Annotated in this window: 51 protein-coding genes and 1 tRNA gene (1 of these 52 only partly in view); 14 read left to right on the forward strand and 38 right to left on the reverse strand. The window is 65.3% G+C overall.

Annotated elements, in window-relative coordinates:
* Positions 1–610, forward strand: partial view of a class I SAM-dependent methyltransferase gene (locus QX121_RS19475; protein ID WP_315812794.1) — the 3' portion only. Its footprint begins 179 nt before the window's first position; the window shows 610 of its 789 coding nt (coding positions 180–789); its start codon lies beyond the left edge, outside the window; the stop codon is at positions 608–610.
* A 102-nt stretch (positions 611–712) separates the two neighbouring features.
* Positions 713–1,939 carry an MFS transporter gene (locus QX121_RS19480; RefSeq protein WP_315812795.1) on the forward strand — a complete coding sequence of 409 codons (1,227 nt, stop codon included), beginning with the start codon at positions 713–715 and terminating at the stop codon, positions 1,937–1,939.
* Here the strand turns inward: QX121_RS19480 and QX121_RS19485 are convergent.
* From QX121_RS19485 to parC, 5 genes are all read right to left on the reverse strand, one after another.
* Complete coding sequence (locus QX121_RS19485) at positions 1,936–2,370, reverse strand: universal stress protein (RefSeq protein ID WP_315740234.1); 435 nt, start codon at positions 2,368–2,370, stop codon at positions 1,936–1,938. The two genes, QX121_RS19480 and QX121_RS19485, sit on opposite strands and share 4 nt — an antisense overlap.
* Before the next feature lie 62 nt (positions 2,371–2,432).
* Positions 2,433–3,707 carry an adenylate/guanylate cyclase domain-containing protein gene (locus QX121_RS19490; RefSeq protein WP_315786325.1) on the reverse strand — a complete coding sequence of 425 codons (1,275 nt, stop codon included), beginning with the start codon at positions 3,705–3,707 and terminating at the stop codon, positions 2,433–2,435.
* Positions 3,708–3,744: 37 nt separating this feature from the next.
* Positions 3,745–4,149 carry an arsenate reductase (glutaredoxin) gene (gene arsC, locus QX121_RS19495; RefSeq protein ID WP_315775174.1) on the reverse strand — a complete coding sequence of 135 codons (405 nt, stop codon included), beginning with the start codon at positions 4,147–4,149 and terminating at the stop codon, positions 3,745–3,747.
* Positions 4,150–4,355: 206 nt separating this feature from the next.
* Positions 4,356–5,318, reverse strand: coding sequence for a cation diffusion facilitator family transporter (locus tag QX121_RS19500; RefSeq protein WP_315812796.1), 963 nt, complete (start codon positions 5,316–5,318; stop codon positions 4,356–4,358).
* Between the two features lie 83 nt (positions 5,319–5,401).
* Positions 5,402–7,654 carry a DNA topoisomerase IV subunit A gene (gene parC, locus QX121_RS19505; protein WP_315740238.1) on the reverse strand — a complete coding sequence of 751 codons (2,253 nt, stop codon included), beginning with the start codon at positions 7,652–7,654 and terminating at the stop codon, positions 5,402–5,404.
* Positions 7,655–8,051: 397 nt separating this feature from the next.
* On the opposite strand from parC, the gene QX121_RS19510 reads away from it, so the two are divergent.
* From QX121_RS19510 to QX121_RS19535, 6 genes are all read left to right on the forward strand, one after another.
* Positions 8,052–8,882 carry an alpha/beta hydrolase gene (locus QX121_RS19510; RefSeq protein ID WP_315812797.1) on the forward strand — a complete coding sequence of 277 codons (831 nt, stop codon included), beginning with the start codon at positions 8,052–8,054 and terminating at the stop codon, positions 8,880–8,882.
* A 693-nt stretch (positions 8,883–9,575) separates the two neighbouring features.
* The gene (locus QX121_RS31660; protein WP_409998904.1) at positions 9,576–9,947 is read left to right on the forward strand and encodes a hypothetical protein; all 372 of its coding nucleotides are present in this window, start codon (positions 9,576–9,578) and stop codon (positions 9,945–9,947) included.
* Between the two features lie 254 nt (positions 9,948–10,201).
* On the forward strand, positions 10,202–11,413 hold the full coding sequence (locus QX121_RS19520) for an ABC transporter substrate-binding protein (protein ID WP_315740240.1): 1,212 nt from the start codon (positions 10,202–10,204) through the stop codon (positions 11,411–11,413).
* 10 nt (positions 11,414–11,423) lie between these two features.
* Entirely contained in the window at positions 11,424–13,157 is a 1,734-nt protein-coding gene (locus tag QX121_RS19525; RefSeq protein ID WP_315812798.1) for an FAD-dependent oxidoreductase, read from the forward strand.
* Positions 13,154–13,915, forward strand: a complete 762-nt coding sequence (locus QX121_RS19530) for a glucose 1-dehydrogenase (RefSeq protein WP_315812799.1) — start codon at positions 13,154–13,156, stop codon at positions 13,913–13,915. The genes QX121_RS19525 and QX121_RS19530 overlap by 4 nt, the downstream gene beginning before the upstream one ends.
* A 32-nt stretch (positions 13,916–13,947) precedes the next feature.
* Positions 13,948–14,736 carry an IclR family transcriptional regulator gene (locus QX121_RS19535; protein ID WP_315812800.1) on the forward strand — a complete coding sequence of 263 codons (789 nt, stop codon included), beginning with the start codon at positions 13,948–13,950 and terminating at the stop codon, positions 14,734–14,736.
* Positions 14,737–14,739: 3 nt separating this feature from the next.
* On the opposite strand, the gene QX121_RS19540 is transcribed toward QX121_RS19535, so the two are convergent.
* From QX121_RS19540 to QX121_RS19550, 3 genes are all read right to left on the reverse strand, one after another.
* Positions 14,740–15,363 carry a glutathione S-transferase family protein gene (locus QX121_RS19540; protein WP_315784453.1) on the reverse strand — a complete coding sequence of 208 codons (624 nt, stop codon included), beginning with the start codon at positions 15,361–15,363 and terminating at the stop codon, positions 14,740–14,742.
* A gap of 110 nt (positions 15,364–15,473) precedes the next feature.
* Entirely contained in the window at positions 15,474–17,075 is a 1,602-nt protein-coding gene (locus tag QX121_RS19545) for an FAD-dependent oxidoreductase (protein ID WP_315812801.1), read from the reverse strand.
* A 1-nt stretch (position 17,076) separates the two neighbouring features.
* Positions 17,077–18,738: an acetolactate synthase large subunit gene (locus tag QX121_RS19550; protein WP_315812802.1), complete on the reverse strand. Its 1,662-nt coding sequence runs from the start codon at positions 18,736–18,738 to the stop codon at positions 17,077–17,079.
* 155 nt (positions 18,739–18,893) lie between these two features.
* Between QX121_RS19550 and QX121_RS19555 the strand changes: the two genes are divergently transcribed.
* Positions 18,894–19,952, forward strand: a complete 1,059-nt coding sequence (locus QX121_RS19555; protein WP_315798054.1) for a LysR family transcriptional regulator — start codon at positions 18,894–18,896, stop codon at positions 19,950–19,952.
* Positions 19,953–19,974: 22 nt separating this feature from the next.
* Here QX121_RS19555 and QX121_RS19560 read toward each other — a convergent pair whose 3' ends face one another.
* The 13 genes from QX121_RS19560 to rpoZ all read right to left on the reverse strand — a co-directional run bounded on the left by QX121_RS19560 (position 19,975) and on the right by rpoZ (position 33,091).
* Positions 19,975–20,385 carry an ACT domain-containing protein gene (locus tag QX121_RS19560; protein ID WP_315812803.1) on the reverse strand — a complete coding sequence of 137 codons (411 nt, stop codon included), beginning with the start codon at positions 20,383–20,385 and terminating at the stop codon, positions 19,975–19,977.
* A 9-nt stretch (positions 20,386–20,394) separates the two neighbouring features.
* Positions 20,395–21,381: a glutathione S-transferase family protein gene (locus QX121_RS19565; RefSeq protein ID WP_315812804.1), complete on the reverse strand. Its 987-nt coding sequence runs from the start codon at positions 21,379–21,381 to the stop codon at positions 20,395–20,397.
* 151 nt (positions 21,382–21,532) lie between these two features.
* The gene (locus tag QX121_RS19570; RefSeq protein ID WP_315812805.1) at positions 21,533–22,579 is read right to left on the reverse strand and encodes a DUF2278 family protein; all 1,047 of its coding nucleotides are present in this window, start codon (positions 22,577–22,579) and stop codon (positions 21,533–21,535) included.
* Positions 22,580–22,609: 30 nt separating this feature from the next.
* Positions 22,610–24,358 carry a phospholipase D-like domain-containing protein gene (locus QX121_RS19575; RefSeq protein WP_315812806.1) on the reverse strand — a complete coding sequence of 583 codons (1,749 nt, stop codon included), beginning with the start codon at positions 24,356–24,358 and terminating at the stop codon, positions 22,610–22,612.
* A gap of 294 nt (positions 24,359–24,652) precedes the next feature.
* On the reverse strand, positions 24,653–25,393 hold the full coding sequence (gene recO / locus QX121_RS19580; RefSeq protein WP_315812807.1) for a DNA repair protein RecO: 741 nt from the start codon (positions 25,391–25,393) through the stop codon (positions 24,653–24,655).
* Positions 25,394–25,538: 145 nt separating this feature from the next.
* On the reverse strand, positions 25,539–25,919 hold the full coding sequence (locus QX121_RS19585; protein ID WP_315798016.1) for a hypothetical protein: 381 nt from the start codon (positions 25,917–25,919) through the stop codon (positions 25,539–25,541).
* 2 nt (positions 25,920–25,921) lie between these two features.
* Positions 25,922–26,848 (reverse strand): GTPase Era, encoded by a 927-nt coding sequence (era, locus tag QX121_RS19590; RefSeq protein WP_315798015.1) that lies wholly within the window; start codon positions 26,846–26,848, stop codon positions 25,922–25,924.
* The gene (gene rnc, locus QX121_RS19595; protein WP_315812808.1) at positions 26,838–27,905 is read right to left on the reverse strand and encodes a ribonuclease III; all 1,068 of its coding nucleotides are present in this window, start codon (positions 27,903–27,905) and stop codon (positions 26,838–26,840) included. The genes era and rnc overlap by 11 nt, the downstream gene beginning before the upstream one ends.
* Entirely contained in the window at positions 27,902–28,663 is a 762-nt protein-coding gene (lepB, locus tag QX121_RS19600) for a signal peptidase I (protein WP_315740255.1), read from the reverse strand. The genes rnc and lepB overlap by 4 nt, the downstream gene beginning before the upstream one ends.
* Before the next feature lie 285 nt (positions 28,664–28,948).
* Entirely contained in the window at positions 28,949–29,368 is a 420-nt protein-coding gene (gene acpS, locus QX121_RS19605) for a holo-ACP synthase (protein WP_315758597.1), read from the reverse strand.
* Positions 29,365–30,147, reverse strand: coding sequence for a pyridoxine 5'-phosphate synthase (locus QX121_RS19610; RefSeq protein WP_315740257.1), 783 nt, complete (start codon positions 30,145–30,147; stop codon positions 29,365–29,367). Before QX121_RS19610 ends, acpS begins: the two co-directional genes overlap by 4 nt.
* Positions 30,148–30,228: 81 nt before the next feature.
* Positions 30,229–32,529 carry a bifunctional (p)ppGpp synthetase/guanosine-3',5'-bis(diphosphate) 3'-pyrophosphohydrolase gene (locus QX121_RS19615; protein ID WP_315784467.1) on the reverse strand — a complete coding sequence of 767 codons (2,301 nt, stop codon included), beginning with the start codon at positions 32,527–32,529 and terminating at the stop codon, positions 30,229–30,231.
* A 169-nt stretch (positions 32,530–32,698) separates the two neighbouring features.
* Positions 32,699–33,091: a DNA-directed RNA polymerase subunit omega gene (gene rpoZ, locus QX121_RS19620; protein ID WP_006612728.1), complete on the reverse strand. Its 393-nt coding sequence runs from the start codon at positions 33,089–33,091 to the stop codon at positions 32,699–32,701.
* 347 nt (positions 33,092–33,438) lie between these two features.
* On the opposite strand from rpoZ, the gene QX121_RS19625 reads away from it, so the two are divergent.
* Both QX121_RS19625 and QX121_RS19630 read left to right on the forward strand, forming a co-directional pair.
* Positions 33,439–34,089: an NYN domain-containing protein gene (locus QX121_RS19625; RefSeq protein WP_315740259.1), complete on the forward strand. Its 651-nt coding sequence runs from the start codon at positions 33,439–33,441 to the stop codon at positions 34,087–34,089.
* A complete protein-coding gene (locus QX121_RS19630) occupies positions 34,070–34,756 on the forward strand; it encodes a uracil-DNA glycosylase (protein ID WP_315784469.1) in 687 nt (228 codons plus the stop codon). The genes QX121_RS19625 and QX121_RS19630 overlap by 20 nt, the downstream gene beginning before the upstream one ends.
* Positions 34,757–34,773: 17 nt before the next feature.
* Here QX121_RS19630 and QX121_RS19635 read toward each other — a convergent pair whose 3' ends face one another.
* From QX121_RS19635 to dapA, 4 genes are all read right to left on the reverse strand, one after another.
* On the reverse strand, positions 34,774–35,358 hold the full coding sequence (locus tag QX121_RS19635) for a peroxiredoxin (RefSeq protein WP_315784471.1): 585 nt from the start codon (positions 35,356–35,358) through the stop codon (positions 34,774–34,776).
* Positions 35,359–35,409: 51 nt separating this feature from the next.
* Entirely contained in the window at positions 35,410–35,883 is a 474-nt protein-coding gene (gene smpB, locus QX121_RS19640) for an SsrA-binding protein SmpB (protein ID WP_315711387.1), read from the reverse strand.
* Positions 35,883–36,299, reverse strand: a complete 417-nt coding sequence (mscL, locus tag QX121_RS19645; protein WP_315740262.1) for a large conductance mechanosensitive channel protein MscL — start codon at positions 36,297–36,299, stop codon at positions 35,883–35,885. The genes smpB and mscL overlap by 1 nt, the downstream gene beginning before the upstream one ends.
* A gap of 67 nt (positions 36,300–36,366) precedes the next feature.
* Positions 36,367–37,257 (reverse strand): 4-hydroxy-tetrahydrodipicolinate synthase, encoded by an 891-nt coding sequence (dapA, locus tag QX121_RS19650; protein ID WP_315740263.1) that lies wholly within the window; start codon positions 37,255–37,257, stop codon positions 36,367–36,369.
* Positions 37,258–37,567: 310 nt separating this feature from the next.
* On the opposite strand from dapA, the gene QX121_RS19655 reads away from it, so the two are divergent.
* Positions 37,568–39,919: a lytic transglycosylase domain-containing protein gene (locus tag QX121_RS19655; RefSeq protein ID WP_315784473.1), complete on the forward strand. Its 2,352-nt coding sequence runs from the start codon at positions 37,568–37,570 to the stop codon at positions 39,917–39,919.
* 94 nt (positions 39,920–40,013) lie between these two features.
* Here QX121_RS19655 and QX121_RS19660 read toward each other — a convergent pair whose 3' ends face one another.
* Complete coding sequence (locus QX121_RS19660) at positions 40,014–41,543, reverse strand: porin (protein WP_315740265.1); 1,530 nt, start codon at positions 41,541–41,543, stop codon at positions 40,014–40,016.
* Positions 41,544–42,209: 666 nt separating this feature from the next.
* Positions 42,210–43,739, reverse strand: a complete 1,530-nt coding sequence (locus QX121_RS19665; RefSeq protein WP_315740266.1) for a porin — start codon at positions 43,737–43,739, stop codon at positions 42,210–42,212.
* Between the two features lie 400 nt (positions 43,740–44,139).
* Here QX121_RS19665 and QX121_RS19670 point away from each other — a divergent pair, with 400 nt between their 5' ends.
* Positions 44,140–44,661 (forward strand): MarR family winged helix-turn-helix transcriptional regulator, encoded by a 522-nt coding sequence (locus QX121_RS19670; protein ID WP_315812809.1) that lies wholly within the window; start codon positions 44,140–44,142, stop codon positions 44,659–44,661.
* A gap of 65 nt (positions 44,662–44,726) precedes the next feature.
* Here the strand turns inward: QX121_RS19670 and QX121_RS19675 are convergent, their stop codons facing one another.
* Both QX121_RS19675 and QX121_RS19680 read right to left on the reverse strand, forming a co-directional pair.
* Positions 44,727–45,803, reverse strand: a complete 1,077-nt coding sequence (locus QX121_RS19675; protein ID WP_315812810.1) for a hypothetical protein — start codon at positions 45,801–45,803, stop codon at positions 44,727–44,729.
* A 622-nt stretch (positions 45,804–46,425) separates the two neighbouring features.
* The gene (locus tag QX121_RS19680; protein ID WP_315784479.1) at positions 46,426–47,955 is read right to left on the reverse strand and encodes a porin; all 1,530 of its coding nucleotides are present in this window, start codon (positions 47,953–47,955) and stop codon (positions 46,426–46,428) included.
* Positions 47,956–48,700: 745 nt separating this feature from the next.
* Here QX121_RS19680 and QX121_RS19685 point away from each other — a divergent pair.
* Positions 48,701–48,794: transfer RNA gene (locus tag QX121_RS19685), tRNA-Ser, on the forward strand.
* 132 nt (positions 48,795–48,926) lie between these two features.
* On the opposite strand, the gene QX121_RS19690 is transcribed toward QX121_RS19685, so the two are convergent.
* From QX121_RS19690 to QX121_RS19730, 9 genes are all read right to left on the reverse strand, one after another.
* On the reverse strand, positions 48,927–49,280 hold the full coding sequence (locus tag QX121_RS19690; RefSeq protein ID WP_315740270.1) for a hypothetical protein: 354 nt from the start codon (positions 49,278–49,280) through the stop codon (positions 48,927–48,929).
* 195 nt (positions 49,281–49,475) lie between these two features.
* Positions 49,476–49,742, reverse strand: a complete 267-nt coding sequence (locus QX121_RS19695; protein ID WP_315740271.1) for a hypothetical protein — start codon at positions 49,740–49,742, stop codon at positions 49,476–49,478.
* 1,392 nt (positions 49,743–51,134) lie between these two features.
* Positions 51,135–52,613 (reverse strand): Asp-tRNA(Asn)/Glu-tRNA(Gln) amidotransferase subunit GatB, encoded by a 1,479-nt coding sequence (gatB, locus tag QX121_RS19700; protein WP_315812811.1) that lies wholly within the window; start codon positions 52,611–52,613, stop codon positions 51,135–51,137.
* Positions 52,614–52,618: 5 nt separating this feature from the next.
* Positions 52,619–52,915, reverse strand: a complete 297-nt coding sequence (locus QX121_RS19705; RefSeq protein WP_315740273.1) for a hypothetical protein — start codon at positions 52,913–52,915, stop codon at positions 52,619–52,621.
* Entirely contained in the window at positions 52,906–54,381 is a 1,476-nt protein-coding gene (gene gatA, locus QX121_RS19710; protein WP_315773130.1) for an Asp-tRNA(Asn)/Glu-tRNA(Gln) amidotransferase subunit GatA, read from the reverse strand. Before gatA ends, QX121_RS19705 begins: the two co-directional genes overlap by 10 nt.
* On the reverse strand, positions 54,378–54,614 hold the full coding sequence (locus QX121_RS19715; protein ID WP_315812812.1) for a hypothetical protein: 237 nt from the start codon (positions 54,612–54,614) through the stop codon (positions 54,378–54,380). Before QX121_RS19715 ends, gatA begins: the two co-directional genes overlap by 4 nt.
* A gap of 70 nt (positions 54,615–54,684) precedes the next feature.
* Positions 54,685–54,972 carry an Asp-tRNA(Asn)/Glu-tRNA(Gln) amidotransferase subunit GatC gene (gatC, locus tag QX121_RS19720; RefSeq protein ID WP_315773127.1) on the reverse strand — a complete coding sequence of 96 codons (288 nt, stop codon included), beginning with the start codon at positions 54,970–54,972 and terminating at the stop codon, positions 54,685–54,687.
* Positions 54,973–55,080: 108 nt separating this feature from the next.
* On the reverse strand, positions 55,081–56,157 hold the full coding sequence (locus QX121_RS19725) for a nitronate monooxygenase family protein (protein WP_315812813.1): 1,077 nt from the start codon (positions 56,155–56,157) through the stop codon (positions 55,081–55,083).
* Between the two features lie 9 nt (positions 56,158–56,166).
* Positions 56,167–57,153, reverse strand: a complete 987-nt coding sequence (locus QX121_RS19730) for a nitronate monooxygenase (RefSeq protein WP_315740278.1) — start codon at positions 57,151–57,153, stop codon at positions 56,167–56,169.
* Positions 57,154–57,159 lie beyond the last annotated feature (6 nt).

Genomic DNA, 57,159 nt, shown 5'->3' on the forward strand with positions numbered 1-57,159 from the left:
CTTTCTGTTCACCGACGCCTTCGACGACTGGAGCATCGAGCAGTTCAAGACCCACATCTACAACGACGGCTACGAAGCCGTGGATCCCGACTATCGGGTCAAGCGCCCGACCGACAATGCGGCGGCCGTCGCCCGCTTCTGGGCGCCACACAAGGCCGGCATGCGGGTGCTCGACTTCGGCGGCGGCAACGACGTGTTCTGCACCGGCCTGCGTGCTCAAGGCTTTGCGGAAGCGGTCACCTATGATCCGATGGTGGCCGAGCACGCCACCCGCCCCGATCGCAAGTTCGATCTCGTCACCTGCTTCGAGACGCTGGAGCACGTGCCCGATCCGCTGGCGACGATCGGAGCCATGGCGGCCTGCGTGGCCGAACCGGGCGCGGTGTTCTACTCGACACTGACGCAGCCCGACGACTTCGACAGCCAGGGCATGTCCTGGTGGTATGTCGCACCGCGCAACGGCCACATCTCGATCTATACCAAGCATGCGCTGGCGCTGGCCTGGCACCGGTTCGGATTCAAGACAGCGCCGCTGAATGCCGGCACGCATCTGGCGTTCCGCACGCTGCCCCCGGAATGGGGATTAGCCGAGGCCCCGACCGCGGCATAGGCCGTCCGCAGCACGACGGCCGATACCGGAGATCAGGAAGCGGGTGGGCGCAAGGAGGCGGCGTGGTGATGATGGCCGCATCATCACATCAGGTTCCTCTTCATGCCTCCTTCTCACGCCCTGCCCGCCGGCTTCCACCGCCTCGCCTGGTCGAACCTCACCGCGCAATCGGCCGAGCAGATCGCGCTCGCCGCAGCACCGATCGTCGCGGTACTCGCACTCGGCGTTGGCGAGGGCGCGACCGGCCTGCTGCAGACGGCGCTGACAGCTCCCTTCGTGCTGTTCGCGATCCCTGCGGGGCTGCTCGCCGACCGGATGTCGCGACGGCTGCTGATGGCCCTGGCAGAGACGCTTCGCGCGCTCGCGCTGCTCGCGATCCTCATCGCCTTCGCGTCCGGCGCGCTCACGCTGCCGCTGCTGGCGGCGCTCGGATTCGCGGCGGTGTGCGGCACGGTCGTGTTCAGCGTCGCAGCGCCTGCCCTGGTGCCGAGCCTCGTCGCCCCGGCCCAGTTGGCCCCTGCGAATGCGCGCATCGAGCTTGCCCGCACCATCGCCTTTGCCACCGGGCCCGCGCTGGGCGGCATGCTGGTCGGCTGGATCGGCGGCGCTCCGGCCTTCGGCTGTGCCGCGGCGCTCTCGCTGATCGCAGCCATGTGCCTGGCCGGCATCGCCGAGCCCGCCCGCGCGCCGGTGCCGCGCCGCCATCCGCTCGCCGACATCCGCGAAGGCGCCGCCTTCGTGCTGCATCATCCGCTGCTGCGGCCGGTGTTCGTCACCCAGTTCATCTTCAACACCGCGCATTTCCTGCTGCTCGCGGTGTTCGTGCCCTATGCGGTGCACCGGCTCGGCCTGTCGGCGGGAGGCGTCGGCACGGTGCTGTCGATGTTCGGCGTCGGCATGGTGTGCGGCGCGCTGCTGGCGACGCGCATCATGCGGCGGCTGCCGTTCGGCACCGTCATCGGGCTCGGCCCCGTCACCGGCTTCGCCGCGGCGCTCATCATGGCACTGACCACGTTCGTCCCCTCGCCCTACCTTGCCGCCCTCAGCTTCTTCCTGCTCGGCGCCGGGCCGATCCTTTGGGTGATCTCGACCACGACGCTGCGGCAGTCGGTGACGCCGGCGGGCCTGCTCGGGCGGGTCTCGGCCATCAACATCCTGAGCTATGGCGCCCGTCCGCTGGGCTCGCTGCTCGGCGCGGTCGTCGGCGGCCGTTACGGCGCCGATATGTGTCTCTACCTCGTCGCCGCCATCTTCGGCCTGCAGGCGCTCGTCATCCTCGCCTCGCCGGTCGTCGCGATCGCGCGCCAGCCGGAGCCGCAGCCCGCCTAGCGATAGACCAAGATCGGTACGGTCGAATGCGTCAGCACCTTCAAGGTCTCGCTGCCCAGGATCGCCGAGACGCCGCGCAGCCCATGCGAGGCCATCAGCACCAGATCGCAATGCTGCTTGCGCGCGGTCTCGACGATCGCCTCATAGGGCTTGTCGTGCTCGACGCAGAGCGTGGCGCAGGCGACGCCGGCCTGCTCGGCATCGTCCTTCACATGATCGAGGTATTTCGCGGTCTGATCGGCCACCAGCGACTTGTATTGCGCAAGCGCCTTGGTCGCAGCGTGGGGATCGACGACCAGCGAATGCAGCGGCGTCGACACCACCAGCGCCGTGACCCTGGCCCCGGTCGCCTTGGCGAGCGCGATACCGTGCTTGATTGCGGCCTTGGAAAGGTCGGACCCATCGGTCGGCAGCAGAATATGTTTGTACATGAGCTTTCACCTCCCGGCAGAGGATGCTGGGCAGACTCGCTTCTGCGGGGCATTGACGTGGGTCAAGGGTGCGACATCTCGTCCGCCAGGTAGTTCTCGTAGGCCCGCGTGGCCGATGCGCTGCCGGCAAGTTCCGGATCGAGCGTGAAGAGATCCTGCGCGCGGCCGATGCCGCGCAGCGCGTAGCGTCCGGTCGACACCAGATAGCGGCGACCTTCGTCGTCGAGCCCCTCGCAGAACTCGGAGGATGCCAACAGTTCGCGATCGACCGAGCGGCACATCGAGGCGATGCGGCTGACCTCGTTGACGGCCGGTCCCACGACGGTGAAGTCGAGCCGGTCCTCGCTGCCGATATTGCCGTAGAACACCTCGCCGACATGCAGGCCGACATAGGCCGAGGTGACGGGCCGTCCCTCGCCGGCGCGCCGCGCGTTCAGCTTCATGATGTTCAGCCGAAAGCGATGCTCGGCGCGCAGCGCAGCGTGACGGGCCGAGGCCATGTCGCCGCCGGTGAAGATCGCCAGCACGCCGTCGCCGATCAGCTTCAGCACGTCGCCGCCCGACTCGTAGATCGCGTCGATCGATGCCTCTGCATAGTCGTTGAGCAGCGGGATGATCTCGTCCGGCGAGATGCTCTCGCTGATCGCGGTCGAACTGCGCAGGTCGGAGAACCACAGCACCGCATTGATGCGCTCGGTGACACCGCGGGAGATACGGCCGCGCAGCACCTGCTCCGACGCATCGCGGCCGAGATAGACGCGGCCAAGGGTTCGCACGATATCGACCTGCTGCGCGGATTTGATCGTCAGCGCGAGCAGCGGGACCAGGTCGCGCAATGCGCCGACCTGCGTATCGGTGAAGCCGCCGTCACGTCGCGTCAGCCAGTTGGAATAGAAGCAGTCCATCTGGCCGAGCGTGCCGGCTTCCCCGAACCGGTGCACGAAGGCGAGATAGTGCCGATGCCCCTGAGCGGAAAGCTCCTCGATGACCGGAAAATCGAGATGCGCACAATTCGTGAAGTCGATGCTGAACTCGTCATGGCCGTTCTCCAGCATGTGGTGGAAGACCGAGCGCCGCCAATTCTGTGCCGCCTCTCCCTCATTGCTGGAGCCATATTCAAAGCTGTCCGCTTCGTTCGTGTCGAAATCGTTCCAGCGGAAGCCACGCCCCTCGAAAATCGGATGCAGCGTATCGATGATCGCAAGGCTGCGCGACAATTCAAGCCCGGCCACGCGGCAGCGCTCGCAGAAGCCGCGCAGGATCTCATTTTCGGGCATGCCGGTCAGGCTCTGAGCCACGAGCCAGTTCGCCACTTCGAGACGGGTCGCCGTGTCCATGGTTTCAGCTCATCAACGCGTCACGATCCGGAAAGCTTCAGGCCGGCCGGCTCACCACCTCGCCGTCCTCCTTGGTGAAGGAGGAGACGGGATGATCGAGCAGGTCGAGCACAAGTTCGGACGGGCGGCAGAGCCGCGCGCCCTTGCTGGTCACCACGATCGGCCGGTTGATCAGGATCGGATGCGCGAGCATCGCCTCGATCAGCTGGTCGTCGGTCCATTTGGAATCGCCCAGCCCAAGCTCGGCATAGGGCGTGCCCTTTTCGCGCAGCACGTCGCGCACCTTGACGCCCATCGCGTTGATCAGCGCAATCAGCTGCTCGCGGCTCGGCGGGCTTTTCAGATATTCGATCACCTCAGGCTCCTCACCCGAGGCGCGGATCATCGCGAGCGTGTTGCGCGACGTGCCGCAGGCCGGATTGTGAAAGATCGTCACGGGCATGGGCTGTCCAGTCGTTGCGTTCCAAAGGCACATTCCCGTGCCATGCGTCTCACCCCACGCATCGTGTCCCTGATGGTGCGGCCGCGATGCGGGAAATGGTCACTGTTATCACGGCGCCGCCGCCGGCCGGAATGGGAACTCCGCCGGTCGAGGGAAATCGCCGGCGCGCTGTGCAGACTGGCAGGAAGGAACTGACCCATCGCGGCTCACACCACGTCGGCAGGAGCGAGCTTGCAGGCGCAGCCATCGGCCTCGATCTGCAGGGTCGGATGCTGGATGTTGAAGCGATGTGACAGCTCGGCGCAGACGCGATGCAGGAATGCATCATCCGTTCCGCCTGCCCGTACCAGATGCGCCGTCAGCGCGGTCTCGTTGGTGCTCATCGCCCAGATGTGGAGGTCGTGCACCTCGCTGACGCCGTCGAGGGAGGCGAGATATTCGCGCACCTCCGGAAGCGCGATGTCGCGCGGCACGGCGTCGAGCGCCAGATTGACGCTGTCGCGGGCGAGATCCCAGCCGCTCAGGAGCACGACGAGCGCGATGACCAGGCTGACCACCGGATCGATCCACAGCCACCCCGTCCAGATCGTGACCAGCGCCGCCACCACCACGCCGAACGACACGGCGGCATCGGCGGCCATGTGCAGGTAGGCGCCGCGAATGTTGAGGTCGGTGTCGCGGCCGCGCATGAACATCATCGCGGTGGCGCCGTTGATGGCGATGCCGAGCGCGGCGACCCACAGCACGGTGGTGCCGGCCACCTCGCCCGGATTGCGCAGGCGATCGAGCGCCTCGACGGCGATGCCGCCGACCACCACCAGCAGCAGCCCCGCATTGATCAGCGCCGCCAGGATCGAGGCGCGGCGATAGCCGTAGGTATGGCGGTCGGTCGGCCGCCGGCCCGCCAGCCATAGGGCGCCCCAGGCCAGCAGCAGCGACATCACGTCGGACAGATTGTGGACGGCGTCCGAGATCAGCGCCAGCGAATGCGCGGCATAGCCGAACACAAGCTCGGCGATGACGAAGGCCGTGTTGAGCGACACGCCGATCGCAAAGGCCGCACCAAAGCTCACCGGCGCATGGCTGTGGCCGGCATGGCCGTGGGTATGTGAGAGGCCATGATCATGGGAATGGTCATGGCCGTGATGATGAGAATGCGAGTGCGCCATCCAACGTGCCCCCGGGCGATCGCGCGCCTCGCGATCGCCCGCTGCCTGATATAGACGGCCGCTCGACGGATACTATTACGTCGCTACTCGATCGGCCGGTTGAACTTGTTCGACTTCGGCAGCCCCTGCGCGATGCGTCCGGCATCGGCGCGGTTGCCGCGGTAGTCGGCGAGCTCCTTCCAGCTCAGCCCCTGGTCGCGGCCGGCGGAATCCTTCCAGGCCAGTCCCTGCTTCTGCTCGAAGGTGGTGACGTCGGAGAGCTGCGCGCTGGTGTATTTCTGCAGCCGGACGCCGCGGCCGCGCGCCATCTCCGGCACCTGGTCGAGCCCAAACACCACCATCTTGTGGTTGGTGCCGATGACCGCGACCTGATCGCCCGCGACCGTCGTGATCGCGCGCGCTTCCGCCGGCGCGGTCACGTTGAGCACCTGCTTGCCCTTGCGGGTGTTGCTGACGCAATCCTCCTCCTTGACCACGAAGCCCTGGCCGTCCGAGGCGGCAATGAGGAACTTGCGCTCCCCCTTGTTGACGAACATCGACACGATCGAGGCGTCCTGGTCGAGGTCGATGAACATGCGGATCGGCTCGCCGTGGCCGCGGCCGCCGGGCAGCTTGCCGACGTCCAGCGAGTAGAACTTGCCGTTGCTGGCGAACAGCAGCACCTTGGAGGTGTTCTCGGCGAAGAACGCCTGGCCGAGCTGGTCGTCGGTCTTGAACTGCAGGTTCGACAGGTCGGCGACGTGGCCCTTCAAGGTGCGCACCCAGCCCTTGTCGGAGACGACGACGGTGACCGGCTCGCGCTCGATGAAGGCTTCTTCAATAGCGGCGAGATCGTGCTCCGGCGCGTCGGCGAAATTGGTGCGGCGCTTGCCGAGCGGCGTCTTCGGCCCGAACATGTCGCGGACCGTCTTGACCTGCTCGCCGACCTTGGCCCATTGCAGCTCCTCGGATCCGAGCAGCGCATTGATGCCCTTCAGCTCGCCGCGCAGATTCTTGTCCTCGGTGCGGATCTCCATTTCCTCGAGCTTGCGCAAGCTACGCAGGCGCATGTTGAGGATGGCCTCGGCCTGCACCTCGGTGAGCTTGAACGTCTTCATCAGCACCGGCTTGGGCTCGTCCTCGGTGCGGATGATCCTGATCACCTCGTCGATGTTGAGGTAGGCGATCAAATAGCCGCCGAGAATCTCCAGCCGGTTCTCGATCTGCTTCTTGCGGTAGTTCGAGCGCCGCAGCAGCACGTCGCGCAGATGGTCGAGCCATTCGCGCAGGCACTCGGCCAGGCCCACCACCTTGGGGATGCGGCCTTTGATCAGCACGTTGAGGTTCAGCGGAATCTTGCTCTCGAGATCGGTGAGCCGGAACAGCGATTCCATCATCAGCGCCGGATCGACGTTCTTCGACTTCGGCTCGATCACGAGCCGCACGTCCTCGGCCGACTCGTCACGGACGTCGCCGACCAGCGGCAGCTTCTTCTCGTTGAGCAGCTCTGCGATCTTCTCGACCAGCCGCGACTTCTGCACGAGATAGGGAATCTCGGTGATGACGACGATCCAGGTGCCGCGGTTGCCCTCCTCCTGCTTCCACTTGGCGCGGACACGGAACGAGCCGCGGCCGGTGGTGTAGGCCTCGATGATCGACTCCTTGGAATCGATCACGGTGCCGCCGGTCGGGAAGTCCGGCCCCTTCACCCAGCGCAGCAGCGCGCGCGACTTGGCGTCAGGCTTCTCGATCAGATGCAGCGCGGCGTCGCAGAGCTCCGCGGCATTGTGCGGCGGAATCGAGGTCGCCATGCCCACCGCGATGCCCTGGGCGCCGTTGGCCAGCAGGTTCGGGAAGCCGCCGGGCAGCACGACCGGCTCCTTCGACTGGCCGTCATAATTCGGCCGGAACTCGACGCCGTCCTCGTCGATGCCTTCCAGCAGCAGACGCGCGACGTCGGTCATGCGCGCTTCGGTGTAGCGATAGGCCGCCGGATTATCGCCGTCGATATTGCCGAAATTGCCCTGGCCGTCGACCAGCGGATAGCGCGAGGAAAAGTCCTGCGCGAGGCGGACCATCGCGTCGTAGATCGCCTGGTCGCCATGCGGATGGAACGAGCCCATCACGTCGCCGACGATCTTGGCGGATTTCTTGAACGCCGTGCCCGGGTCGAGCCGCAGCAGCCGCATGCCGTAGAGGATGCGCCGGTGCACGGGCTTGAGGCCGTCGCGCGCGTCCGGCAGTGCGCGGTGCATGATGGTCGAGAGCGCGTAGGCGAGATAGCGCTCTTCCAGCGCATCCCGGAGCGTCACCTCGTGAATCTCGGCTGGTTCCGGCGGAATCAGTGATTTTCCCATTCGCGTTGAGCTTTCAGTGGGTTAGCCCTTGAGCCTGAGCTAGCGTGAACGATTTGGGAACAGGCTTTATGCGATGATGCGCTGGGGCGCAATGACGGCCCTGCCCGGTTCCCCGAGGAAAAAGCCGGGACTTCGGCCGCGGAACCGCAACCCGGACCGGAAATTATGCAGTTCACGTGACGCCGACGCATGTCGCAACGCTCACGGATTGAGCAGCCGACCCGCGTCCCGTTGAGGTGCAACGATGTCGCACACGAGTCTGTGTAGCTGAGATCGTCACCCGCCGTCGCTAAGGTGACGGCGCTCATCCTCGCCGACGCAACGGCCCTGCGAGGAGAGCCATCGCACCGCGCCTTGAACGCGGCAGATCCCATCCAGTGAGAAAGGCAGATGCTCCATGAGCTCAGGATTCGTGACGACATCGGACGGCACGCAGATCTTCTACAAGGACTGGGGATCGGGCCAGCCCATCGTCTTCCACCACGGCTGGCCGCTGTCGTCCGACGATTGGGACGCGCAGATGCTGTTCTTCCTCGACAAGGGTTTTCGCGTCATCGCGCACGACCGGCGTGGTCACGGCCGCTCCAGCCAGACGGAGACCGGCAATGAAATGGACACCTACGCCGCCGATGTCGCTGCGCTTGCCGCGAAGCTCGACCTGCGAGACGCGATCCATGTCGGCCACTCCACCGGCGGCGGCGAGGTCGCGCGCTACGTCGCCAAGCACGGCAAGGGCCGCGTCGCCAAGGCCGCGTTGCTCGGAGCGGTACCACCTATCATGCTGAAGACGGCGAGCAATCCCGGCGGACTGCCGATCGAGGTGTTCGACGGCTTCCGCACGGCGCTCGCCGCCAACCGCGCGCAATTCTTCCTCGATATTCCGACCGGCCCGTTCTACGGCTTCAACCGCGACGGCGCCAAGGTCTCCGAAGGCGTGATCCGCAACTGGTGGCGCCAGGGCATGATGGGCGGCACCAAGGCCCATTACGATTGCATCAAGGCGTTCTCGGAGACCGACTTCACCGAGGACCTGAAGGTGATCGACGTGCCGGTGCTGCTGATGCACGGCGAGGACGACCAGATCGTCCCGATCGACGATTCCGCGCGCATCGGCATCAAGCTGTTGAAGCATGGGACCTTGAAGACCTATCCGGGCTTTCCGCACGGTATGGCGACCACGCATGCCGACGTGATCAATGCCGACCTGCTGGCCTTCATCAAGGGGTAGCTCGATCATTGCACTTCGCCGAATGCGCATTCCGATGCCGATGAAGCGATAGATCTCAAATCTTGCTCGTTATGGCCGGGCTTGTCCCGGCCATCCACGCAGCCTGCACACGCCGAACGACGTGGATGCCCGGGACAAGCCCGGGCACGACGAGTTCGGGGCTACCATTGATCCACTATCTCAATTTCCGCGTTGGAAACGTCGTCCTGCCTTCTCGCGACGCGCTCCGCGCCCGAGCTATCAGGATCGATCACCCTCATCTAACAGAGGGCGCAGGGAAGGCCGGACCTCGACTGAGGCCCGTGGCCCGCCTGCGAAAAAAAATGCAGGCGGCAGGTACCACAGGTCAGCCGGACGACCCGGCCCTCCCTGTGCGATGGGCTTACGAGTTATACGCAGTCTCCCCGGTGTCCGGCTTGTGAGCCACCGTCGCCCCTGGGATCATCACCCACGGACTTGGCGCCAGCATCGGGGCGCCAGGACGCTGCGATTTCCTCGTCCTGCCGGACACGTTCGTCCGCGCGCACATGCACGCTGCGATCCGACAGGCCACCGCTCCCCGCTTCCTACGTCTCGTGACGATCGCGATGCGCCCCTCATGTGGAGGCGGGATGCCGGGAAACATCGTCCTGATTTGCCCGACGACACAAGCCGTGCGGACTGCGGCAGATTGGCTCGACGGGCAATTGGCGCATGGGAGATCGCGCAATTCTGCATATCAGAAGCGGGACCACGCAGCTCAGCGCAACCGCGGGAACCGATAGCGCCCAAGGCGCGTTCTCTCCGCATCAACGTAATGCGTATGCGATATCAACCGAAGCACGACCTGCTGGCGGGCATCTTTGCATGAAGAATTTTTCCGATGCGTCCTTTTCGCCTGATGTCATCGCACTGATGACCGAAGCCCTCAACGCGTCGGTCGCCGCGCTGCCTGAGCCGGTGAGTTCGACGAACGTGAACCTGCTTGCGGAAGCCGTGCTGCGGGCCGCCAAGGCCGGCGAGCGCGACGTCACCGCGATGCAGCGGCTCGCGCTGCTCGAACTGCAGATCATGCCGCGCATGTAGAGCGGATCACAGGCTTTCCTACAGTCGTAAAGCATTCCCAATGCGCTCACTTCGGGACCTCTTGGTTCGAGATGCGCCGCACGCGGCGCTCCTCACCATGAGGACGTCGGATCGCGCCTGACGCGCCGCCGGCCTCCATCTTCTATCCCCCGGCCGCTGCGCCACGTCCCACTCGTTCGCAATTGACAAATCTATTCGTCAATGTCTAATTCCCATCACCGCCGACAGAGCGGAGCAAAACGGGGAGGATCTTCATGCGACGGCAGCTGCTCGCCTGCGCGTTCCTGGCAACGACATCATTCATCGCGACAGGCGCTTCAGCCCAGGTTTCTGACGACGTGGTGCGGATCGGCGTACTCACCGATCTCTCGAGCTGGGGACGCGACAACAGCGGGCCGGGCTCGGTCGAGGCGGCCAAGATGGCGGTCGAGGAGTTCGGCCCCAATGTGCTCGGCAAGCCGATCGAGATCATCAGCGCCGATCACCAGATGAAGACCGACGTCGGAACGACGGTCGTGCGCGACTGGTTCGACAACGGCAAGGTCGACGCCGTCGTCGACATCCCCAACTCCGGCATCGCGATTGCCGTGCACAACATGGTGCGCGAGCGCAACAAGATCGCGCTGCTGTCCGGTCCCGGCGCGAGCTCGCTGACCGACGAGCTGTGCAGCCCGAACACCGTGCATTTCACCTATGATACGTATGCGCTGTCCAAGGTGACGACCTCGGCCGTGATCGGCCAGGGCGGCAAATCCTGGTACTTCATCACCGCGGACTATGCCTTCGGCCAGCAGTTGGAGAAGGACGCCACACGCTTCATCAAGGAGCTCGGCGGCACCATCCTCGGCGGAGTCAAGCATCCGACCAACACCGCCGACTTCTCCTCCTTCGCGCTGCAGGCGCAGAGCTCCAAGGCCGACGTCGTCGCCTTCGCCAATGCCGGCCAGGACACCGACAACGCGATCAAGCAGTCCGGCGAGTTTGGCCTGGTCAAGGGCGGCCAGAAGCTGGTCGGCCTCCTGATGTTCGACACCGACGTGCATGCGATCGGGCTCGAGGCCGCGCAGGGCACCTACATGACCACGGCGTCCTATTGGGCGATGGACGAGGCCACCCGCGCCTGGTCGAAGAAGTTCTACGCCCGCGCCAAGGTGATGCCGACCATGATCCAGACCGGCGTCTACGGCTCGGTGCTGCACTATCTCAAGGCGATCAAGGCGGCCGGCACCGATGATCCCAAGGCTGTCATGGCGAAGATGCGCGAGCTGCCGATCGAGGACACCTTCGTTCACGGCGGCAAGTTGCGCGAGGATGGCCGGGTCATCCGCGACATGTACCTCGCCCGCGTCAAGAAGCCGTCGGAGTCGAAGGAGCCGTGGGACTATCTGGAGATCGTCAAGACCGTGAAGGGCGAGGATGCGTTCCGGCCGGTCTCCGAGTCCAAGTGCCCGTTGCTGAAGAAGTAGGAGCGCGCGCATGAGCGGAGCCGATACCAAGGACGGCGACAGCTATGATTGCGACGTGCTGGTGGTCGGCTCCGGCGCGGCCGGGCTGTCAGCGGCGGTTACCGCCGCCCATGCCGGGCTGAAGGTCCTCGTCACCGAAAAGGAGCCGCGGTTCGGCGGCACCACCGCGCGCTCCGGCGGCTGGCTGTGGATCCCCGGGACCTCGCTGGCGAAGGCGTGGGGCATTGACGAGCCGCCCGAGCTGGCGCGCAGCTATCTGCGTCATGAAGCCGGCAACAGTTTCGATGCGGCGCGGGTCGATGCGTTCCTGAGCAAGGGCCCGGAGGCGGTCGACTTCTTCATCAGCAAGACGGCACTCAAGTTCGACATGCCGCTGACCTTCCCTGACTATCACGCCGAGGCGCCGGGCGGCACGCAGGGCGGCCGCTCGATGGTGACGCGGCCGTTCGACGGCCGCGAGCTTGGGCGTCACATCGAGGATCTCGGCCAGCCGCTGCCCGAGCTCACCGTGTTCGGCATGATGCTCGGCTCCGGCAAGGAGATCATCCATTTCATGCGCGCGACCAAGTCGCTGGCGTCCGCGTTCTATGTCGCCAAGCGGCTGTCGAAACATGCGCTGGACGTGCTACGCCATGGCCGCGGCATGGCGCTCACCAACGGCAACGCGCTGGCAGGGCGGCTGGCGAAATCCGCGTTCGATCTCGGCATTCCCTTGTGGCTGTCGTCGCCTGTGGCGGAGCTGATCCGCGACGGCGATGCGGTGCGCGGCGCCATGGTGACGCGGCAGGGCCGGCGCATCCGAGTGAATGCGCGGCTCGGGGTGGTGCTTGCCTGCGGCGGTTTCCCCCATGATGTCGAGAGGCGCAAGGCGATGTTTCCGCATGCGCCGACCGGACAGGAGCATGTCTCGCCCGGCCCTGTCGGCAACACCGGCGACGGCTTGCGGCTGGCGGAAGCGGTCGGCGGCCGGGTCGAGGACGGCCTGCCGCATGCGGCGGCCTGGGTGCCGGTCTCCGTCACCACGCGCAAGGACGGCAGCAAGGGCGTGATGCCGCACTTCATCGACCGTGCCAAACCCGGCGTGATCGCGGTGACCGCGGACGGCGTGCGCTTCGCCAATGAAGGCAATTCCTACCACGACTTCGTGCAGGCGATGGTCAAGGCGGCCAAGCCCGGCCGCGAGATCGCGGCCTGGCTGATCACCGATCACCGCTCGTTGCGCCGCTACGGCCTCGGCTGCGTGCCGCCGTTCCCGATGCCGCTCGGGCATCATCTGAGTACCGGCTATCTCAAGCGCGGCGCGACGCTCGTCGAGCTCGCGCGCGTGGCCGGCATCGATGCCACGTCGTTGGAAGCAACCGTCGCCGCCTTCAACGCCGATGCGGCGCTGGGCCAGGATCCGACCTTCGGCAAGGGCTCGCGCGCCTACAATCGCTACCAGGGCGATGCGCTGCACGGGCCGAACCCGTGCGTGGCGCCGATCAAGGGCGGGCCGTTCTACGCGATCAAGATGGTGATCGGCGATCTCGGCACCTATGCCGGCATCCGCACCGACGAACATGCCCGCGCGCTCGATGCGCAGGGCCAGCCGATCGAGGGGCTGTATGCCGCCGGCAACGACATGGCGAGCATCATGGGCGGCAACTATCCCGGCGCCGGCATCACGCTGGGCCCGGCGCTGACCTTCGGCTACATTGCCGGCCGGCATCTCGCCGAACGCGCCAGGCAAAGGAGCGCCGCATGAGCGACAGTCAGATGTTGGCCGGCAAGCTCGCGCTGGTGACGGGCGCGGCGCACGGCAATGGCCGCGCGATTGCGCTGGGGCTCGCCGGCCGCGGCGCCGATGTTGTCATCACCGACATCGACTTGGACGGCGCCGAACGCTGCGCCGCCGAGATCCGCGATCACGGCCGCAAGGCGTGGGCACATCGGCTCGACGTCACCGACGCCGCGGGCTGCACCGCATTGGCGGCGCAGTTGCGCACCGAGGTCGGCGCCATCTCCATCCTCGTCAACAACGCCGGCATCATCATTCGCGAGGGCATCGACTCAGCCCGCGCGCCACAGAACTGGCAGCGCGTGCTCGACGTCAATCTCAACGGCGTGTTCAACGTCACCTACGCGTTTCTCGCCGCGTTGCGCGCGACGCGCGGCACCATCGTCAACATCGCCTCCGTCGCCTCGTTCATCGGCATCAGCAACACGCTCGGCTACTCGCCCTCCAAGGGCGGCGTGAAGTCGCTGACCCAGGCGCTGGCGCGCGAGCTCGCCGCCGACGGCATCCGCGTCAACGCGATCGCGCCCGGCGTGATCGCCACCGCGATGACGGAGTCGACCCGCAACGATCCCGAGCGGCTCGCCGGCTTCATGAGCCGCACGCCGCTCGGCCGCGTCGGCCAGCCCGAGGAGCTCGCGGGCCCGGTGGCGTTCCTGGTCTCGGACATGGCGTCCTACGTCAACGGCGTGACCTTGCCGGTCGACGGCGGCTTCCTGGCGGTGTAGGCACGGCGCCGGACCAGGGGGCACAACGAGACATGGGACGAGAGAGCCGCGGCATCCAGTCGATCGAGGTCGGCGGCACCCTGCTGCAGGCACTGGCGCGCAGCGGCGAGCCGATGATGCTGCGCGACCTCGCGCGCGAGGCCGGGCTGCCGCCCGCCAAGGCGCATCCCTATCTCGTCAGCTTCTCGCGCATCGGTTTGATCGAGCAGGACGAAACCACCGGACGCTACGAGATCGGCCCGCTCGCGCTCGAACTCGGCCTGATCAGCCTGCGGCGGCTGTCGGCGGTACGGATCGCAACGCCGAAGATCGCCGCGCTCGCCGGGGCCATCGATCACGCGGTGTCGCTCGCCGTGTGGGGCACCAACGGCCCGACCGTGGTGCGGCTGGAGGAGCCGAGCCATCCGGTGCACATCGTGATGCGCGTCGGCTCGATCATGGCGCTGCTGGAGACGGCAACCGGCCGGGCCTTCGCGGCGTTCCTGCCGCCGAAGACCGTGAAGGCCGCGCTCGACGCCGGCCTCGACCATCTCGGCGTCGGCTACAATCCGAAGCGCGCGCCCAGGAGTCCGAAGGTCGCGGAGATGCTGGCCGAGGTGCGCGCGCAGGGGCTCGCGCGCGCCGTCGGCGATCCGCTGCCCGGCGTCAATGCCTTCGCCGCACCGGTGTTCGATCACGCCGGCCACGTCGCGCTGGTCATCACCGCGATGGGCCCGGCCGGCACCTTCGATGCCGGCTGGCAGTCACCGCTGGCGATGCGGCTGCGTGCCTGCGCGGCCGAGATCTCCAAGCAGCTCGGCCACGGAATCGCGCAGCCGTGACGCTCAGGCCGCGACCGAGCGCTTCTCCGGCCACGGCTCGGCCCACGCCGGCAGCCGCATCAGGCCATCGAGCCAGCGCACGATGTTCGGAAACGACTCCATCGGCATCTCGGCCTCGCGCCAGTCGGTCGCCATCGACGCCGCCGCGAAATCGGCGATGGTGAGCCTGTCGCAGGCGATGTGGCTGCGCGCCCGCAGATGCGCATCGAGCACGGCGGCGAAGGTCTTCAGGTTGGCGACCTTGCCGGCCAGCGCGGCACGGTCAGGCACACCGAGGCCGAACGTCTTGCGGACGATGTGCTCGAAATAGAACGGTCCGACCGCCGGCGCCCAATGGCAGTCGTTCCACGCCAGCCAGCGCAGCACCTCGATCTGCTCCTGCGGATCGCGCGCCGGCCACATGTCGCAGCTCTCGCGAATGCAGAGGTGCGCCATGATGGCGGTGGACTCCCACAGCACGGTGTCGCCATCGACCAGCACGGGCGCCTTCATGTTGGGGTTGAGCGCGGCGAACTCCGGCGTCTTCAGGCCGCGGCTGATGTCGATGAACTCGGCGGGAACGCCGAGATGCTTCACCAGCGCCAGCACGCGGCGCGGCGCCTGGGCCTTGATCCAGTAGATCTTCATGACGGGTCTCCATCTCCTGTGCCTTGAAGACGAACGTAGCAGCACCGGATCGACAGCGACGGAGCAAAAATTCAGCGACGGTTCCGTCGACTCGTACGGTTCCCGTAGCGTCACATTGCGCGCACCGCCGCCCGTGCGGTGAGAATGCAACCCGGCAGGAACGTCCCCTCCAGCGAACGCTTGCCCGACGCGCCGCCGCCGCCGAAGCCGGCCGCTTCGCCGACCGCATAGAGGCCGCCGATCGGCGCACCCGTGGTGTCGAGCACCCGGCTCTGCAGATCGGTCTTGAGGCCGCCGAGGCTCTTGCGGGTGATGAGTTGCATGTGAATGGCGATGTAAGGCCCGGCGCCCGGCGCCTGCAGCGGCGCAGGCTTGCAGGTGCGGAGCTTGTCGGGCCCCCATTGCCGCGCGTGCAGGATGCGGCGCAACTGGTCGTCGTTGTGGAGCTTGTCGCCATTCCCAAAGTTCGCGTCGAAGGCGTCGGCGGTGGCCTGCAGCACCTCCGGCTTCACGTCGCCGGTGCCGGTCAGCGCATTCATCTTGGCGGCGAGACCGGCCAGCGTCTCGTCGACCAGGAAATGCCGGCTCTCGCGCTGCATCTGCCTGACCAGGCGATGATTGCCGAACAGGGTCTCCTTGAGGAACATCGGCATCTGCCGGTCGCGGATGCGCGGATTGTGCTCGGCGCCGGAGATGGCGAACTCCTTGGCGGCGATGCGCCAGTTCAACAGATGCCACGTATACGGTTTCTCCTGCGCCGCGACGCGCTGGCACAGATCATGGGTGTCGAAGCCGGTCACCAGCGGCTCGGGCCCGATGCGTTCACCCCTGTGATTGAGCCACAGCGCCGATTTGCACGGCACCAGCGACAGGCCATGGCCGTCGAAATGCGGAAACGGATGCGGGATGCCGGCGGCGTAGTTCCACATCTCGCCGGCATGCGTGATCTCGGCGCCGAGCGCCTCGGCCGCGTGGTGATGCAATTTGCCATCAGAGAACGGATGCGCGCCATTGAGCATCGCCTGCGGCAGCGGCCGGCTCTTCAGCCAGTTGGCGCGGGCCTCCTCGTGGCTGCCATTGAGACCGCCCATCGCCAGCACCGTCAGCGGCGCGGCGATGCGGATTTCGGCGCCCGTCTCCTCGTTGACGGCAACCACGCCCGATACGGCGCCGGCAGCGCGATCGAGGCTGACGACGCGGTGACGGTGCAGCACCGTCAGCCGGCCGCCGCTATCGGCCGCACGCATCGCTTCGATCATCACGCGCGTGAGCCGCTGCGAGGTGCCCCAGACGATGTGATAGCGCGGCAGCGCATTGCCGTCGCCGTGCCGGCCGCGCTCGACCCAGTTCACCGCCGGCATGAAGGTCAGGCCGTGCGACAGCAGCCAGTCGTAGACCTCGCTGCGCGAATGCGCGACGTAGTAGCGCGCCCATTGCAGCGGCCAGTGCTCGGCGGCATCGAGCTCGCCAAACCTGATCCAGTCGCGCAACGCGATCTCGGGCGTATCCGGGATCTTCATGCGCGCCTGCAACGGCGTGCCGACCAGCGCCATGCCCCCGAACGCCCACAGCGCCAGCCCGCCGAACCGCTCGGGCGTGTCCCGGTCCACGATCGTCACCGACTTGCCGGCGCGCAGTGCCTCCAGCGCGGTGACGATGCCGGCGAGACCGCCGCCGGCGATGACGACATCGGATTGCAGCGTCGCGCTCATGTCACGGCGCGATCTTGCGCTTGAGCATCCGCGCCACCGGCAGCGGGACGCGGTCGAGCGATCCCAAGAGGTGCGGCAAAAGCTTCAGCTTGAGGCCGGTCAGCGCCGGCGGCACCATGGCCTCGATCAGATGCGGCCCCGGCCGCGCCAGCGCTCCCTGCAACGCGCTGGTGAATTCGTCCGGCGTGCTGACGCGGGTCGCGCGTACGCCCATGCCGTCGGCGATCTGCGCGAGCTTGAGGACCGGTCCGTGAAGGTCGAGCTGCGCCCGCGCCTTCGGTCCGATCTCCTCGGCGCCGACCCGCTCCAGCTCGACGTTGAGCACCGAGTAGGACGCATTGTTGAAGATCACGGCGGTGACGTTGAGCCGCTCGCGCGCGATCGTCCACAGCGACTGGATCGTGTACATCGAGCTGCCGTCGCCGATCAGCGCGATCACCGGCCGGTCCGGACAGGCGATCGCCGCCCCGATCGCATTCGGCAGCCCCTGCCCGATGGCGCCGCCGGTCAAAGTGATCAGATCGTGGCGCGGCGCGCCCGCGGTGAATTTCGACAGCATCAGGCCGGAGCTGATCGCCTCGTCGATGATGATGGCGTTCTCGGGCAAGAGATGACCCACCGCCTTGCAGACCTTTTCCGCGGTGAGCTTCTTGCCGCGCGGACGTCCGGGCCGCGAGGCCGGTGACAACGCCGGCGTGGCGCGCGCTGCCTCCAGGGCGGCGGCCAGCCTGGTCAGGCTGCACGCGGCGTGCTGTGCCGGCGTCGACAAGGTCAGCACCTTGCAGCCGTCATGCGGCAGATAGCTCTTCTTGCCGGGATAGGCGAAGAACGACACCGGCGCCTTGGCGTCGACCAGGATCAGCGTGTCGATCTCCTTGAGCTGGATCTGCGCCATCTCGGCGAGATAGGCGATCCGCTCGACGGCCGGCAGGCCCGCTCCACGCTGCATGCGTGTCGGAAAGGTTTCGGCGTAGACCTTCACACCGCAGGCCGCGGCGATGCGCGCGGCCGCCAGCAGCGATTCCTCATGCAGCGCCGTACCACCGAGCAGAAGCGCGCTGCGGCCGCCCGCCTTGATCGCCGCGGCGACGGCCTGCACGGCGGAATCGTCGGCTGCCGCCGGCGGCTCGATCACCGGCGCCGGCTCGGCGACGCCGCCCTCCCCCCAGGACACGTCGGCCGGCAGGATCAGCGTCGCGACCTGCCCGGGCCAGGAGCACGCCGCCTTCACGGCCGCCACCGCGTCGCGGCACAGCTCCGACGTCACCTGCGAGGTCCAGACGAATTCCGGTGAGACGTTGCGCGCGACGGTCTCGATATCGGACTGGAGCTGCGCGTCATACGGGACATGATAGGTCGCGTGGTCGCCGACGATGTTGACGACGGGCACCTTGCCCTTGCGCGCATTGTGCAGATTGGCGAGGCCGTTGCCGAGGCCGCAACCGAGATGCAGCAGCGTTGCCGCGGGCGTGCCGGTCATCCGGGCGTAGCCGTCCGCAGCACCGGTCGCCACCCCTTCGAACAGGCACAGCACGGCGCGCATCTCCGGCGCGGAGTCCAGCGCGGCGACGAAATGCATCTCGGAGGTGCCAGGATTGGTGAAGCAGACCCGAATGCCGGAATTGACCAGGGTCCGTATCAGAGCTTGTGCGCCGTTGGGCATGAGAAAAGCCTGTTGCGGGGAAACTGCCGCAGCTCGGGGCGACTTGGCCGGCCCCGCCATGGCATTTCCCCTGTTTATATTTGCGCCATTTTGGAATTGACGGTCTCAGAAATCCAATGAATTGTTATGGCTTGATCAATGATTTCGGTGCATCGATGTACACCCCCACCCTGCGCCAGCTGCAGCAGTTGGTCTACCTCGCGGAAGAGCGGCATTTCGCCCGGGCGGCCCAGCGCGCCCACGTCACGCAGTCAGCGCTGAGCCGCAGCTTGCAGACCCTCGAGGACGCCGCCGGGATGCGGCTGTTCGACCGCAGCTCGCGCTCGGTGGAGATCACACCGGTCGGCGAGCGACTGGTGGCGCGGGCCCGCTCGCTCCTGTCGAGCGCAGACGACCTTGGCCGCGAGATGCGCCTGCTGCGCTCGGGAGATGCCGGCGAGGTGACGGTGGGCGTCGGCGCGTTCACCGGGCTGACGCTTCTGCCGGATGCCATGGCGCGGCTGTATTCGGAGCACCCGTCCGTGCGCATCATCGTGGTGCAGGACAATTGGCGCGCCCTGATGGAGGTGCTGCAGCAAGGAAAGCTCGATTTCTTCCTCGCGCACATCACCGACATCCGCGCCGACGACAGCCTCGACATCGAGCCGCTCGGCGGCCTTCCAGGACACTTTTACTGTCGGGCAACTCATCCGTTGGCGCGCCGACGGGAGCTTTCGGCACGCGAACTCGCCGGCCAGCACTTCGCCTCCGTTGCGCTGCCACCGGAATTCAGCAGGCGCTTGGAAGCGCTCATCGCTGCGCCGGAGGGCCGCGGCTTCGACGTCGCGCTCGAATCCGAGAACGCGAGCCTGCTGGTGCAAATGGCCATTCGGTCCGACATCGTGCTCGTCGCGGGCGATGCCGTTCTCACCCACGAGCTGGCCTCCGGGCAGTTGGTCCGCCTGAACGTGGCCGAACTGAAAGAGCCGCGCGCGTCGGACCTGCTGATGGCGCAGTTCGGCATCCTGCGGCTGAAGGGACGGACCCTATCGCCCGCAGCGATGATGCTGATGGACCTGGTGCGCGCGCAAGCTGCGCGAACGCTGACCGGACCACGCCGGCCGCCCGCTCCCCGCGTCGCACGTGACATGCATCGGTCTCGACCCGTCCCACGCAAGAAGCCGAGCACAACCGGACGTAATCAATCGCATCATCCCACCAGGGGCAAAGCCTGACTCGGTCGCCGGCCTTGCGCAATCATCTGCTGGCCGCGCTGCGGGACAGCTCCTGCAGAAGCCGTATCGCCTGCTCTCCCTGCGCTTCCGAGACGAACAGGTGATCATGATGAAAGGCCGAGACAGCGTTGACGCTGATTCCCGCCCCTGCGAGGCAGGTCGTGACCGCGGCGAGGAAGCCGACCGCATCGAGCGCTGATAGCACCGACAGCGTGATCAGGCGCGCGACGAACTGATACGGCAGCCCGACCTGCTCGGCGTCCTCGCGCCGGACGATCAGCGTGATCCCTTCGCGCTCTCGAAACAGCATCAACGGCGTCAGCTCGACCGGGACGTCGTGATGCGTATCGACAGTGCAGAACACGAATACGCCGTCCTGCAGCTCGGGAGCCATCGTGCGCAGCAGCGTATCGAGGTTGGGTTCGCCCGCCATGGATCCTCGTCAGTTCGCCGCCAGGCGCTCGCGCCCATGCGGCACGGTGAAATCCTGCAGCGGCCCGACCGGGACGATGCCGGTCGGGTTGATGGTGCGATGGCTCTCGTAGTAGTGCCGCTTGATGTGCTCAAAATTCACTGTCGCGGCAATCCCCGGCCATTGGTAGAGATCGCGCGTGTAGGCTGAAAGATGCGGATAGTCGGCGATGCGGCGGATGTTGCACTTGAAGTGGCCGACATAGACGGCATCGAAGCGGATCAGGGTCGTGAACAGCCGGATGTCGGCCTCGGTCATGGTGTCGCCGAGCAAGAAGCGGCGGGTCGACAGCCGCTCCTCCAGCCAGTCGAGCGTGGCGAACAGCGGGCCGATCGCCTCCTCATAGGCGGATTGCGTGGTCGCGAAGCCGCATTTGTAGACGCCGTTGTTCAGCGTATCGTAGACGCGCGCATTGATGGCGTCGATCTCATCGCGCTGGGCTCGCGGATAATAGTCACCTTGCCTGGCGCCGACGCCGTCGAACGCCGAGTTCAGCATGCGGATGATCTCTGATGACTCGTTGTTGACGATGGTGCGGTTTTGCTTGTCCCAGAGCACGGGCACGGTGACGCGGCCGGAATAATGCGGCTCCGCGGCGGTGTAGACCTGATGCAGAAGGCCGGCGTGATTGACGCTGTCGGCCACGACGCCCGGACCCTCGGCAAACGTCCAGCCCTGCTCGCGCATCAGCCAGTGCACGACCGATACCGAAATCATGTCATCGAGCCCCTTCAGCGCGCGCATGATCAGGGTGCGGTGAGCCCACGGGCAGGCCAGGCTCACATAGAGATGATAGCGGCCCGCTTCGGCCTCGAAGCCGTCGGTACCGGACGGGCCCGGACGGCCGTCAGCCGTGACGAAGCTTCGGAACGCCGAATCCTTGCGGATGAAACGGCCGCCGGACGCCGCCGTGTCGTACCAGACGTCGTGCCATCGGCCGTCGACCAGGACTCCCATGACGCTCTCCTCTCACACCGTGGCCTGGGCGGAGGGCGGCAATGTGCCGCCCTTTTGCCTTGGTCCCTCGCATGACAGGAGTACACATCACTCCGCCGCTGCGCCAGCGGAGAGCCCGCGCTTCAAGGCACGGCTCCGCCGAAACACGCGGTCACGACTGGAACGGGATGGTGCGGCCCGGCTGCGCCGCCTGTTCCCGCGTATAGGAGACGCCGTGCACCTTCACGCCCGCGGCATTCAACAGGGTGATGATTCCGCCGCGGTTCGACAGCGCGACCGGCGCGACGATGGGCACCACCAAGGTGGCGCCGCGCGCGATCGTGCCGCTCAGTTGCATGGCGTTCTTCTGCCTGTCCTTGATCTGCCAGCCAGTGAGATCGACGTCGACATCGGCGGTGTTCAGCAGCGTGACCGTCTCGTGCTCCGGCGTTCGCACGTCGTTGACGTAGGCCGCGATGATCCGCACCAGCCCATCGGGCACGTCGAGCGGCGGAATGTGGTCACGGTCGGGAGGCGTATGCGGCGCGTTCGGGTGATCGGGATCGGGCGGAAGGATGACCCTTCCGCTGGCATCGTCCGAATGCCAGGCCTGGGTCTGGAATTTCAGGAAGACGGCGACCCATTGCTGCTGGTCGGGAAACTCGAAGAGCAGTCCGCCATCCTGCCAGGGACCGTTGTCCTTGGCGTATTTGCCGGGCGGATTGCCCTGGTTGAAATGGATGTCGTGGATGCCGCGGCCTGGCTTGAAGCCGAAATAGCGGTCGGCCTTGTCCTCCGGTCCCCATGCGACGCCGAAGGCATAGATGAGAGCCGTCTCGTCCGACATGGCGCGCTGAACGTAGGCGTCGATCTTCTCGTTGAGATCGTTGTCGGGACCCGCAGCCGACAGCGGCAGCGGCTTCAGCTCCCATGGCTGCATCAGATTGCCCCGGATGAAATCGAGTGCCACGCCGCCGGGCTTGCTCTCCAGCGGATGCAGCCCTTCCGAAAACGCCTTCAGGCCATCGACGATCGGATGTTCGAAGCGCGAGCGGACCAGGAATTCGACCTCGCTGCCATCCTGGGAGCGGACATTGATGGCGATGCGATAGAGCTCACCATCGGCAGAGACCTGCACCTGATAGTGCGGACTGCTTCCCGTCGCCAGACGATTGTTGATGGGCCGACCCTTGAGAAGCGAATAGTCGTTCAATGGCATGGTCGTCTCCAAACCTGTCCGTAACGATATCTAGGACGAGAACAGCAATCGATCGCGTTCGGCCTGCGACCCCTCGACATAGAAGCGCTCGAACCAGGCCGGCTTGCCGGACAATGCGGTCGGCTTGCGCAGCGTGATCGCGGCAGGCGCGGATGCAGCGCGCTGCCGCTCGGACTTGCCGTGGAACGCGTCGCGCATCCGGTTGCGAAACTGCAGGTGATCGAACACGCGGGTGGCCTCGATCGCATAGGAGGTGGCGATCTTTCGGTCCTCGATCATGATGAGATGGTCGCCGTTGCCCTTCTCGCCGCTCGGCGAGAAGTTGCTCGATCCGGTGAACACTTTCGCGGTCGGCAGGCTGAAATCGGTCACCAGGAACTTGTGATGGATGTTACGGCCCTTGCCGCCGGACCATTCGCTGCGGAACGGCTCCGGCGCCTTGCTCGCGAGATAGGCGAAATCGACGAGACCGATCGAGCCGTCGGGCTTGCGCAGCTCCAGGGCGCCGCGCTTGTCGACGGTACCGTAGCTGAAGATCGGCCGCTCCATCACGCGGTCGAACGCCTCCTTGGTCGGACCGTCACCGAGCTGGCTCAGAAATGCGACCGAGTAGAACACCGACGAGGTGGCCTGATCGATCGCGGCCCGGATCGGATTGAGCGAGAGATCAGTGGCCTGATGCGGTGAGAAGCAGAGCTGTACGGTCGGCTTTCCCTCGGTGTGGACGGCGTGCCACTTCTTGGAAAAATCATTCGTCCGGAAGGCCGAGGGGTCCTCGAAGGCGATGTCGAACATCTCGCCGAACAGCCCGGCGACGTCCTGCGAATGAAAAACCAGCATGTTGTTGGCCTGAATATAGAGGCCGCGGAAGGTGAAATTGGTCGAGCCGCACAGCACCTTCTCGGGCTTGCCGTTGCGGCGCGTGATCAGGACCTTGTTGTGCTGGAGATTGCTGAAATGCGTGCGCAGCACGGCAGCACCCGCCTGCTTGAAGCGTTTGGCGCTGCGCGATTCCGCGCTGCCGGGCAGCTTGTGGCTGTTATCCTTGGCGTTGGAGTCGTCGATGATCGCGCGCAGCCGCGGGCCGAACTGCTCCAGCAGGCCGATCACGTCGGGCTCATTGAGGTCATAGGCCATCACGTCGAGCGTGAGCCCGGGATCCGCCAGGGCCTCTTTCAAGAAGCTGAACAGGAGGTCGTAGGCCTCGAACCCCAGCCACTCGTAGACGCTGTCGCCGGCCTCGTTGGCGAGGTCGAGCTTCTCGAAGCTCGGCCCGTCGCGGCTCTCGACGGGGATGATCTCGGCATTGTTGCCGAACTGATCGCGATAGGCCTGAGACGAGGCGAAGTTGCGGGTGAAACCGATGTCGATGAGGCCATCATAGGTCACGGCGCTCTGCGTGATGTCGAGCGAGAGGCTGGTCCCTGCCACGAGCGTGCCGTCGTTGCGCATGTGCTGCTTGGCGACGCGATACGTATAGACTCCGTCCTTGGGCCGGTAAGGAAAATGGATCCAGCGGAATTTCTGGAACGGCGCCTCGGTCGACGGGAAATTCCGGTTGCCGTCGACCTCCGCGCCGGCCCCGGCCGGATAGGAAAACGCGATCCTGTTGCGCAACTGGGAAAAATCCCGCGCGCCCGGCGACTTCACCTCGATCGAGAATCCGACCAGATCGGGTTCGGGCTCGGCGACGTCGAAGCCGATCATCGTCATGCGCTCTCCACGCCACAGCTTGGACGTGAACCCGTTGCTGGATTTGCTGTTCTCGAAATCGCTCATGATCGAAATGCCCCACGGTGATGAAAAAAGGCGCGCACGAAACGCATCTCGCCGAAGGGCTACAATCTTCGCCATGAGCCGCGGACGACGCAACCTCAAAATGATGTGAAACTGGTCATCAACCAGGATTGTTGCATGATCCTACGTCGGTCATGTGAAGGCGGATGTGAATGACGTCACAGTCGGAGACGGTATCCGGATCAGCTTTGCCGTGATGCCGGCGCGTGTGTCGTCAGTCTCGACGTTGGCGAACAAGCGCGAGGGCACATGACGACGAGCGTCGAAAACCGAGGCCTATCGCGGGGCGGGCCTAGCCCGCGTCACGGCGTTGATGAAGCCCTCGCGGGCGTCGGAATGCCCCTGCCCGCGCGGCTCCAACACGTGACGCAGCAGGAACAGGCCGGTCAGCCGGAAACCGTCGAGCAGATCCTGCTGCGACCAGCCATGGCCCTGGTCGCTCTCGCGCAGGAAGGGCGGCAACGGCAGCAGCCGGTCGGCCCATGGCGCGCCGGCCGTGCGCGACACCGCGCCGCCCGACTTCGGGGATACGTAGATCAGGTCCGAGGTCTCACCGGTCGCAGCGCAGGAGTCGAGATCGAGCCCGAAGCCGAGTTCGGCGAGGATCGCCAGCTCGAAGCGTACGATGTGGACGGCGGCGCCACCCGCATCCTCGAAATCATCGAGCGCATGTTCGAGCCGCAGATACATCTCCTCGTGCGGATCGCGCTCCGGCAACAGCCGGGCCAGCGAGGCAAGATGCGTCACGCCGTAGGCGCCGTGTTGCGCGGAGATCAGCCCCGCCGCCCGCAAGGTCAGCGCGTCGATGGCGTACATGCCGAGATGCTCGTCGAGCCGCGCGCGCCAGATCGCGCGCACCGTGTTGCCCGGCTGCAGCACCGGCCGCATGCGCTTGCCGCTCGCCCCGCGCACGAGACCGAGATGCCTGCCATGTTCGCGGGTCAGCAACTCGACGACGGCCGAGGATTCGCCGTGCCGCCGCACGCCCAGCACGATGCCATCGTCGGTCCATTCCATGAAGCGAGCGGTCCCTCGGCAAACACCGTCATTGCGAGCGAAGCGAAAGCATCCGGCACAGCGCAGGACGTCCGGATCGCGTCACGCGCGAGGCGTCGCGCGCGGTCGCAAATTCCGCATGATCGGCGGCATCAGCCCAGCCGTGTCACGCGTTGAACCAGCCGCGCGCATCGCCCGTGAACGAGTAGTACAATCCCATCGTCGTCAGCGCGCAGGAGATGACCTCGATGCCGGCGTCGAGCGTCATGCCCTTCTGACCAATCACCTGCACCAGGAAGATGTCGGACAGCACCAGCGCCGCCAGCAGCACCCAGCGCGGCCAGTTCTTGCGGCGCTCCGCCGCCAGATAGACGAAATAGAACAGCAGCAGGATGACCACCCCGTTGAGCACGGTCTGCGCGGTGATCATGTCCTCGGTTATGTCGAAGGTCGGCGTCCGGTCCGAGACGGCAACAGACAACGCATCCAGCATCAGCGAGATGTAGAGCAGCACTTCGAACCACAACACGTTGCGCGGCACGCTCATTGTCATTCCCTGGGGAACTCGAGCCCCATTTCCCGGTAGCGGTCGGGATCGTCGCCCCAGTTCTCGCGGACCTTCACGAACAGGAACAGGTGCACCGGCACACCGGTGATCTCTGAGATTTCCTTGCGCGACTGCGCGCCGATCGACTTGATCGTCGCGCCGCCCTTGCCGAGCACGATCTTGCGCTGGCTGTCCCGCTCCACGAAGATCGTCTGCTCGATCCGGATCGAACCGTCCTTGCGCTCGGTCCAGCTGTCGGTCTCGACGGTGGACTGATACGGCAGCTCCTGATGCAGATGCGAATAGATCTTCTCGCGGGTGATCTCGGCCGCGAGGTGCCGCATCGGCGCGTCCGACATCTGGTCCTCGGGATAGTGGAACGGACCGGGAGGCACCATCTCCGCCAAGGCCCGCCTGAGATCGTCGACTCCGTCGCCCGAGATCGCCGAGATCATGAAGGTGCGCGCGAAGGACAGCTTCTCGTTGGCAGCCGCGACCAGCGCCAGCAGCTTCTCGCGCGGCACCAGGTCGACCTTGTTGATCACCAGGATCTTCTCGTGCGCGACCGCGGCCGCCTTGTCGATGATGGACTGCGCCTCGTCGTCGATGCCCTTCTTGGCATCGAGCAGCACGCAGACGACATCGGCGTCGTGCGCGCCGCTCCAGGCCGTCGTGACCATGGCGCGGTCCAGCCTGCGCTTCGGCGCGAAAATTCCGGGGGTATCGACCAGGATGATCTGAGACGCGCCTTCGATGACGATGCCGCGGATCAGCGCTCGCGTCGTCTGCACCTTGCGCGAGACGATCGTGACCTTGGAGCCGACCAGCGCGTTGACGAGCGTCGATTTGCCGACGTTGGGCGCGCCGATCAGCGCAACGAAACCGCAGCGGGTCTGGACAGACGGCACTGATTGCTGTTCAGCCGTCATTGCTGCCGCCGCTGACGCCTTCGCGCTCGATCATGACCGATGCCGCCACCTTTTCTGCCGCCCGCTTGGAGCCACCGACGCCTTCAGCGGGCTCCAGGCCCGGCAGATCGACGGCGACGCGGAACTGCGGATCGTGATGCGGTCCGGTGCGCTCGACCTCCCGGTACACCGGGGTCGGCAGGCCCTTGCCCTGGGCCCATTCCTGCAGCACCGTCTTCGGATCGCGCAGCGGGCGCCGCGGCTTGTGCATGCGCTCGGTCCAGTTGCGCTCGACGAATCCCGCGGCGGCCGCGTAGCCACCGTCGAGGAAGATCGCGCCGATCACCGCCTCGCAGACGTCGCCCAGCACCGACTTGCGCAACCGCGCCCCGGCGCCGGCGCCGACCGCGCCGAGCTTGATGTCGTCGAGCAGGCCGAGCGACTTGGCAACGTCGGCGCAGCTCTCCTTGCGCACGAGATCGGCCAGCCGCTTCGACAATTCGCCCTCGTCGGCGCTCGGAAACGAGCGGTACAGCATGTCGGACACGATCAGGCCGAGCACGTGGTCGCCGAGGAATTCGAGCCGCTGATAGCTGTCGCCACGCTTCTTGGACGACTTCAGCGCCGAGACGTGGGTGAAGGCGGTGCTAAGCAGTGACGGATCGGCGAAGTGATGACCGATGCGCGCCTCGATCGCGGCATTGGCGGCCTTGTCCGCGGCCTTGGCGCCCTTGGCCGCGCCGATTCCCGCGCTTTTGGTGCGGCGACTGCCCTTCGCCTTGCTGCGCGGCTTGCCGTCGGGATCGGTCTCGGCAACAAGCTGGGCCGTGTCCGCCGCGTCCGGGCTCGCGATCGCCGATTCGGACTCGACGGTCTTCGTATCCGTCTTGAAGCTCGGCTTCGGATCAGTCTTGGAATCGGTCTTCGACTCGATCTTGGGCTCGCTCTTCTGCTCAGGCTTGATCTCGGACCTCGGCCGCGACGCGGCCTTGGGCGTCGCCTCCAGCGCACCCGTGCCGGGTTGCGGGCTCGATGCGGCAGCCTGCGTCGTCTGGATTTCGGGTGAGTCGTCGATCATCGGACGAATTTGAAGATTCGATTCCAGCGCACCGATACCGGCCAGCGCCAGAACGCCCAGGCATGCTCGCCTTCGGCAATGGAAAAGAAGATCAGCTGCGCGCGGCCGACGATGTTCTCGAACGGCACGTAGCCGACCTGGCTGAGGAAGCGGCTGTCGGTCGAGTTGTCGCGGTTGTCGCCCATCATGAAGAAGTTGCCGGCCGGCACGGTATACACCGCGGTGTTGTCGACATAGCCGTTGTCGACGCAGTCGAGCGTCTCGTAGCTGACGCCGTTCGGCAGGGTCTCCTTCCAGCGCTTGACGCGCGCGGTCGAGTCGGGCTGCCCGCAGGGATCCTCGCCGATGAAATCGGAGAGCCGCTCGCGCTGCACCGGCTTGTCGTTGACGTAGAGCAGCCCTTCGCGCACCTGGATGCGGTCGCCAGGCAGGCCGATCACGCGCTTGATGTAGTCGGTGGTGTCGTCCTTGGGCAGACGAAACACGACGATGTCGCCGCGGCTCGGCTCCGAGCCGAACATGCGGCCCGAGAACAGCGGCGGCGACAGCGGAATCGAGTAGTGGCTATAGCCGTACGAATATTTCGATACGAACAGATAGTCGCCGACCAGCAGGGTCGCCTTCATCGATCCGGAGGGGATGTTGAACGGCTGGAATAGGAAGGTGCGGATCACCAGCGCAATCAGTAGCGCATGAACGACGACGCGAACGGTTTCACCGAGGCCGCTCTCAGTCTTGGTTCCGGAGGTCACGCTCATCGCTCTTTCAATGTCCCTTGGCGAATGGTCCGACGATTCGCCAGCCGTTGCCGAACACCCCTCCGCCCGCGAACACCATACCGTTCCGCGGCTTAAGGGAGTCTGTCCTGATTCTGGTGGTTAAGGCCAACTCCGGTTTGACCCAGAATCCGCCCGTGATGCAGCCGGTTCAATCCGGCGGGTTTTAGACGACTGCGCGGGGCCGCGCAATCAATCGCCGTATCAAAACTATATAACTCACTGGAATCGATCGCATTTTTGTTTTTCCTGCGGGGCGACCGCCCATCAGGATGTCTCGCGGCGCACCGCCGAAATTATGACGAAGGCTTGCGCCAGCGGCCAGTCGTCGGTGATCGACAGGTCGATGCGGGCCTCGTGGCCCTCAGGCGTCAGCGCCTTGAGCCGTTCGGCCGCGCCACCCGTAAGCTGCATGGTCGGCCTGCCCCCGGGCAGATTCACCACCCCCATGTCACGCCACCACACCCCGTGACGGATTCCGGTGCCGAGCGCCTTGGCGCAGGCCTCCTTGGCGGCGAATCGCTTGGCGTAGGTGGCGATCACCATCTTCTCGTTCTTGGCCCGCCGCTCGGCCTTGGCGCGCTCGGCCGCGGTGAAGATGCGGTTCAGGAAGCGCTCGCCATGGCGCCCGATGACCTCGCCGACCCGGCGGATGTCGATCAGGTCGGAGCCGATGCCGATGATCATGCTGATGTCCCCAGCCGCGCGCGGCCGCGATCCATCGCCGCGCGCATGGTCCGCACCGACTGGGGCAAACCCACGAACAGTGCCTCGCCCATCATGAAGTAGCCGATGTTGAGCTCGACGATCTCCGGCAGGGTCGCGATCCGCTCGGCGGTGGCATAGTCGAGCCCGTGTCCGGCATGGACCTCGAGCCCGGCCGCATAGGCCAGCCGGGCGCCGGTCACGATCCGCTCCCACTCGGCAGCCGCCTTGTCATCATGGCCGTCGGTGATGGCATCGCACCAGCCGCCGGTGTGGATCTCGATCACGGGCGCGCGCAACCGGGCCGCCATCTCGATCTGCGCCGGGTCGGCGGCGATGAACAGCGAGACCCGGATGCCGGCATCGCTCAGCCGGGCGATCGCCGGTGCCAGCGCCTTGTGCTGGCCGACCACGTCGAGGCCGCCCTCCGTGGTCAGCTCCTCGCGCCGCTCCGGCACCAGACAGCAGGCGTGCGGCCGCGTCGCGAGCGCGATCCGCACCATCTCCTCGGTGGCCGCCATCTCGAAATTCAGCGGCTTGGAGATCTCGGCCTTCAGCCGCGCCATGTCGTCGTCGCGGATGTGCCGGCGGTCCTCGCGCAGATGCGCCGTGATGCCGTCGGCCCCGGCCTCGATCGCGAGCAGCGCGGCGCGCACCGGATCGGGGCTACGGCCGCCGCGGGCATTTCGCAAGGTGGCGATGTGATCGACGTTGACGCCGAGGCGCAGCTTCGGAGGATGTGACTTAGACGGATCGGACATGGGCCGGCTCGCAGGACTTTCGAGTAGACTACGGCTTGTTTAGCGCATCCCGGAGCAGAACGCCGCTGCCATCCCCGCAGATTAGCCATTCACCCGGTCGACCCGCGCCACGATGGTCTTGGCGCGCAACTGGTTGATGATCGCCGAGAGATGCTTGAGGTCATAGACCTCGAGATCGATCGTGAGTTCGGTGAAATCAGGCGAGCGGCGGCTCATGCTGATGTTGTCGATGTTGCCGTCGTGCTCGGCGATCACGGTCGCGACCTGGGCGAGGCTGCCGGGCTCGTTGACGTTCTCGACGCGAATGCGCGCCGGGAAGCGCTGCGGGGAGGTCTCGTCGACATCCCAGCGCACGTCGAGCCAGCGCTCCGGCTCCTCCTCGAAATCCTTCAGCGCCGGCGACTGGATCGGATAGATCGTGATCCCCTCGCCCGGCGTCACGATGCCGACGATGCGGTCGCCCGGCACGGCGCCACCGTTCGGCGCGAACTTCACCGGCAGGCCGGAATTGAGCCCGCTGATCGGGATCGCAAACGGGCCGCGGTGGGGCTCGGCCGCAGGCGCAGCAGCCTTGGCTGCCGGCGCGGCGGCCGTCTTCTTGGCGCCGTAGCGCACGACGCGCTCTTCCTTGTAGTCCGGATACATCGCACGCGCGACGTCGGAGGCCTTGATCTCGCCACGTCCGACCGCCGCCATCACGTCGTCGATCGAGGCGCGGGCCAGGCGCGGCAACGCCCCTTTCAGCTTGTCGTCGGCATATTCGAGCTTGGTGCGCTCGAACAGACGCTCGACGATGCGGCGGCCGAGCCCGGCATATTGATCGCGCACGGCGGTGCGGGTGGCGCGCCGGATCGCCGCGCGGGCCTTGCCGGTGACGGCGAGCGTCTCCCAGGCCGAGGGCGGCGCCGACTGCGCGTCCGAGGTCAGGACCTCGACCTCGTCGCCGTTCTGCAGCTCCGACGACAGCGCGGCGAACTTGCCGTTGATCTTGCAGCCGACCGCGCTGTTGCCGACGTCGGTATGCACGGCATAGGCGAAGTCGATCACGTTTGCGTGGCGCGGCAGCGCGATCAGCTTTCCCTTCGGCGTGAAGCAGAACACCTGATCGTGAAACAGCTCCAGCTTGGTGTGCTCGAGGAACTCCTCCGGATTTGCGCTCTCCGAGAGGATGCCGATGGTGTGGCGCAGCCACGCGAATGCGTTCGATTCGCGCTTGAGCCGTTCGGTCGGCGAGCCGATGTCGTCCTTGTAGAAGGCATGGGCGGCGATGCCGAGCTCGGCGATCTGATCCATGTCCTCGGTGCGGATCTGCAGCTCGACGCGCTGCTTGCCCGGGCCGATCACGGTTGTGTGTATCGAGCGATAGTCGTTCTGCTTCGGCGTCGAGATGTAGTCCTTGAAACGGCCCGGCACGACCGGCCAGGTCGTATGCACGATACCGAGCGCACGATAGCAGGATTCGAGATCCGGCATGATCACGCGGAAGCCGAAGATGTCGGAGAGCTGCTCGAACCCGATCGATTTGCGCTCCATCTTGGTCCAGATCGAGAACGGCCGTTTGCGGCGGCCGAACACCCGGGCCGTCAGGCCATGGTCGCGAAACTTGCGCGCCAGCTGGCTCTCGATTTCGCCGATCAGATTGCGGTTGCGCTCCGCCAGCGCATCGAGCCGCTGCATCACCACGCTGTAGGCCTGCGGGTCGAGCGTCCGGAACGAGAGATCCTCGAGTTCCTCGCGCATCTCCTGCATGCCCATCCGGCCCGCCAGCGGCGCATAGATGTCGAGCGTTTCCTCGGCGATGCGCCGGCGCGACGTCTCGGGCACGAACTCCAGCGTGCGCATGTTGTGCAAGCGATCCGCGAGCTTGACCAGTAGGACACGCACGTCGTCGGCGATGGCGAGCAGCAGCTTGCGCAGGTTCTCGGCCTGCTTGGCCTCGCGCGAGACCAATTCGAGCCGCTTCAGCTTGGTCAGTCCCTCGACCAGAGCGCCGATCTCGGGCCCGAAGAAGCGGTCGATCTCGGCGCGGGTCGCCTCGGTGTCCTCGATCGTGTCGTGCAGCAGCGCCGCGACGATGGTCGCGTCATCCAGCTTCAGGTCGGTCAAAATGGCCGCGACCTCGAGCGGATGCGTAAAATACGGGTCGCCGGACGCGCGGGTCTGTGACCCATGCGCCTTCATGGCGTACACATAGGCGCGGTTGAGGAGATCCTCGTTCGTATCCGGATTGTAGGAGCGGACCCGTTCCACCAGATCGTACTGCCGCATCATGCGGGAGCGCGGCTTCTGCGGCCGCGGCCGCTCAGCCGGCGGCGGAGGCGCCAACGCGGCCGATTCGGCCGCCGCCTGCATCTGCTGAGGAATGTGGCCCGAAACCACCATGGAAAATGACTAAACCTTTATCTTCGTGACCAAATCTGCCGGACGGCAGGCGCTGGCCGCAGCCCTATGGTAATCACGGAATCACGTTCAAATGCAAAGGCCCGGACGCGGTCCGGGCCTTCACAATCTCACAAGTGAACTGGAGCGCGGGCTGACGGCGACGAGGCCGTCACTCATCCTCTTCGGGCTGCTCTTCCGGCGGAGCGAGGCCCTCGAGGCCCTTCAGCAGTTCTTCCTCGGTCATGCGCTCGACGGCGACCTCGGTGTCGTCGGCATCGACGCTGGCACCGGCCGAGCCGATCAGCGGCACCGTGTCCGGCTCCGGCTCGTCGACCTCGACGAACTTCTGCAGCGAATGAACCAGTTCTTCCTTCAGATCCTCGGGAGAAATGGTCGAATCCGCAATTTCGCGGAGTGCGACGACGGGATTCTTGTCATTATCTCTATCGATTGTAAGTTGTGATCCCGACGAGATCATGCGCGCGCGATGCGCGGCCAGAAGGACCAAGTCGAACCGGTTGTCGACTTTATCGATACAATCTTCCACAGTGACGCGCGCCATTGTCGCTCCGGTCCTTTGTGTGCTTAATATGCTGATTATGCTGGGCTAGTTATAGAGGCTGGCCGGTTTTCGCAAGGCTAAACTGGCGTCAGGTTTCGGTAAGGGGCAAGGTGTACCGAATTCGGCAACCTTGACTGGCGCTCCGTCCAGACCCGCGGAATTCGGGCGTTGGACAAGAAAACGCTTCATTACGTCGTCACAAGTGCGCCTTTGTTGCCCCGATCACTCCCGTTTGCGGTAACCTCACACCAGATGGACCGCCGACGCCTTGGCAGTATCTTGAAATGGAATGCGCGACCGACTGGAGTCGCGCCAAAAATAGAATCTAACTGAACGCGAGACACTGAATGTCATCTTCGACCAACAAGATTGCGCTCTTCATTGACGGCGCCAACCTATACGCCACGGCCAAGACGCTCGGCTTCGACATCGACTACAAGCGCCTGCTCAAGGAATTTCAGAGCCGCGGCACGCTGCTCCGCGCGTTCTATTACACCGCGATCATCGAGGATCAGGAGTATTCGTCGATTCGACCCTTGATCGACTGGCTCGACTACAACGGCTATACGGTCGTCACCAAGGCGACCAAGGAATTCATCGACGCCAGCGGCCGCCGCAAGGTCAAGGGCAACATGGACATCGAGCTCGCCGTGGATGCGATGGAACTCGCCGAGCATATCGACCAGATGGTGCTGTTCTCGGGCGACGGCGACTTCCGCTCGCTGGTCGAAGCGATGCAGCGTCGCGGCGTTCGCGTCACCGTGATCTCGACCATCTCCAGCCAGCCGCCGATGATCGCCGATGAGCTGCGCCGCCAGGCCGACGTCTTCACCGACCTCATGGAGTTGCAGTCCAAGCTCGGCCGCGACCCGTCGGAGCGCCCCGCCCCGCGCGAGCCGCGCCACCATTCCCCGCAATTCCTCCAGCGCAGCACGACCGCACCGGCCGCACGCACCACCACGACCACCCCCACCACCGATGACGATTTCGACGACTAGGCGGCGGACGGACGCCACATCTGCGCCATCCACCCCGTCCTCGACCAATCCCGATCGAGACTGTCCGCTGTGCCCTCGCCTCGTGGAGTTCCGCGAGGCGCAGCGCGCGCGTGAGCCGTCGTGGTTCAACGCGCCGGTGCCGTCGTTCGGTGATCCCGATGCGCGGCTCCTGATCGTCGGGCTCGCGCCGGGGCTGCAAGGCGCCAATCGGACCGGGCGTCCCTTCACGGGCGACTACGCCGGCGAGCTGCTCTATGGGACGCTGCTGCATTACGGATTTGCGAAAGGCCGGTTCGAAGCCCGCCCCGACGACGGGCTGACGCTGGTGGACTGTCGAATCAGCAACGCGGTGCGCTGCGTGCCGCCGCAGAACAAGCCGCTGCCGGCCGAGATCAACCAGTGCCGGAGCTTCCTCGGCGCCACCATCGCCGCGATGCCGCGGCTGCGCAGCATCGTCGCGCTCGGCCGCATCTCCCACGACACGCTGCTGAAGCTGCTGGGCTTGCGCGCGGTCGCGGCGCCCTTCGGCCATGGCGCCGTGCACCAGGCCGGCAGGATCAGGCTGTACGACAGCTATCACTGCTCACGCTACAACACGAACACCGGCGTGCTCACGACCGAGATGTTCCACGCCGTGTTCGCGCGCGTAAAGGCGGAGCTGGATTAGTTCGGCGCACCCCACCCTCACGCGGCAGATGCGCGGTTGTCCTTCAGCCACGCCAGCACGTCGCCCGCGTTCCTGTCCGGCGGAAACACCGGGTAGAACACATGGGTGATGCGCGCGGCGTCCACGATCATGGCAAGCCGCTTGATCATGGTCAGCCCGGCGATCTCCATGGTCGGCAACCGCAGCGCATTGGTGAGCTCGAGCTTCTCGTCCGACAGCACCGGAAACGGCAGGTGCAGGCGCGAGGCCATCTCGGTCTGATAGGCATTGCTCTGCGTCGACAGACCGAACACATGCACGGCGCCCGCTGATTTCAACTCGCCGAACAGGTCGCGGAAGCTGCAGGTCTGCGGCGTGCAGCCGCGCGCGCCCGGGATCATATCCCAGTCCTCGACCAGTGACACCTTGCCGGGTTCGCCGGTCCGTGGATAGGCGAACACCACGGTCCGTCCCGGCAGATCCGACAGCGTGACCAGCGTGTCGTCGGTGGCACGCAGCCCGATCGCGGGAATGATCGTCCCAACCAGATGATCGGCTGCGCCGTCGTCGGTCGGAGCCGGAATCCGGCTCCAGTCGACATCCAAGAGGTTCTTCTGATTCATCGGATGCTTTCCCAAGGCTCGGGCGTGGAGGAGCGCACGGCAAAGGTCTCGTTAGCCGCGGGCCCGCAGCAGCCTCCCCTTCTCGCGGCCCCAGTCGCGCTTCTTCTCGCTCTCGCGCTTGTCGTGCAGCTTCTTGCCCTTGGCGACGGCGAGCAGCAGCTTGGCGCGGCCGCGCTCGTTGAAATAGAGCTTCAGCGGGATCAGCGTCATGCCTTCGCGCTCGACCGCACCCATCAGCTTGTTGATCTGCTTGCGATGCAGCAGCAGCTTGCGCGGCCGCTTCGGCTCGTGATTGAAGCGGTTGGCCTGCAGATATTCGGGAATGTTGGCGTTGATCAGCCAGATCTCGCCGTTACGCGAATCCGCATAGGATTCCGCGATCGTCGACTTGCCGCCGCGGACCGACTTCACCTCGGTGCCGGTCAGCGCGATGCCGGCCTCGATGGTGTCCTCGATCGCGTAGTTGAACCGCGCCTTGCGATTCTCGGCGGCGACCGTGATCTTGGGTTCGTTCTTTTCAGCCATCAGGACTTTTTCAGGAGATCACGGATCTCGGTCAACAGCTCGACCTCGGCCGAAGGCTTCGCCGGCGCCGCGGGGGCTGCCGCTTCGTTCCGCTTCAACCTGTTTATCACACGGATGATCATGAACAGCACGAAAGCGATGATGAAGAAGTTCAGGGTCAAGGTCAGGAACTGTCCATAGGCCAGCACGGCACCCTGCTTCTTCGCGTCCGCAAGGTTGCCCGCATTGACCGTCTTGGACAGCGGGATGAAGTAGTTCGAAAAATCGAGGCCGCCGGTGATGGCGCCGATGATCGGCATGATGACATCGGCGACGAGCGAGGTGACGATGGCGCCGAAGGCCGCGCCGATGATGACGCCGACGGCGAGGTCGACGACGTTGCCCTTCATCGCGAATTCACGGAATTCCTTCAACATGCTCGCGTCCCCCTCAAACTTGCGAGAAATCCTCGCGACCTTCGCCGATCCCGAGCTCCCTCGGAACCTAGTTGATCAATCCGGCATGAACCATCGCCTCGCGCACCGCGACCCGGGTCGGCTCCGACACCGGCACCATCGGCAGCCGCAGCTTCTCCTCGATCTTGCCGAGCAGCGACAGCGCGTATTTCACCGGCGCCGGGTTGGACTCGATGAACAGATTGGTATGCAGCGGCATCAGCTTATCGTGGATCTTCAGCGCCGTTGCGACATCGCCCTTCTGCCAGGCCTGGTGGAATTCCGAGCACAGCCGCGGCGCGACGTTCGACGTGACGGAGATGCAGCCATGGCCGCCATGCGCCATGTAGCCGATGATCGTCGCATCCTCGCCCGAGAGCTGGTTGAACTCCTCGCCCATCGCGGCGCGCTGCTGCGACACCCGCACCATGCTCGCGGTAGCATCCTTCACGCCGGCGATGTTCTTCAGCTCGAACAGGCGCTTCATGGTGTCGACGGACATGTCGATCACCGAGCGCGGAGGAATATTGTAGATGATGATCGGAATGCCGATCGCATCGTTGATCGCCTTGAAGTGCTGATACAGGCCTTCCTGCGTCGGCTTGTTGTAATAGGGCGTCACCACCAGCACTGCGTCAGCCCCCGCCTTCTCGGCGTGCTGGGCGAGCTCGACCGCCTCCTTGGTCGAATTGGAGCCGGCGCCAGCGACGACGGGCACGCGTCCCCGGGCCTCGGCGATGCACCACTCGACCACCTGCTTATGCTCGTCATGGCTGAGCGTCGGGCTCTCGCCGGTCGTGCCGACCGGCACGAGGCCGTTGGTGCCCTCGTCGATCTGCCAGTTCACCAGGCTGCGAAAAGCGGCCTCGTCCACGGACCCGTTCTTGAAAGGAGTGACCAAGGCGGTGAAAGAACCCCGGAAATTCGTCTTGGCTGCCATGAAACTCCCTCCCAAACGCCGTTTAGCCCCTGTACGAGCCACTTCATACCGGGTCTGCCGACGAGGCGGAAGGCCCGCCCGCGGTTGGGCTGCCTTCTCAACAGGCACACGGATCGCTCGAATCGCATTGCCGAGGCCCGTGATCACCCTTCGCTGAAGCCCCACGGCCCGCACGCCGCCCTTCGGTCGTGATTTCGCCGCGGTGTTGGCGCAGGTTGCAATCCTTCCCGGTATATTTAGGATTTGTTCACCTTTTCGATAGACCCATGTTGGTCTGGGGATCGAAGTCATCCGCCGCAAAAGGAACGCCGTGCCCTTTTCTGCCCGCGCCACTGCATTGCGATCGACCGCCCTGTCGGTGTCACTCTCGGTGTCCTTGGCCGCCGGCCTGACACTCGGATGGGCTCTCGCCGGACATAGCGCTCTCGCCAAGGACCAGGCTGCTGGGTCCAAGGTTTCGGGATCCAAGGCTCCCGCGGCCAAGGTTCCGGTGCCGAAGGCGCGTCCGATCGCGCGCAGCGCGGTTCCGAAGACGAATACCCACGAGGCCGCCGGGACCAAGAGCGAGGTCGACGCGCGGGCCGAAGCGAAGGCCGAGGTCAAGAGCAGCCCCAAAGGCGCCGGCGAGACGGCGCGCGCGGCACCGAAGGACATCACCCCCGGCGCGGCGGCTGCGAGCCTGCCGGCCCGCCAGCATGCCGCCCTGCCCGTCTCCCGCAAGCCTGTGGTGCCGGCTGCGATCGCCGCGACGTCCTCGACCTCGCAATCCGACAAGGAGGCGCTCGAAAACGTGATCGAGCTCGTCCGCAAGCGCAAGCCCAGCGATGCCACCGAGGTCGTGCAGGCGATCTCGGATCCCGTGGCGCGCAAGCTCGCGGAGTGGGTGATCCTGCGCAGCGACAACAACAATGCCAGCGTGGAGCGCTACCGCGCGTTCATCGCCGCCAACCCGTCCTGGCCGTCGCAGACCTTCCTGCGGCGCCGGCTCGAGGCCGCGTTGTGGGACGACAAGCGCGACGATGCCGTGGTGTGGTCCTGGTTCGAGAACGAATCGCCGCTGTCGGCCAAGGGCAAGTTCGCGCTGGCCCGGGTGATGCTCAATCGCGGCGACCGCGCCAATGCCGAGCGCCTGGTGCGCGATGCCTGGCGCAACGACGCGATGTCCGAGGAGACCGAGAACAACATCCTGGACCAGTACGGTGCCCTGCTGTCCGGCGGCGATCACAAGGCGCGGATGGACACGCTGCTGTATGGCAGCGAGCACGAGGCCGCCATGCGCGCTGCCCGGCGGCTTGGCTCGGGCCACGTGGCGCTGGCAAAAGCGCGAATCGCGACCTACCGCAAAGCCTCCAATAGCCAGAGCCTGCTCGAAGCCGTGCCGCGCGAACTCCACGGCGATGCAGGCTATATCTTCAGCCGCATCCAACTGCTGCGGCGCGACGAAAAATTCGCCGAGGCGGCGCAGCTGATGCTGAACGCGCCCAAGGATCCCGGCCGCCTGCACAATCTGGACGAATGGTGGATCGAGCGCCGACTGCTGGCGCGAAAGATGATCGACACCGGCGAATATCGCAGCGCCTATCTGATCGCGCGGGATGCGGCGCTGCCGAACCGCGACATCTACAAGACCGAGCAGGAATTCACCGCCGGCTGGATCGCACTGCGTTTCCTCAACGATCCGGCCACCGCGACCCAGCACTTTGCGCGCATCGGCGTCGGCAGCGTCAATCCGACCACCCTGGCGCGGGCCGGCTATTGGCAGGGCCGCGCGGCAGAAGCGATGGGGCGCATGCAGGAGGCGCGCGCGGCCTATACGTCGGCCGCCGAGCAGTCCACGAGCTATTACGGACAGCTGGCGCGCGCGAAGCTCGGCCTGCCGCAGCTCGGCCTCAATGCGGCGCCGAGCGGCCGTGGACGCGGCGTCGAGCGGCTCGAGGTGGTGCGCGCGGTGCAGCTGCTCTACGAGCTCGACGAGGGCGAGGTCGCGATCCCGATCTTCGCTGACATGGGCGACAATGGCGACCCCGACGTGCTGGTCGGACTCGCGGAAATCGCCGCGCGAAACAGCGATGCGCGAGCGATGCTGCTGGTCGGCAAGGCCGCACTCAATCGCGGGCTGCCGTTCGACCATTACGCCTATCCGGTCACGGGCATTCCTGCGTTCCGCTCGCTGGGACCGGAGGTCGAGCCGAGCGTGGTCTTCTCGATCGCGCGCCAGGAGAGCGCCTTCAACCAGGCCGTGGTCTCGCCGGCACAGGCCTATGGGCTGATGCAGGTCACGCCGGATGCGGGTCGCTACGTCTGCAAGCGCGCGGGCGTCAGCTTCGATCTGAACCGGATGAAGACCGACCCGGTCTACAACGCGCAGCTCGGCGCCGCCGAGCTCGGCGGCCTGCTCGAGGACTATCGCGGCTCGTACATCATGACCTTCGCGGCCTACAATGCCGGCCGCGGCAGCGTCAGAAAATGGGTCGAGCGCTATGGCGATCCGCGCGATCCCAAGGTCGATGCCGTCGACTGGGTCGAACTGATCCCCTTCTCGGAGACCCGCAACTACGTGCAGCGGGTGATGGAGAACCTGCAGGTCTATCGCGCCCGCTTCGGCGGCGGCTCGCGGCTGCAGATCGAGGCCGATCTGCGCCGCGGCGCGGTGGTGGAGTAGCGAGTAGCGAGTAGCGAGTAGCGAGTAGCGAAGCCTGGGCTCCGCTACGTCGTCAACCGCTATTCTCTACTCCCTATTCGCCATTCGCCCGCACTTACCAGTTGCGCTGGGCACGCACCAGCAGCGAGACCGAGTCCTGGTCCTTCAACTGGTAGGTCGTGGCCGGCTTGGCAACGGCCGCGACCGCCGGTGCGTTCACCACGCCGGTGAACTTCTGGTCCAGCCTGGTCCAAGCGACGTCAGCAGAGAAGGTCAGATTCTTGACCGGCGTCCAGCGCGTGATCACACCCACCGTCGAGATGTTGAAGTCGGGGTTGCAATTCGCAGGCGTGATGCCGAGAGCGACCATGCCTGCACCGTTGCAGATCAGTCCCTTCGCGGTGTTGTTGTATCTGACGCCGCTCCAGGAGCCGTAGACCGCCGTATTCCAGAACGGATCCCAGTTGTGGGTGAAGGCCCCGCGGAAGCCGTAGGTGGTGGTCAACTGCTGCTGCGTATTCGCCCCGAACACCGAATCCGACACGCCCGCGAAGCCCAGGCTCTGGAAAGCGCCGGCCATGTTGCTGCCGCCATACATCGCGTAGTTGATCGGCGCGAGGCTCTGGAAGTTGTAGCGGCTGGCGCCGTTGGTGTAGACGCCCTGCAGATTGATGGTGTCGCCGGCGCCGGTCGGGATGTTCTTGATCGACAGGGCGAGCTGACCCGCATAGCCCCATTTGTCGGCCGGGTGGCCGGTCGTCTCGTTGGCACCGAAGAAGGCGGCGTGATTGTCATGCGCCGCGAACGACGCCTGGAACAGACCCCAGGCCTGATCGACGCGCACCATGCCGACGATGTCGGGCGCGACGTTGCCGCCGAAATTCGACGTGCCATAGCTGCCGGTGAGCACGCCGGCGGCCGTCTGTCCCGCCGTATTCCAGATCTGCGACTGCGAATACTGCGTCGCATCCTGGGCCGAGATCGCGGCCGTGATGCCCGAGCCGAAGTCCGCGGTGTAGGTGAACTGGTTGACGCCGGTGATGGTGCCGCCGCCGCCGGTCAAACCGTCGAAATTGTTGCCGGGATAGTTGGCCCAGGGCGCGTCGAACTGCGACACGGCCTTACCCATGGTGAAGCCGGCAAACTGGATGAAGGCGTAGAAGACACCGAGCCCGCCTTGCGCGATGTTGCCGTCGGCCTGCGCTCCAGGCGCGCCCGCCGTCGAATAGGCAGTCGCGCCCGTGGGGGAGCCGGTCCCCGCGTAGCTGCCCCCGGTCCACTGGAAGACACCATCGAAGAAGGTGCGCACGACGCCATATTCGGTCGCGGTGCGGGTGTCGATGTTGAGGTCGGCACGCGAACGCGTCGTGTAGTAGTTGCTGAGACGATTTCGCCCGCCGGCGACGCCGTTCACGGCATTCTGGAAGATCGTATTCGTACCGAAGCCTGCTTCGGCACGCAGAAAGCCGCCCAGCTTGATGCAGGTGTCGGTGCCCGGAATGTAGAAGAATCCCGCTCCGTACATGGAGCAGACCCTCACATACTCGACCGCTTTGGCCTTGATCGGAAGGTCGGCGGCCTGAGCCCCACCCATGGCGAGCAACGCCGCCCCTGAGCCCAGAACAAGGCTCCTCACAGTCTTCATACTAACCTCCAAATTGCTCAGTTCAGACCGGCCCGGCTCGACATCGAACGACCGCCCCCACGGTCAGCCCGTCTCCAGCTGCACCACAGTGCTCGCGCATAGCGTTGCAGTCGGAACGATCGAGAGGCGGACTTGGTGCTTTATCGGACCATTCTCGTGACCGGCCGGATCACGCATGTGGCGCGGCCGCGGCACGGCGCACGGCTGCCAAATCTCCAAGAGTAATGTGTCGGGGAAGACTTTCGCCGCCGAATGCATGTCGCGGTCGTGGCGGGAATGCAGCAGGACGGGCGCCGAGAAGGGCGGCGAGCGCGAGTCTCCCAGTTCTCCGGCCTGACCATCGCGGCACCCGCCCTCGCCTGCCCGAGGTCACGCAGGCCAAGCTTGGCTCAAACGTGCGGTCGAACCGAACGAACCCGGCGACCGCCTCTCACGGATGTTTGAGCCGGCTGGCCACGAGTCGGTCGCGAAATTCCATCCAGATCACATTGCGTCGCGTGGCCGCGCGGTGTGGTTCTCGGGCGGGTCTGCAGCATGTTTGTCAGCGACGGAGCGGAGCGGCGAGGAATGCGGGTCTCGGCGCTGGAGCACGAGCTGGCCAGGCAAAGAAAAACCCCCGGCAGTTGCCTGCCGGGGGCTGGTCAAACCGTCATGAGACGGTCTGGATCACCAGTTGCGCTGAGCGCGGAGCAGCAGCACAGCCGACTGCTGATCCTTGATCTCGTACACAGCGGCCGGCTTCGCGACGGCAGCAACCGCCGGCGAGGTCACCGAACCAGAGTGCTTCTGGTCGAGCCAGGAGTAGGCGAAGTCGGCCGAGAAGGTCAGGTTCTTGACCGGGGTCCAGCGCGTGATCAGGCCGATGGTGGCCAGATCGAAGTCCGGATTACAGGTCGAACCCGCGTTGAAGGCCGCGACAACGCCGGGGCTGGTGCAGATCAGGCCCTTGGCAGTGCCGTTGTAACGGACGGCAGCCCAAGACCCGTAGATCGCAGTGTTCCAGGCCGGGTTCCAGTTGTGCGTATAAGCACCACGGATACCGTAGGTCGTGGTCAGCTGCTGCTCACCGCCGGTCGTGAAGACCGAGTCGCCCACGCCCGCAAAGCCGATGCTCTGATAGGCGCCAGCCAGACCCGTGCTGCCGTACATCGAGTAGTTGTTCGGCATCAGGCTCTGGATGTTGTAGCGGCTCGCACCATTGGTGTAGACGCCCTGCACGTTGATCGTGTCACCAGGTCCGGTCGGGATGTTCTTGATCGACAGGGCCAGCTGAGCCGCCCAACCCCACTTGTCGGCCGGGTGGCCGGAGGTCTCGGACGCGCCGTAGTAAGCGACATGATTGTCATGCGCCGCGAACGACGCCTGGAACAGACCCCAGGCCTGGTCGACGCGGACCATACCGACGAAGTCCGGAGCAACGTTGCCGCCGTAGGCGCTGGTGCCGTAAGCACCACCGATCACGCCAGCCGCCGTCGAACCAGCCACGTTCCAGAGGTTGTTCTGGTAGTAGGCAGTCGCATCCTGGGCCGAAACCGTGGCCGTGATGCCGGAGCCGAAGTCAGCGGTGTAGCTCAGCTGATTGACGCCGGTGACCGTGCCGCCGCCGCCAGCGAGACCGTCGAAGTTGTTGCCCGGATAGTTGGTCCAGGGCGTGTCGAACTGCGACACGGCCTTACCCATCGTGAAGCCGGCGAACTGGATAAAGGCATAGTACACGCCGAGCGAGCCCTGCGCGATGTTGCCGTCGGCCTGAGCGCCAGGCGCACCCGCCGTCGAGTAGGCGGTCGCACCGGTGGCCGAACCCGTGCCGGCATAGCCGCCCGAGGTCCAGCTGAAGGTCAGGTCGGCGAAGGTGCGGACCACGCCGTATTCGGTCGCCGTGCGGGTGTCGATGTTCAGATCTTCACGAGCACGAGAGGTGTAGTAGTTGCTGAGGCGGTTGTGTGCGCCGCCCTGGCCGCTGAACGTTCCGTTGAAGATGCTGTTGCTGCCGGCGACCACTTCGGCGCGCAGGTAGCCACCCAGCTTGATACAGGTGTCGGTGCCGGGGATGTAGTAGAAGCCCGCACCATACAGGGAGCAAACCTTCACATACTCGACCGCTTTGGCCTTGATCGGAAGGTCGGCCGCCTGAGCCGCGGACATGGCGAGCAGAGCTGCCGCCGAGCCGAGGACAAGGCTCTTAACCGTCTTCATTTAAACCTCCAAGTTGCTCTTTTGAGAAAGAACCGGACCAAGATCCCCCAGGACGATCCGCTTCCTCCGCTCCCGAAAAACCGCTTCAGCCGCTTCGCGCCATCGGACACACCCGCATCACGCGAGGGACTTAAGCGAACCACCTGTCACGGGACGATCGAGTAACCCCCCACCGTCGCCAGGAACTATGCCTTCGCTCATTCGGTAAGCAAAATAGTTTATGCAGTCAGGTAATTGAATGAAGCCGAAATGTGTCTTGGGGGCAACACAATGGCAGCTTGTTGTGCAGCGCACGGGGGACGACGGATGTCCTCCTAGATAAGTGATTTTGTTGCGGATTTTTTTTCTTTAGGGTCAAGCTTCGTACCGGAACTCCTGAGCAATGGCGCCCTTGAAGAACATGTCTGCCGCACCTGTGGAAGCGGACGCGCAACCGAAGACTGCCGAACATCTGCCGAAGAATCGCAACGCCATTCTTCGCTTCGCCAGGGAGATCTCCACGATCAACGTCCATCTGGAGGAGCTGAGGTACTTCTGGGCCAAGAGAATCGGCATCAGTGGCCCGCAATGGATGATCCTGATGGCGATCTCCGAACTGGATCAAGGTGAGGGAGTTGCCGTGAATGCGGCGGCCAAGCGGCTGCACGTCGACCCCTCCTTCGTCACGACGCAGTCGAAGCTGCTCGAGAAGAAGGGCTTCATGGAACGCAAGCCCGCCCCCAACGATGCGCGCGTGGTCCGGATGTCGCTCACCGCCAAGACATCGGAGCAGTTCGCCGAGCTGGAAGCTCAGCAAGCGCAGATCTTCGGCTTCATCTTCGAGGAATTCGACGCTCGTGAGCTCGCGACCTTCACGGACAAGCTGGCTGGCCTCAAGGACCGTTTCGAAAAGGCCAGCGCGCGACTCACGATGGGGCTCTGAGGCCCCCCGAGGCGGTCACGGCCCGACCGCCTCTTACAGGCAGCGAGCGCAGACATGCGGTCGCGTCAGCCTGGAGGCCGCGGAGACCCCGCCAGACGCTTGGCGATCCAGTCGAAGACGAAGGCATCGGCTTCGAGCCAATCGGCGCCCGCGCTGGAGACGATCTTCAGGGTGATGTCCGGGTGCTCGCGCTTGATCTGCGCGATCAGCCGGGTTGCGATGTCGGCTCGAAGCCAGCCACGCTCCGGCACCGTCACCAGCAGCGGACACATGATCTGCCGCGCCGCCAGCCCATCGGCCGCGATCGACAGCCTGCCCCGCTCGCCCGCACCGGGTCGGCGCGACAGGAAGACGCGCTCGTGAATGTCCCACAAGCCGGCGTCGCAGACCGCCGCAGCATACCGCGGATCGAGTGCGATGCCGCGCGCGACAAAGGACGAGCTCCAGTCGTCGGCCAGGATCGCGATCCGGCCTTCGTCCACGTCATCACGGGACGTCACGTAGTCCGTCACGCTCGCGATGGCTGATTCGAGATCGCGACCGCCGACGATCTCCTCGAAGCGGCAGTCCGGTCCGCTGCCCAGCAGATCGACCACCAGCAACGCCAAGCCGCGCTGCTCCGCATGGGCTGCAAGCTTGAACAGGGACGTTTCCTTGCGACGGCCGGGCTCACCGATGCAGATGACGGTGGGCGCCCTGCCTGCCTCGCAGCGCGCCGGCAGGAAATAGGCTTCGAGCGAATAGTCCGCGCGCCAGGGAATCGTGACGACCTCTCCTGGCGGATCGGCGCAGCGCAGGAATTCGCGCGCACATTCGCGCATGCGGGACAGCACGACGGCCTGGCGGGAGCGTGAGCTGCTGAACGGACAGGCCGCAGCCTCATAACAATCGACCGCGCGCGACCATTTGCGCAACGCCAGCTCGGGACGGCCGCTGCTCACAGCGTCGGCGGCGGCAGCCTTCATTGCATCCGCGCATTGCATCCACTCGCGATACCAGGACTCGTCGTCGCTGGCGTCGATCCGCTGCGCAACCGCCAGACATTCCGCAAGCTCGGCCCGGCCCTCCGGCCGCGCCTCCAGCAACCGCGTGATGGCGCCCGCCAGATCGTCTTGCTCGGACCACGGACGCAGCACTCCCACAGAGCCTTCCGAACTCATCTTGGACTGATTCCTCGCTGGCGTGACGGTGTGGCCCCGTCATCTGGCGGTCATCGTGACCACCCGGGATTTCCCGGTCAAGCCGATGCGCAAGGAATTTTGCTCCGACCTTTGGTCTACGATGGATGCTTTGCGCTGACGCGCAGCGGTTGCACCGGTACGTTGCAACCGAAAGCCAACCTCAGGAACCGAGCGACGAGGAGATCCTGAAATGAAGAAACCTCCGGCGGGGCATCGCCAGAGGTTTCGTGGAGTCTAACATCATATGATCGTCGAACTTGGATCGGCAGTGTCCTCTTGAGGAGGGATCGCTATCAGCGCGTGACAAAATTAGCTTATCAACTCATCTGTTTTCAACACCAATTTAAAAAAAATACCGACAGACTGTCAAGTTATTGAAAAGAAAGTGATTTTCGATCAACGAGGCGTTCGGAATCCTCCTCATTACCTCAGCCGCCGATTTTGATTTGTCTCAGTTGCCGATCTTGCATCGATCTTCGAGCGAGCCTGACTCGGGTGCTGGGCCGGAATGCGCTGTCACAAGCAGCAAAAGCCCCCGGCAGTTTCCTGCCGGGGGCTCTTGAACCCGATCAGACGATCAGGATCAGAAGTTGCGCTGAGCGCGGAGCAGCAAGGACACCGAGTTCTGGTCCTTGAGCTGGTAGGTCGCCGCCGGCTTGGAAACCGTGGCCGAACCCGGGTACGCGATGTTGCCCGAGTACTTCTGGTCCAGGTTGGTCCAGGCCACGTCGGCCGAGAAGGTCAGGTTCTTGACCGGGGTCCAACGGGTGATCAAGCCGAGCGAGGAGATGTTGAAGTCGGGGTTGCAGGTGAAGCCCGCGCCCGCGATCGCACCCATCGCCGCGCTGCCGCAGATCAGGCCCTTGGCAGTGTTGTTGTAGCTCACGGCAGCCCACGAACCGTAGATCGCCGAGTTCCAGGTCGGGCTCCAGTTGTGGGTGTAAGCACCACGGAAGCCGTAGGTCGTGGTCAGCTGCTGCTCACCGCCGGTCACGAAGACCGAGTCGCTGACGCCAGCGAAGCCGAGCGTGCCGTAGACACCAGCCGTGCTGCTGCCGCCGTACATCGCGTAGGTGGTCGGCACCAGGCTCTGAGCGTTGTAACGGCTCGCACCGTTGGTGTAGACGCCCTGGATGTTGATGGTGTCGCCGGGGCCGGTCGGGATGTTCTTGATCGACAAGGCCAGCTGAGCCGCCCAGCCCCACTTGTCAGCCGGGTGACCGGTGAGCTCGGTGGCGCCGTAGTAGCCGGTGTGGTTGTCATGCGCCGCGAACGACGCCTGGAACAGACCCCAGGCCTGGTCGACGCGGACCATGCCGACGATGTCCGGAGCAACGTTGCCGCCGAACGAGTTGGTGCCGTAGGAGCCGCCAACGATGCTGGCTGCAGTGATGCCCGACACGTTCCACAGGTTCGTCGTGTAGTACTGGGTCGCGTCCTGCGCCGAGATCGCAGCCGTGATGCCCGAGCCGAAGTCGGCGGTGTAGGTGAACTGGTTGACACCGGTCACGGTGCCGCCGCCGCCCCACAGGCCGTCGAAGTTGTTGCCCGGGTAGTTGGTCCAGGGCGCGTCGAACTGCGACACGGCCTTACCCATCGTGAAGCCAGCGAACTGGATGAAGGCGTAGTACACGCCCAGGCCACCCTGCGCGATGTTGCCGTCGGCCTGTGCGCCAGGAGCGCCAGCCGTCGAGTAGGCGGTTGCGCCGGTCGCCGAACCCGAGCCGGCGTAGGTGCCGCTGGTCCAGGTGAACGTCAGATCGGCATAGGTACGAACCACGCCGTACTCGGTCGCGGTGCGCGTGTCGATGTTGAGGTCCTGACGAGCACGGCTGTAGTAGTAGTTGCTGTGGCGGTTCATGCCGCCGGCAACGCCGTTGACGGCGTTGTTGTACTGGCCATTGCTGGCGAACGACGTTTCAGCACGCAGGTAGCCGCCCAGCTTGATGCAGGTGTCGGTGCCGGGGATGTAGTAGAAGCCGGCGCCGTAAAGCGAGCAGACCTTCACATATTCGACCGCCTTGGCCTTGATCGGAAGGTCAGCTGCCTGAGCCCCGGACATGGCGACGAGAGCGGCCGCCGAGCCCAGGACAAGGCTCTTGATCGTGTTCATAATGTTAAACCTCCAAGTTGCTCAGTCAGGGAAGGTTCCGCCTCCGCTGGGTGAGAGACACCCTTGGGGTTGGTACCGTTATCCCTCTTCGACCCGTCGCTCAGCCGCTTCGCGCTATGGGACACACCCGCATGAACGCGAGGGACTTGAGCGAACGACCTAAACGGGACGACGTCGGGATGCCCCCCTTCGTCGTGTGAGCAGAATTACCGAAGGCCTTTGCACACGCAACAAAGGAACCATCATTGCGGCGCCCAGGCGGCGCCTTTTCGGATTGGTGTTGCACAAAAGGCACGCGACCGTGGTTCTGCGGGAACACCTAACTTGCTGTTTATGTTATCGTTTTGTCACAACGCAATTTTGGGTGTTCAGGGCCGCGAGCACTCGCCCGCCAGGAACCCGCCCCAAGTCAGGCACGGGGCCACGAATCCAGCCAAGGCGCTGAACGAGAATCGGACCGGAGGACGATGCCCTCTGCGCCCCTGCCACCGGCCCGTCGTTCCAGGCGACCCTCTATATTGGTGACGCTCTATATCAGGGACCATCGAGAGGGCCTGCGCCGCCCGTCGACTTCCATGCCGTGCCGCGTCCGATCAAACGGCAGGCTCAGCTCGGATCGATCGCCAACGGTGGAGATCACCGTCCGGGGCCGATCCGGCGAAGACGCAGCCCTGTGAGGATTTCGAAACCGCATGCAATCTGCCGCTTGCGGCTCAGCGCGGCGTCGGGCATACCGACCCTCGCTGGAGACGTGGCCGAGTGGCTGAAGGCGGCGGTTTGCTAAACCGTTATAGGGTTGTAAAGCCCTATCGAGGGTTCGAATCCCTCCGTCTCCGCCAGCCGCCCGTCGGCGCGGCCAGCAGCCCCCTACCCCTGATCATCCGCATCAAAGCCGAGCCGTTCACGCACCTGCCGGATCGTAACGGACCGTGGCCGCCGTGATCACGGTTGCCGCGCGATCACGCGCGGGCTCAATCGAACAGGCCACGGCTGATATTGATCACGAAGGCGGCGGGCACGCCGATGACGGTGCCGACGAAGCCATAGCCCAGCGCAGCCCACCATGACGCCGCGCCTCCTGCTCCCATCACGGCACCGTAGATGGCGCCGAGGCCCGCACAGAGCACGGTCACCACGACGAGGCAGCGGTCATTGTGGGCCTCGACCCGCAGACGCTTCAACTCCCGCCGGCTCTGCACCGCGGGCCCGGCCGGCTCGGTCGATCCGCAATGCGGGCACGCCACTGCGCTGAAGGAGACGCCGCTGCCGCAGTCATGGCAGTCGATCAGCTCTTGCCGCCGCGCCTGTCGCCGTGCCTGGCCCATGCCGTCAATCCCGCCTGCCTGCGTCACATCGGACGACAGATAGGAGATTCATAGGCGCGCGACGAGGCCCGCTTCCGACGAGAATGAACGATCGGGCGCGGGTCACCCCAGCGTCCCGGTTCGCGGCCGGCGAACTGGCTCGTGCGGCATGGCTCGCACCGAAAGCGAGATCCGCCAAGTCGCGGCCGAGTTCGCTCAGTGCGCGGTCATCCAGGCGCGCGCCTCGCGCTGCGCGGTCGCGATCTCGGCATCCGACATCTGCTCGGCGACCTCGCGGCGCATTGCCACGGCGTCGACGCGCCCCCTGAGGGCGGCGAGATTGAACCATTTGTGCGCGGCGATCAGATCGACCGCACCGTCGCGACCACTCGCATAGAGCATGCCGAGCTCGAACAGGACATCGCCGCTGGCGCCCTGCTCCGCGGTGGTCACATCATCAAAATTGAGTTGTCCCTGAAACATCGTCGCTCTCCTTCGCCCGAGGAGGCGGCCGGTCACCCGAGCACGCCCCCGTCCAACTGTTCAACGCCTGGTTATCCCCATGCCGTCTCGCGGCTTATGCGCGAAGGATGACCGATCAAGTTTGAAAGGCAGTTTAAACATCGTGCTGAACGAGCCCTGAACGCGGAACCCCGCATTTTCCCGGGACGGCTTCAATGCATTGATTCGAAATGGATTCTTCAACTCGGCAAAGAGCGGTTTACCGTTCTGTTTGGCAAACCCCTAACCATCCGCGAAAGCGCTTCACCGCTCCGGGGCGGAGCGCACCACGCAGGCGGTCAACAGCCGCACTGGGACCGGACACGTCTTGACACAGGGTGCGAGAGATTGCGTAGCGCACTGCGGCACGAGTACGCCGAGCTGCTAGTAAGGTCGTTCGTCTATGGGAGACTGGGAGGCACGCAGTCGCCGGAGGCGCGGTGCTCAGGGATCGAGGGCGTCGGCGAACACGTCAGGATCAGATCCCACTCTGGCTGATAGCCGCTCGTGAGATTGCAGACCGGAAACGCGATCTGCACCGAACGAAGAAATCCTGTTTCTTCTGCCGGACCGCACCGCGAGCGAAGCCGCTCTCGAGTTCGATCCGACCGTTGACCTGATGTCTCGCCGACACCCTCTATCGTCTGTTGGAGCTTCAGGAGATCTGCCCGGCTCGCGAGGAGCTATGCCGACCTGCGTTCCAACGACGTGCCGGCATCAGCTGCCGGACTCATCTCGCAAGGACTGCGAGAGTTACTTCTTCTTGGCGACCTTCTTGGTCTTCTTGGCAGTCTTCTTCGCCGCGGTCTTCGCGACCTTCTTCACTGCCTTCTTCGCCTTCTTCGCTTTCTTGGCCATGTTGCCCTCCGATGTGAGATGGCTTAGTCGATGCGTGCACTCGGGAATCGAGCTGCACTCCTCATCGATACACCAACGAGTGAAAAAAAACAGCTTCCGGCTTAAGGAAGTGTTGACAGGCGCGCGCGCACGCGGCTGACGCAACGCGCGAAGCAGTGCGAGGTTCGACATCGCAAACGCGCACACGGCTGCGCGCGACGCCAAGCGCGCTACTGATAGACATTGCAGAAAAAGCCTACGCTGCAAGCATTTTCTGAACTGCTACATGACAGCGCGAAAGCGGCGGCGTGCACATCGCAAGGCGCGGACTCGCACGATGAAGGCGGCGCGCGGACTCTGAGTCGTAAATTTTGGCAACGAAAAAATTTTCATTGCACACGCCCTCGTGTGCGTTCGAACGCTCGGCAATGGTGGCTTTTTTGCGAATCGCGCGCAGCGATTCGCGAAGTCGTCGGGTCAAACAAAACGGCGCGCACCGTGTGCGCGCCGCTGGAACGAAGACGAGCGATCGCCGTTTCAGATGCCGAGCTTGCTCTTCAGGATGTCGTTGACCGCCTGCGGATTGGCCTTGCCGCCCGACGACTTCATCACCTGACCGACGAACCAGCCGGCCAGCTGCGGCTTCGCTTTCGCCTGCGCCACCTTGTCCGGATTGGCGGCGATGATCTCGTCGACAACCTTCTCGATCGCGCCGAGGTCGGTCACCTGCTTCATGCCGCGGCTCTCGACCAGCTCGCGCGGATCGCCGCCCTCGCTCCAGACGATCTCGAACAGGTCCTTGGCGATCTTGCCTGAGATGGTGCCCTCGCCGATCAGCGCGACGATCGCGGCGAGCTGGCTTGCCGACACCGGCGAGGACGCGATGTCGCGGCCTTCCTTGTTGAGCCGGCCGAACAGCTCGTTGATGACCCAGTTGGCGGCGAGCTTGCCGTCGCGCGCCCGGTCGGACAGCGCCTCCAGCACGCTCTCATAGAACGCCGCGCTCTCGCGCTCGGCCACCAGCACCGAGGCGTCATAGGGCGAGAGGCCGACATCGGCGATGAAGCGCGCCTTCTTCTGATCCGGCAGCTCCGGCAGTGCCGCCTTCAGCTCGTCGACGAAGGCCTGGCTGAACTCGAGCGGCAACAGGTCCGGATCCGGGAAGTAACGGTAGTCGTGCGCCTCCTCCTTGGACCGCATCGAGCGCGTCTCGCCCTTGTCGGGATCGAACCTCCGGGTTTCCTGCTCGATCACGCCGCCGTCCTCGATGATCTCGATCTGGCGCCGCGCCTCGGCCTCGACCGCCTGGCCGATGAAATTGATCGAGTTGATGTTCTTGATCTCGCAGCGGGTGCCGAGCGGGCCGCCCGGCTTGCGCACGGAGACGTTGACGTCGGCGCGCAGGCTTCCCTTCTCCATGTCGCCGTCGCAGGTGCCGAGATAGCGCAGGATCGAGCGCAGCTTGCTCACATAGGCCTTGGCCTGCTCGGCATCGCGGATGTCCGGCTTGGAGACGATCTCCATCAGCGCCACGCCACAGCGGTTGAAGTCGATATAGGACAGCGACGGCGACTGGTCGTGCAGCATCTTCCCGGGATCCTGCTCGAGGTGCAGGCGCTCGATGCCGATCGTGGCGGTCTTGCCGCCGTCGAGCTCGACCGCGACCTCGCCCTCGCCCACGATCGGATCCTTGTACTGGCTGATCTGATAGCCCTGCGGCAGGTCGGGGTAGAAATAGTTCTTGCGGTCGAACACCGAGCGCAGGTTGATCTTGGCGTTCAGCCCGAGCCCGGTGCGCACCGCCTGGCGGACGCACTCCTCGTTGATGACCGGCAGCATGCCCGGCATCGCCACGTCGACCAGCGAGACGTGGCTGTTGGGATCGCCGCCGAACGCGGTCGAGGCGCCCGAGAACAGCTTCGACTTCGAGGTGACCTGGGCATGGATCTCCATGCCGATCACGACCTCCCAGTCGCCGGTGGCGCCCTTCATCAGCTTGCCGCTGGTTGCCGTCATGGCCCTCAACTCCCCATCAGCGCGGAGACGATCCGCTCAAATTCGATATCCAATGCATCCTTGGCGACGGGCTGCCCGGCCTGCCGATACCAGTAGGCGGCATTGCCGAGATCGCCTTCGACGCGATGCAGATGCGCGTGCACCCAGGCCGCGTCGCGGCCGGTCTCGTCCTGAATGATCTTGTGCGAGCGGTCCCAGTCGCCCTTCGCCAGCCACCACAGGCCGGTCAGCACGGGCGACAGTCCGGCCGCGGGCGCGTCGCCCGCGAGGCTCGTCTTGAAATCGGCGACGCTTACCACCACCGGACCGGCGTGAAGCGTCCCGCCGCCTGCTCGATGACCTCGCCGAGCGAGAACAGCGTCTCCTCGTCGAACGGACGGCCGATCAGTTGCAGCCCGAGCGGCAGCCCCTGACTGTCCTTGCCGGCGGGCACGGCGATGCCTGGCAGTCCCGCCATGTTCACGGTCACCGTGAAGATGTCGTTGAGATACATCTCGATCGGGTCGGCGCCGCCCTTCTCGCCGATGCCGAAGGCGGCCGACGGTGTCGCCGGGGTCAGGATGGCGTTGACGCCCTTGGCGAAGCAGTCCTCGAAATCCTTCTTGATGAGGGTGCGGACCTTCTGCGCGCGCAGATAATAGGCGTCGTAATAGCCGGCCGACAGCACATAGGTTCCGATCATGACGCGGCGGCGGACCTCGGCGCCAAACCCTTCGGCCCTGGTGTTCTCGTACATCTCGCCGATGGACTTCCCCGGCACGCGCAGGCCATAGCGGACGCCGTCGTAGCGCGCGAGGTTAGAGGACGCTTCCGCCGGCGCCACGATGTAATAGGCCGGCAGCGCGTATTTGGTGTGCGGCAGCGACACCTCGACCAGCTCGGCACCGGCCGCCTTCAGCCACGCCGCGCCCTCGCTCCAGAGCTTCTCGATCTCGGCCGGCATGCCGTCCAGCCGGTACTCCTTGGGAATGCCGATCTTCATGCCCTTCACCGACCTGCCGATCGCCGCCTCGTAGTCCGGCACGGGGATGTCGACCGAGGTCGTATCCTTCGGATCGTGGCCGGCCATCGAGCGCAGCAGGATCGCCGCATCCCGGGTCGTGCGCGCGATCGGCCCGGCCTGGTCGAGCGACGAGGCAAAGGCGACGATGCCCCAGCGCGAGCAGCGGCCATAGGTCGGCTTGATGCCGACAGTGGCGGTGAACGCCGCCGGCTGGCGGATCGAGCCGCCGGTGTCGGTTGCGGTCGCGCCCATGCAGAGCAGCGCGGCCACCGCCGAAGCCGAGCCGCCGGACGAGCCGCCCGGCACCAAGGTGGTGTTGGAGCCCTCGCGGCGCCACGGGTTGCCGACCGGGCCGAAGCACGAGGTCTCGTTCGACGAGCCCATGGCGAACTCGTCATTGTTGAGCTTGCCGAGCATGACCGCGCCGTCGCGCCAGAGCTGCGAGGTCACGGTCGACTCGTAAGGCGGCACGAAATTGCCGAGGATCTTCGAGCACGCCGTGGTGCGGACGTCCTTGGTGGCGAACAGATCCTTGATCCCCAGCGGAATGCCGGCCAGCGGCCCGCCTTCGCCCTTATTGATCCTGGCGTCGGCGTCGCGCGCCATGGCGCGCGCCTGATCCGGCGTCTCCATCACGAAGGCGTTGAGGGCGCGCGCGTCCTCGATGGCCTTGAGATGAGCGTCGGTCAGCTCGAGCGACGTGAAGGTCTTGCTCGCGAGGCCCTTGCGGGCCTCGGCGAGCGTCAGCGAAGTCAAATCGGTCATTTGTTGATCGGGCTGCAGAAGAACGGAGAAAGCGTCTTGTCGTCGGCCGGGTCGTCCGCGAAGAACTTGTGCTTCTTGGGCTCGGCTTTCTTGGTATTGGCGGCCGCTTCGAGCTGGTCGAGAATCTCGTTCACGGCCTTGTCCGGATCAGCGGCCTTGCCCTGCCGCTCCATCGCGTCGAGATAGTCCATATAGGCCTTGTAGGCCGCTTCATCGTCGCAGAGCAGGCACATGGCGTTGGCTCGCTTGTCGGTTACGGCTCGGGTCGATCGCGCCGGAGCAGCGACCAATCCAACCCCTTGGCTATTCCACGACCTTCGGCACGAGGAAGAAGTGGTTCTCGGTCGCCGGCGCGTTCTTGACGATGTCGTCGGCGATCTCGCCGTCATTGACGACGTCCTGACGCTTCTTCATCGCCATCGGCGTCACCGAGGTCATCGGCTCGACGCCCTCGACATTGACCTCCGACAGCTGCTCGACGAAATCCAGCATCGCATTGAGTTCGCCCTGCAGATGCGGGACCTCGGCGTCAGTGACAGCGATCCGCGCCAATTGCGCGATCCGGCGGACGGTGGCGGCATCGACCGACATTATATAGGGCCTCACGGGACAAGGTGAACCCGCCCTATAGCAGAGCCCGCTTTCGCGCCGCAACCGGCAGCCGCGGGGCTTTCCTGGGGCAGCGCCCTGCCCGACGCCTCAGCCCGCCAAGCTTCGCAGCCGTGCCAGAGCCTGTGCGGCCAGCATCCGCGTCAGTTCGGCCGCCGGCATCTCGCGCCCAAGCGGCAGCGCCTGCCCGGCCCAGAGATTGGTGAAATCGACCCGGCCCTGCTTCTCGGCTGCGGCTTTCAGCGGTCCGAGCGCCGTCGCCGCATGCGGAAAGGCCGGTGCATCCGGCGAGATCGGCCCGACCTCGCGCATCACCCGGTTGGCGACGCCGCGGGCGAGCCGACCGGTCATCACGTTGGTGATGACGGTCGATTCGTCGCTGGCGGCGGCCAGCACCGCGCGCGCCGCCACGCTGACCTTGGATTCGGGACTGCGCAGAAAAGCGCTGCCGATCTGCACGCCGGAGGCGCCGAGTGCGAACGCAGCGGCAATGCCGCGCGCATCGGCGATGCCGCCGGCCGCGATCACCGGCAACTTCACGGCGTCCACGATCTGCGGCACGAGAGCAAACGTGCCGACCTGCTCGGCGAGCTTGTCTGTCAAGAACATGCCGCGATGGCCGCCCGCCTCGGCACCTTGCGCAATGATGATGTCGGCGCCGTTCCGCTCCAGCCAGACCGCCTCGCGCACGACGGTCGCCGACGCCAGCACGACCGCGCCGGTCGCCTTCACGCGCGCGAGCAGCCCGGGCTCAGGCAGGCCGAAATGGAAGCTAACGATCTCCGGCTTCAGCTCCTCGACGGCAAGGCACATCGCTTCATCGAACGGCGCGCGATTGGCCGCCTGGACCTCCGCATCGGGATCGATGCCGTACTCGCGGTAGTAGGAGGCCAGCCGCCGCCTCCAGCCGGCCTCGCTGATCGCATCGGCCTCGACCGCGGTGTGGCAGAAGAAATTCACATTGATCGGCGCGGCAATGCGCTGGCGGAAGATGTTGACCTGCTCGCGCATCTTGTCGGCAGAGATCATCGCACACGCCAGCGACCCCAACCCGCCGCCTTCGGCCACAGCGATCGCAAGCTCGGCGTCGGCCACGCCCGCCATCGGGGCGAGCACGATCGGATGGTCGGTCTTGACGAGATCAGCGAAACGGCGATCGGGCCACATGGTCTGCTCCTATTGCTCGGCTGAGACGGCGGATGAATTGCGCCGTCCCTGAAGAATGTGCTCGGCCTCGCTGACGATGCGCGCGACGATCTCGCCGGCCGGTGGGATATCATGGATCAGACCGACCGCCTCGCCGGCGATGACCGCTGCAATGTCGAAATTGCCGTTGGCGCGTGCCTTCATATAGTCGGCCGAGACGGTCTCGACCTGCTGCAGCAGATCGACCTCGCGTCCCATCCAGCGGCGCGCATGATCGTTGACCAGGCAGCGGCCGGTGAACGGCGCTGGCCAGACATTGTTGCGCGACAGATCAAAGATGATGCCGCGCACGGTCTCGCCGGATTTTGCCGCGCAGATCCGCCGCTTGGCCTCGTCGGCGCCGGCAGCCTCCCGGCTGGCATAAAAGCGCGTGCCGAGCAGCACGCCCTCCGCCCCCAGCATCAGCATCGCCGCAAGGCCGCGGCCATCGGCGAGACCGCCCGCAGCCACCACAGGCAAGCGGCCGGCCGCGAGGTCGACGATCGCCGGCACGAGATCGAGCGTGGTCCGCGACGCGCCATGACCACCCGCCTCGGTTCCTTGCGCGATCAGGATGTCAGCCCCGGCCGCAATCGCCTGCTCCGCCATCACCTCACTCTGCACCTGGCAGATCAGCAGCGCACCGGCACACTTGATATCAGGCGCAAAGCGCGCGGGATCGCCGAACGACAGCATGATCGCCGCAGGCCGCGCGGCGAGCGCGATGTCGAGCAGATCGGGCTGCTTGGCCAGCGACCAGGTGATGAAGCCGATGCCGAACGGCGCGCGCAGGCCTTCGAGCTCCGCAATTTCATGCGCGAGCCACGTCCGATTGCCGTAGCCGCCGCCCAGAATGCCAAAGCCGCCGGCGCCGCTGACCGAGCGCACCAGCCGCGCATCGGCAATCCCATCCATCGGCGCCAGCAGGATCGGATGGCTGATGCCGAGCCCTTCTGTCAGCGCCGTCCGTAGCGGCATCACAGT

The sequence above is a fragment of the Bradyrhizobium sp. SZCCHNR2028 genome, from assembly GCF_032380995.1.
Taxonomy (GTDB): Bacteria; Pseudomonadota; Alphaproteobacteria; order Rhizobiales; family Xanthobacteraceae; genus Bradyrhizobium.

Bases quoted from the DNA above. Each gene is read 5' to 3' on its own strand.
- QX121_RS19690 (WP_315740270.1), bottom strand. From the start codon at position 49,280: ATGGGCCAGGCACGGCGACAGGCGCGGCGGCAAGAGCTGATCGACTGC.
- QX121_RS19725 (WP_315812813.1), bottom strand. From the start codon at position 56,157: ATGTGGCCCGATCGCCGTTTCGCTGATCTCGTCAAGACCGACCATCCG.
- QX121_RS19570 (WP_315812805.1), bottom strand. From the start codon at position 22,579: ATGCCATTGAACGACTATTCGCTTCTCAAGGGTCGGCCCATCAACAAT.
- dapA (WP_315740263.1), bottom strand. From the start codon at position 37,257: ATGGCAGCCAAGACGAATTTCCGGGGTTCTTTCACCGCCTTGGTCACT.
- rnc (WP_315812808.1), bottom strand. From the start codon at position 27,905: ATGATCGACGACTCACCCGAAATCCAGACGACGCAGGCTGCCGCATCG.
- recO (WP_315812807.1), bottom strand. From the start codon at position 25,393: ATGGAATGGACCGACGATGGCATCGTGCTGGGCGTGCGGCGGCACGGC.
- QX121_RS19730 (WP_315740278.1), bottom strand. From the start codon at position 57,153: ATGCCGCTACGGACGGCGCTGACAGAAGGGCTCGGCATCAGCCATCCG.
- QX121_RS19500 (WP_315812796.1), bottom strand. From the start codon at position 5,318: ATGGCGCACTCGCATTCTCATCATCACGGCCATGACCATTCCCATGAT.
- gatA (WP_315773130.1), bottom strand. From the start codon at position 54,381: ATGACCGATTTGACTTCGCTGACGCTCGCCGAGGCCCGCAAGGGCCTC.
- mscL (WP_315740262.1), bottom strand. From the start codon at position 36,299: ATGTTGAAGGAATTCCGTGAATTCGCGATGAAGGGCAACGTCGTCGAC.
- QX121_RS19545 (WP_315812801.1), bottom strand. From the start codon at position 17,075: ATGAGCGCGACGCTGCAATCCGATGTCGTCATCGCCGGCGGCGGTCTC.
- QX121_RS19555 (WP_315798054.1), top strand. From the start codon at position 18,894: ATGTACACCCCCACCCTGCGCCAGCTGCAGCAGTTGGTCTACCTCGCG.
- QX121_RS19490 (WP_315786325.1), bottom strand. From the start codon at position 3,707: ATGGACACGGCGACCCGTCTCGAAGTGGCGAACTGGCTCGTGGCTCAG.
- parC (WP_315740238.1), bottom strand. From the start codon at position 7,654: ATGGGAAAATCACTGATTCCGCCGGAACCAGCCGAGATTCACGAGGTG.
- QX121_RS19665 (WP_315740266.1), bottom strand. From the start codon at position 43,739: ATGAAGACGGTTAAGAGCCTTGTCCTCGGCTCGGCGGCAGCTCTGCTC.
- QX121_RS19550 (WP_315812802.1), bottom strand. From the start codon at position 18,738: ATGCCCAACGGCGCACAAGCTCTGATACGGACCCTGGTCAATTCCGGC.
- QX121_RS19670 (WP_315812809.1), top strand. From the start codon at position 44,140: ATGTCTGCCGCACCTGTGGAAGCGGACGCGCAACCGAAGACTGCCGAA.
- QX121_RS19525 (WP_315812798.1), top strand. From the start codon at position 11,424: ATGAGCGGAGCCGATACCAAGGACGGCGACAGCTATGATTGCGACGTG.
- QX121_RS19715 (WP_315812812.1), bottom strand. From the start codon at position 54,614: ATGTGCCTGCTCTGCGACGATGAAGCGGCCTACAAGGCCTATATGGAC.
- QX121_RS19480 (WP_315812795.1), top strand. From the start codon at position 713: ATGCCTCCTTCTCACGCCCTGCCCGCCGGCTTCCACCGCCTCGCCTGG.
- QX121_RS19630 (WP_315784469.1), top strand. From the start codon at position 34,070: ATGACGATTTCGACGACTAGGCGGCGGACGGACGCCACATCTGCGCCA.
- QX121_RS19575 (WP_315812806.1), bottom strand. From the start codon at position 24,358: ATGAGCGATTTCGAGAACAGCAAATCCAGCAACGGGTTCACGTCCAAG.
- QX121_RS31660 (WP_409998904.1), top strand. From the start codon at position 9,576: ATGGGAGATCGCGCAATTCTGCATATCAGAAGCGGGACCACGCAGCTC.
- QX121_RS19625 (WP_315740259.1), top strand. From the start codon at position 33,439: ATGTCATCTTCGACCAACAAGATTGCGCTCTTCATTGACGGCGCCAAC.
- QX121_RS19695 (WP_315740271.1), bottom strand. From the start codon at position 49,742: ATGTTTCAGGGACAACTCAATTTTGATGATGTGACCACCGCGGAGCAG.
- smpB (WP_315711387.1), bottom strand. From the start codon at position 35,883: ATGGCTGAAAAGAACGAACCCAAGATCACGGTCGCCGCCGAGAATCGC.
- rpoZ (WP_006612728.1), bottom strand. From the start codon at position 33,091: ATGGCGCGCGTCACTGTGGAAGATTGTATCGATAAAGTCGACAACCGG.
- acpS (WP_315758597.1), bottom strand. From the start codon at position 29,368: ATGATCATCGGCATCGGCTCCGACCTGATCGACATCCGCCGGGTCGGC.
- QX121_RS19540 (WP_315784453.1), bottom strand. From the start codon at position 15,363: ATGAAGATCTACTGGATCAAGGCCCAGGCGCCGCGCCGCGTGCTGGCG.
- arsC (WP_315775174.1), bottom strand. From the start codon at position 4,149: ATGCCCGTGACGATCTTTCACAATCCGGCCTGCGGCACGTCGCGCAAC.
- QX121_RS19565 (WP_315812804.1), bottom strand. From the start codon at position 21,381: ATGGGAGTCCTGGTCGACGGCCGATGGCACGACGTCTGGTACGACACG.
- era (WP_315798015.1), bottom strand. From the start codon at position 26,848: ATGACGGCTGAACAGCAATCAGTGCCGTCTGTCCAGACCCGCTGCGGT.
- gatB (WP_315812811.1), bottom strand. From the start codon at position 52,613: ATGACGGCAACCAGCGGCAAGCTGATGAAGGGCGCCACCGGCGACTGG.
- lepB (WP_315740255.1), bottom strand. From the start codon at position 28,663: ATGAGCGTGACCTCCGGAACCAAGACTGAGAGCGGCCTCGGTGAAACC.
- QX121_RS19615 (WP_315784467.1), bottom strand. From the start codon at position 32,529: ATGGTGGTTTCGGGCCACATTCCTCAGCAGATGCAGGCGGCGGCCGAA.
- QX121_RS19635 (WP_315784471.1), bottom strand. From the start codon at position 35,358: ATGAATCAGAAGAACCTCTTGGATGTCGACTGGAGCCGGATTCCGGCT.
- QX121_RS19680 (WP_315784479.1), bottom strand. From the start codon at position 47,955: ATGAACACGATCAAGAGCCTTGTCCTGGGCTCGGCGGCCGCTCTCGTC.
- QX121_RS19660 (WP_315740265.1), bottom strand. From the start codon at position 41,543: ATGAAGACTGTGAGGAGCCTTGTTCTGGGCTCAGGGGCGGCGTTGCTC.
- QX121_RS19520 (WP_315740240.1), top strand. From the start codon at position 10,202: ATGCGACGGCAGCTGCTCGCCTGCGCGTTCCTGGCAACGACATCATTC.
- QX121_RS19535 (WP_315812800.1), top strand. From the start codon at position 13,948: ATGGGACGAGAGAGCCGCGGCATCCAGTCGATCGAGGTCGGCGGCACC.
- gatC (WP_315773127.1), bottom strand. From the start codon at position 54,972: ATGTCGGTCGATGCCGCCACCGTCCGCCGGATCGCGCAATTGGCGCGG.
- QX121_RS19585 (WP_315798016.1), bottom strand. From the start codon at position 25,919: ATGAGCGTGCCGCGCAACGTGTTGTGGTTCGAAGTGCTGCTCTACATC.
- QX121_RS19530 (WP_315812799.1), top strand. From the start codon at position 13,154: ATGAGCGACAGTCAGATGTTGGCCGGCAAGCTCGCGCTGGTGACGGGC.
- QX121_RS19560 (WP_315812803.1), bottom strand. From the start codon at position 20,385: ATGGCGGGCGAACCCAACCTCGATACGCTGCTGCGCACGATGGCTCCC.
- QX121_RS19610 (WP_315740257.1), bottom strand. From the start codon at position 30,147: ATGTCCGATCCGTCTAAGTCACATCCTCCGAAGCTGCGCCTCGGCGTC.
- QX121_RS19510 (WP_315812797.1), top strand. From the start codon at position 8,052: ATGAGCTCAGGATTCGTGACGACATCGGACGGCACGCAGATCTTCTAC.
- QX121_RS19485 (WP_315740234.1), bottom strand. From the start codon at position 2,370: ATGTACAAACATATTCTGCTGCCGACCGATGGGTCCGACCTTTCCAAG.